This is a genomic window from uncultured Draconibacterium sp., assembly GCF_913060805.1.
Classification (GTDB): Bacteria; Bacteroidota; Bacteroidia; order Bacteroidales; family Prolixibacteraceae; genus Draconibacterium.
Genome location: NZ_CAJXTC010000035.1, coordinates 1 through 55227, shown reverse-complemented (window position 1 = coordinate 55227; position 55227 = coordinate 1). Strand labels below are relative to the sequence as shown.

The following is a 55227-nucleotide window of genomic DNA, read 5'->3' as shown; positions in this document are numbered from 1 at the left end:
CAACCCATCCTTTTCTCATTAAACTAACTAACCTAACTAAACCTAAACTTATGAAAATAAACGTACCGCAAATATAAAGGCATATTGTAAATCCGACAAGAAAAAGATGTTAAATGGTGTTAAACCCCACAACAATTAACATTGAATTTACTGTGCTACGAAAGTGTATTGAATTGTTCCCTTTTGGCGCGCAGGCGCTGAGTTGTCGCTGTTAAAAACAGTTCGGCTTGCGGCTTCTTTTGCATAGTCAAATAACTGCTTATCGCGGATAGATCTGTCGTCGCGAGGTTCGGCTTCAACAACCTTTCCCTGGCGGTTTACAACAATATCAACAATTACTGTTCCTCCTCCCTGGCTCAGATAGACCGGAACCGGCAAACGCAAATGATAACGATTTTCGAGGTAGTATACGATATTACTTTCTCCGGCGTAAATTACGTTCTTTATCGAGTCGCGCTCCATGCCTTCCGTTGTTTCAACAGGCATTTCAATATCGCTTAAATCGACTGTTTCTTTAGCCAGGTTTTTATTGACATTCTGAGAGAGTTGTCTGGCAGCTTCCACTTCTTTTAAGTAGTCATCGTCGAAAAACTCGTCGGTTGAAGTGGTGGTATTTTCCGTTGCCGACCGATTTGAAGCAACATTTGTTCGTGTATTGGTAGTTTGTTCGATATCGGGTTGATCGGTATTTTCTTCCTCTGCCGTTTCAGGTTCAATAATTTCTGGCTCGAGTATTTCGGCAGGAAATTCGATCATAATCTCCTCCTCTTTTGGATTGCCCTTCATATTAACGTCGGCCAGCAAAAACGCAGAAAATAATAGAATATGGAAAACCAGCGTACCGATTACTCCATAAACATTTCTTCTGTATAACTCTCCAATCTTCATTTGCAGCAAAAATATAAAATTAGCTGCGATATAAGCCGGAATTCAAAGAGAATACTAATTTATTTATGTTGATAATTATTCGGGATGAATGCATAAAAAAAGAGTTCCCCAATGCTGGAAAACTCTTTTCATTTTATTTCGTTGATTCTATTTTGTTGCGGCGATCATTGCTCTGAAATAACCGATCGATTCGGCGATTCCCATAAACGGATCATCCATATTTCGTTCGTGTTCCAGACTTACAACTCCAGTGTAATTCACTTCGCGAAGCATTTTTATAAAAGCCGGAAAATCAATTATTCCTCTTCCAACTTCTACCGAGTAACCTTCTTTGGTGCGGCCTGTAACATCTTTCAAGTGAATATCAAAAACCCTCGATTTGTATTTTTTCAAGTCGGCTACCGGATCTTTTCCGTTTCGGGTATCGTGACCAATATCGAGACACATACCAATTCGCGGATCAAGATCTTTCGTATGTTCCCACACATCTTCCGCATCCGGATAAATGTCAATATCCGGGCCATGCAAATGAATGGCAAAATATAGGCCTGTCTCTTTCACTTTTTCGTTTACGTAGGGAAGCAGCTCGTAATCGGGCACACCAACAATCGTCTTAACTCCCACTCGTTTCGCATAATCGAAATACTTGTCGATATCCTCTTTACTTTTCATATAAAGTGGACCAACCGCATAACCGGTAACTCCGTATTCGGTACATTTTTTATGAAATGCCTCAATTTCTGCCGAAGTGCTGTTAACCGGCAAGTGAAAATCTTTTATGCAGAGGTAATGAACATCGCAGCGTTTTAGGGTTTCCAATGTGGTTTGCAAATCGAAATGCACAAAAGTATAACCGGCCATTCCGAGCTTAAACGATTCATTTGTTTCTGGTGCGGGCTGAGGATCGGGGCGTTTTACCTCCTGCGCAGTTAGCGAAAGGGTAAATAACAATATTAGTAGAAAAGAAAGCGCTGATTTATTCATCGTATTAAATTTAGTTGTTTCAGAAAAACAAATGTAACAATTAATCGAATACGGCACAGATCAGAATAGCGGTACGTGTTTGAGAAATTACGCGAGTTTATATCCGGGCAATTTATGACACCCGGAAACGATCAATCAATGAAAACTGATCGCATTTGAAGTAGCAAATAATGAGCAATTATACAGTTTGCCAGCGCGTTGTTATGTTGTAGTTTTGAGCGTACTCTTCCCGCTCCTTTTCTTCGGCTGTTACCTTGCTTTCTTCTTCCATATTTTGCAGCTCTGCACATGCATGATTAATGTCATTTTTTCTGCCTTTAAAGAATTTTTTCTTTATTTGATCGACTGCGCATCTAAAGAATAAATTAATCTTTTTCATTTTTTCTCCTTTTTTGAGTTATTTCTTTGAGTCGTTCAAGCGTTGTAATAAAACAGCGGCAAACGAACTCATCGATGTATTCTGAATAATTACATGATCCGGTAAATCCAATATTTCATGGGTGAAATTCCAGATCGCTTTTACACCACAGTTCACCAAATCTTCAGCTACTTCTTGCGCCACATTATTTGGTGTGGTTAAAATGGCAATCTCAACATCTAACCGGTTCGACAAATGGAACAACTTATTGTACTCCAAAACCGGAGTATTTCCAATGTGTTGCCCAATCTTCTTTTCATCAACATCAAAAGCTGCTATCACCTTCAGTCCCAGCGTTTGGTGTTCCTGATAAGCCATTAAAGCTGAACCTAAATTACCGGCTCCAACCAGAAAAGCTTCGTTTACATGGTTGAATCCAAGGAAGTCTTCCAGCGCATGACACAATTCGTAAGTATTGTACCCCACCCTGGGTTTTCCTTTTACCCCGGTAAATGCCAAATCTTTTACTACTTGTGTAGGATCGCATTTTAGTTGTTTTCCGATCGACGGTGCCGAAATATTCATCACCCCCTGCTCACGAACTTTTTCAAGAAAAAATAAGTAGCCCGGTAACCTTCTTAAAGTTGGTTCCGGAACTTGTTTTCTATTTTTTCTTAATGCGATCACTTTTGTAGCTTTTGTCATTTAGTTCACTTTAAATTTAGCAATAACTCAATTTAGAGAATTTTTTCTTTATTAATATTCTATGATTATTTACCTAATATTAACATATAAATCTTACTGATTTCCAATTGCAAAGAGCAGTTTGCAATTTACAAAGAATGGTGCAAAATTCATTAAACACAATCTCCTAATCGATGAAAGGTTTAGCTGCCGATTTAAAAATCAGAAGAAACTCGTAAATCAATAACTCGAGATTTACAGAATTCAGAAAAATATTTTCTCATCGTGATCCGGAAAAAATATGCCTGCATCAATTCGAATCCGATCAAGCGTTTGAATCAAATCTTCACTCATTTTCCAAGTCATTTTCGGACTTTCAATCAATCCTGCATCCAAACATTCCATTACGTGTTTGGCTTCGTACTGATAACCCGCACCTTCTTTTGTTTTGTTTGGAATTAACTGTTGCTCTTCACCATCTTTCCAAACGGTTAAATCGGTTGGTGTAAACCAGCGCGGATGCAGAATAACATAGCCATTTTCGCAACAAAATTCGGTTTGAACCGGCGAATGTACCGCAAAACTTGAGGACAGGCTGGCCATTTCTCCCCCTTTGTATTTGAAAATCATTTGGATACTTTCCTCGCTTCCGGTGGGGCTAAAATCAGCATAAGATTTAATGAGGTCAGGCACACCCAAAGAAGACAACGCTGCAAACACGGGGTAAATACCAATATCCAAAAGCGAGCCGCCACCCAGTTTCACATTGTACAGGCGTTTGTCTACATTAAATTCGGCGTTAAAAGCAAAATCCGACCGAACCATTTTCAGTTTCCCTAACTCACCGGAGTTAACAATTTCAAGCGCTTTTTGAAAACTTGGCTGAAACATCGTCCAGAAAGCTTCCATCAGAAAAGTATTGTTGTCTTTTGCACATTGTATCATTTGTGCTACTTCGTGTTGATTCATGGCAAATGCTTTTTCACAAAGCACTGCTTTTTTATGCGAAAGACACAACATGGTATGTTCAAAGTGATGCGAGTGAGGCGTTGCAATATAAACCACGTCAACGTTAGGATCTTCAACCATTTCGGTGTAGCTGCCATACGCTTTTTCAAATCCCAGTTCGTTGGCAAAATCCTGCGCACGAGTTAAATCGCGTGAGGCTGCCGCATACAGTTTTGCATTTGGCAACAATTTCAGATCGTTAACAAACTTATTGGCAATTTTCCCACATCCTAATACTGCCCAATTGTATATTTTACTCATGATTTTTCGATTTAGTTTGAAGGCTAAATGTACAAACTAAATAAAAATTCAGAAAGCCTGACGGCAGAATTTACACTGCCATTTGCTTTGCTTTTGGCAAATCGAAATATTTTTGAAATAATACAAAGCGTTGCGATTTGCTCTGAGTGCGTTTCTTACGCAAATATGCGAAATGCAGGGGCGATACTTTTTCTATCTCTTCTAAATATTCAGAACTATACCATGTCTCATTTAAGCCCACCGATTCTACGATCATCATTTCGATGCTGCGATTCATCAGGCCTAAAAAATCATCGCTTTTTACACCTTTAAAACAACGCATTTCTTCAAGCGCCAGACGTCCAAAATTGATGGTTTTATTTACAAAGCGACCTAAATCCTTTTCCGGCAAACAAGAGAAAATGGTTTTAGTAGATGCTAATGAATCCTCTTTTACATCCTGAATATCGTCGAGCAACTGCAAATAAATGCCGTAACCAAAAAGTGCTTGTTCCTGTTCTTGTGTCAATTCTCCGGCTACCAGGTAACCATCGGCTAAAACCGATGCCCCACCTTTTTCGAAACAAATATTGCAAATCTCTTCATCTGACAATCCGTTCTGCGTTATCATCTTCAAACTATTGGTTTGTCCCTGCTGAATGGCGTATAAACTTTCATAAACTTTTGGAAATTCGCTGCGTGGAAATTCTTCCTCAAACATGCTGATTAAGTGGAATAACTGCTTTTCGGTATGATTTGCAGCTAACTCTGGCTCGCCGTGCAAACGACGATCAAAACGCACGGAAAAAGCTTGTTTCTCTTCTTTATTAATCTCCGGATCGTCCAGTAAATTATCGCTGTACGGATAGATCATTGAATAGGCAAAAACCGACGGCGTGATATTCACCGGCTTTTTAGCCATTAGCTGCAAGCCATTCATTATCCAAACATTTCGCATTCCCTGGTAAATATCTTCAGGATCTAATTCAGGACCAAAAGCGCGTGCCCGGTAGAAAAAATCTTTCGACACATCTTTGAATTCTTCTGACAGGATAATCTCAAGATGTCCGCTTTCAAAATCAAAAACTGTCTCGAGAAACGACCGAAACATGGGAAAAAACGATTTTGCAGGATCATTCTTAACCTGTTGAACTTTGCTAACATTCTGCAGCTCTTTCAATTTTTTCTGAAAGCCATCGAAGTTGCGTTCGTGCGCAAATTTTTCTTCTGCTGAGTAAGTTTTTTGAAATTGCGGGAAAGTATCGGGACTTTTGTCCCACATCTCTTTAAAATGGTTGATGTAATCCTGAACAGATAGCATAAGTTTTGTTTTTCCCGAAAATAGGTGAAACAAAAGAGATGCGTGCAATTTATTAGATGATCGTGGGAATTTTGAGGGTTAAATGGGTTTTTGAAACTGTAAGTATCATTTCAAACGCTGAATTGGATTCAGTACCGCATGAAATGATACTTGCAGGTTATTATGCAATGTTAGTGTAAACGGCTTGAACGTCTTCGTCCTCTTCCATTTTATCCAACATCTTCTCAATTTCTTCCATTTGTTCTTCGGTGAATTCTACCGGAGTTGTTGGAATACGTTGCAATTCAGCTTTCTTAACGTTAATCTCCAGCTCTTCAAATTTATGCGCCATGTCGCTGAAGCTGGTGTATTCGCCATAAGCATAATACGTTCCTTCGTTCTCTTCAATTTCATCCAAACCGGCATCAATCAGCTCCAGCTCAATATCTTCCAGTTCCATTCCTTCGGGCATATCGAACTCGAAAACAGCTTTTCTCGAAAACATAAATTCAAGCGAACCGTTAGGAACCTGTCCACCACCGGCTTTGTTAAAATAACTTTTAACGTTAGCCACTGTGCGGGTTGTATTATCGGTTGCTGCTTCAACAAAAACCAATACGCCGTGCGGGCCTTTTCCCTCGTAGGTGGTTTCAATATATGCCGTTGCATCTTTTCCCGATGCACGTTTAATAGCCGCATCAATATTCGCCTTTGGCATGTTTTGCGCCTTGGCGTTCATGATAGCCGTACGTAGTGCAGGATTCAAATCCGCTTCAGGGCCACCTTCTTTTGCTGCAATGGTTATTTTCTTCGAAAGTTTTGGAAAAACTCTCGACATTTTATCCCAGCGTTTCTCCTTCGCTGCCCTCCGGTATTCAAATGCTCTTCCCATGAATAAGTCTGTTTTGAAATTTTGTGCGAAAATAAATACAGAAAACCTAATTACCAAAAACAGCGCGGGTGTTTTTAGCTTTATTCCGCTTCTGGTAACAATTTCTATTCGATTTTAAAAGAGAAATATAGTACGACAATTGACCTAAACCGAAATCTTCTTCGGTTTACAAACTTTGTCTTCCTTTTTTACTTTGGCGCCACATTTTTTGCAGCTGTATTTTGGATCTTCTTTATCCTGAAAATCCTTTTTTTTACATGCTTTTTTGCTCATCTCCAACTTTCCTGTTCACGATGTACTACAACAACATTAACAGGATAATTGTTTTGCAAATACTCTCCAATTTTCTCAGCCGAATATACCGAACGGTGCTGTCCGCCGGTACAACCAAAACCAAGTGAAAGATGTGTAAATCCACGTTCGAGATAAACTTTCACGGATTGATCGACAAGAACTTTTACTGCATCGATAAAAAGTCGGATCTCCGATTTTTGCTCCAGGAATTCCTGCACCGACATATCTTTGCCGCTTAGCTTTTTGTACTCCTCGTAACGCCCCGGATTATTGATAGCACGACAATCGAAAACATGGCCACCACCATTTCCTGACGGATCTTCAGGATAACCTTTTTTATACGAGAAACTGGTAATTCGTACGGTGAGATTCGATTTCTCCTGGCCAATTTCCTTTAAAACTTCGGAATTCGTAAGCTGTTTTAATACGCTTGTCAGTTCCGGCAAGTCAACCGGCAAATTCAGATCGGCAAGCAATACTTCCAGGTTTTTCAATGCATATGGAATACTTTTCAGGAAATGTTCCTTTTTCTCGTAGAAGCCGCGGAAACCGTAAGCACCCATCGCCTGCATAATACGGATAAGCACAAAACCTTTAAAATAGGCTGAGAATTTCTCTTCATCAACCTTCATATATTTCTTCAGCTCCGCAATATAAAAGTCGTAAAGTTGAGTGCGCACACTTTCAGGAATATCCGCTTTACCATCATAAAGTAAGGATGCCAAATCGTACTGCAATGCACCTAAACGTCCGCCCTGGTAGTCGATAAAATATACATCGTCGTCTTTAAGCATCACGTTGCGCGACTGAAAATCGCGGTAAAGAAAATAATTGGAACTCGCACTAAGCAGATAATTACTGAATAATTGAAAATCATCCTCGAGTGCCTGTTCGTCGAAATGTATTTTTGCCAACTTCAGAAAATAGTATTTGAAATAATTCAAATCCCACATCATCGATTGTTTATCGAATGCTTCGCGCGGGTAACACACCGAATAATCCATTTCCTTTCCGGCAATGATTTGGATTTTAGGCAGCGCCTGAAGCACCTTTTTATACACCGAAATTATATTTTCCGAAAATCCTTCCTCTTCACGCGTTTTCGTCAGGTATTCAAAAAGTGTGGTGTTACCCAAATCTTCCAGCAAATACTTTTTCAAATCGGAGCTAACCGCATACACCTTCGGCACCTTAATTCCTTTATTATAAAAGTGATTACTGAACGAAAGGAAAGCCGTATTCTCTTTTACATCGTTATTCGTGGCGCCGATTATTGTTCGGTGTTCGTTTCCCAAACGGCAGTACTGGCGGTACGAGCCCGACGGAGGCAACAATTCAAAACGTTCTACTTTTTCGTTAAAATGACTCTCAAAGAGTTGGACTATTTCGTTTTTTTCTGAAGTATTCAATGATCGAATTTTTAAATTAAACTTACATTTATGGTCTTAAACGTGAGCTATGTTTAAAACAAAAATCAAAAATATCCTTTTTTTGAGATTACTACGAAAATTCTTGATATTGATTGGAATTTTCTTTGTTGTTTGCCTCGGCTTTTCATTCACCGAACAACCATATTGGGGCTATCACTGGCTGGGTACAAGCAAATCGGAATTAAAATGGGAACCCAAAACAATTATTTTGCTGGGCGGCGGAGGAATGCCAAGCCAAAGCAACCTGATGCGCAGCTGGTACACAGAAAAAGCGGCCAAATCATTTCCCGAATCAAAAGTAATTGTAGCCATGCCCGGTTTATTAAGCGACAGTTTAAGCACACCTCAGTTAATGAAATCGGAACTCGAATTGAGAGGTGTTTCTGCTGAACGAATCGCTTTTGAAGCTGAAGGAACAAACACCCGCTCGCAGGCTTTAAATTGCCAGGGAATAATAAAAATGCAGGATCCCATTTTGTTGGTCACTTCTCCCGAAAACATGCGCCGCGCCGTTTTGGCATTCAAAAAAGTTGGATTTGAAAAAGTAAACGCCCTACCCGCTTTCGAAAATGCTGCCGAAGCCGATTTTTCGTTTACCGACGATGAACTGGGCGGAAATTCAATCCTACTTCCCGATGTTGGCAACAACATAAATATGCGCTACCAAATGTGGAACCACCTAAAATATGAAATTCTGATTGCCCGCGAAATGGTAGCACTTACTTACTACAAACTTCGGGGCTGGATTTAAATTTTAAAGCTGAACGATTAAAACAGTTGGTTTCTCATCGCGCAAAATATCAACCGAAATTGTTGCACCGGCTTCCAGTTTTTGCAAACGATCCATGTATTCATAAATATTACCCACCTTTTTTCCGTCGATAGCAATAATAATATCGCCTTTTTTCATTCCGGCAGCATACGCAGGTTTACCTTTCGAAACCGCATCAACACGCATTCCGCGTTTTTCCACACCTGCAAAATCCGGCATCACTCCCAGCGTTACTTTAAAACGTCCTCCTCGGCTGCGCTGAAACTTACTTCCGGCTTCCTGAAACGTTAATTTCTCAGAACGATTTACCACATCGTCAAGCAATGCTGCTGAATAGTCCATTACTTTTTGTGCGCCTTCAAAGTTGATCAGTTCTGCATCATCCAGCGGCGTGTGATAATCGGGATGAGCGCCGGTAGAAATATAAATTACCGGAATATCCTGCAGATAAAATGATGCATGATCCGATGGTCCGATTCCTTCGCCGGTAAATGCCAGCGTAAAATCCGGATTCAGCTCATTTAATAAATCTTCAGTTTCTTCAGCGGTTTTTGTTCCGCCGATACTCACACTATTATCATCTTTTAAGCGGCCAATCATATCAAAATTAAACATGGCCACCATTTTATCCGTTTCAACCGGAGGTTTCATTGTAAACTCTTTCGAGCCCAGCAATCCCATTTCTTCTGCGCCAAATGCAACAAAAATCACGCTGCGTTTATTGCTCTTTTCACCGGCCAATTTCTCTGCCAGCTGAATAACCGCAGAAACTCCCGATGCATTGTCATCAGCACCGTTGTGAACTGCAACAGTATCAATTGCACGCGATCCTGATCCCGGACCGCCCATTCCTAAATGATCGAAATGAGCGCCCACAACCACATATTCATCTTTTAATGTTTCATCGTTGCCGGGTAACATTGCAATCACATTTCGGGTAGTTGTTTCTTTTAATCCCACATTTACTGTGGCGCTAACCGTTACCGGAACCTCCAGGTTTAAACCTGCATTTTGTTCCAATATTTCGGCTTCCAGTTTTTCAACCGTTTGATCTTTTACCTTTAAAATTTCGTTAGCCACTTTTCGTGTTACCTGAATAACAGGAATAGAAAACCGGCTGCTGTTTTTATCAAAAAACAACGATGACAATTCGTCTTCTTCACTGAATTTTGTACCAGCCACCAAAATTATTCCAGCCGCATTTTTATCCGATGCTTTTAACGCTTTTGCGCGTTCGCTCGAAAATTCGAGGTACGGACTGTTTGGATTATCCAAATCAGGATCGCCCTGAAGAACCAGCATCCATTTTCCGCTCACATCAACACCGTTAAAATCGTTCCATTTCAGTGAGTCGCGGTCAACCTCCAAACCAAAACCGGCAAAAACAACTTCTGCATTAACAGTTGTATTGGCCGAAAAAGCATAAGGCAAAAAGTCAGTTTCAACTTCGTATTCCGTGTCGTTTACCTGCAACTGATTTCCATCGGCAATTTCTGCTGATGTTACCAGGTTAAATTCCTGAAAACCTTTATCGAACAACAGTTCCAAACCGGCAGATTCAAATTTTTCGGCAATGTATTGTGCCGCCAACAAATCTCCCTGCTCGCCCGATTTGCGCCCTTTTAATGAATCGGAAGCCAGGTAATCGATATTGTCACGAATATCATCAAGCGTTATTTCTTTGTTGAATTTGGGGCCACAAGCCGCCATTAAAATTACAAGCACAGCAAATACGAAATTCTTCATAAACACGAAATTTATTTTTGGTTTTGAAAACATCGAGGAATATTTTTGGTTTTATGTTTTGTACACACTTCTAAAGAATCGACAAATACATAGCAATTATAGCTATAAAACGTGATATAAAAAAAGTAGATGTGTATATTTACCACTTCGTAAAAAACAAACATTTTGATCTCATTCGGCATAAAATACTGGTTTATATTGTTACTCTCCATCACCGTTGCATCGGCTGGTGTGGTAGTTTTACTTTACTATAAAAACAAAGCGCTAAAAGAACTTTCGAAACTTCAGCGAAGCCTGTTAATGGCGCTAAGGTTTCTGGCTTTCTTCCTTATTGCCTTTTTACTTTTATCGCCGTTTATCCGTAATCTGAAAAAAGTGACTCAAAATCCTGTGATCATTACCGCATGGGATAATTCGGGATCGGTTGTCTCGCATGCCGACTCCTTACAACTTGCTGAAGCAATTAGCGATGAAAAAGCCGAGATTGAACAGAAATTAGGAGCCGATTTTGAATTGATCAGCTACACTTTTGGCGAAGAAACACAAACCGGTGACAATTTAAACTTCACTGAAAAAGGATCGAATTACAGCGATTTAATTGCCACAATAACGAACAATCATTTTAACCAGAATATCGGAGCGCTGATCGTTGCCGGAGACGGTATTTATAACCAGGGAAAAAATCCGCTGAACATGCTCGATCAGGTGAGTTTCCCGATTTATACCATCGGACTTGGCGATACCACGGTTATTGCCGATGCCCGCGTACAAAATATTCGTGTTAACCGTACCGCTTTTTCGGGAAATAAATTTCCGGTTGAGGTGGATATGATGTTTTCGAAACTAAAAAACACGCCACTCAAACTTTCGCTTCTTCAGGACGATGAAGAGCTGCAAAGTGTGATGATCACTCCATCGAACGATAACTTTTTTGATACAAAAGAATTTGTTCTGGAGGCCGGTTCTGCCGGATTAAAACATTATTCGTTGCAAATTCAGGCTGCTGCCAACGAACGAAATACAAAAAACAACAGTGCCGGTTTTGTGATCAATGTGCTGGAAAACAAACAAAAAATACTGATCATTTCCAACGGATCGCACCCCGATATTGGCGCCATAAAAAATACGCTCGACCAGCAAAAAACATACGAGGTCTCAATATTTACCGACGAACCGTATCCTAACGATCTGGGCGAGTACAATCTGCTTATTTTAAACCAGCTGCCAAGTACAGGCAAGTCGATGGCCGAGATTATTGAAAGAGCAAACAACAGCCGTTTGCCCATCCTTTTTATCGTTGGCAACCAAACGTTTTTACCGCAGCTGAATATTCTGAGTCAGGGCGCACAAATTGAACCACTGGCAGGAAGCGGAGAAGAAGCACAACCGGTTTTTAATTCGAATTATGCCACATTCAACCTGTCGGAAGAGTTGATCGAAATAATTCCACAATTTCCTCCGGTGCAGGTTCCGTTTGCCAATTACGAGTTAAATCCGGAATTCTCACCGCTGTTGTATCAAAAGCTAAAAGGAATAACCACCGGCAAACCACTGATTGCAACAGGAAAACTGGAAGGCCAGAAACGAGGTTATATTTTTGGCGAAGGAATTTGGCGCTGGCGACTGTTCGATTATTACCAGAATCAGGAACACACCCATTTTAACGAGCTTATAAATCAACTGGTGCAATACCTTGCTTTACGCGAAAACGAAGATAATTTTATCGTTGAATTCAACCCGGTTTACACAGAAGTGGATGATGTGGTTTTAACAGCCGAAGTTTATAACGATGCTTTTGAGCGAATTGGTTCGGAAGAAGTAAATATTAAACTGCAAAACGACAACGACGAAGAATACAACCTGACTTTCGATGTGCAGGATAAAAATTATTACCTCAACGCGGGGCACCTGCCATTGGGCGATTATTCATTTACAGCCGAAGTAACTATCGGCAACGAAACTTTTACCGAAACAGGCAGTTTTACAGTGGTACCGGTTAATGTTGAGAATGTTATTACACAGGCTAACCACACCCTGCTTTACCAACTCGCCACTTTAAGCGGTGGAAAATTCTACCAGCCATCGCAAGCCAGCGATTTGGTTAACGAATTGGAGCAAACCAGTAAATTAAAGGCAACTACTTACTTTCAGGAGATGGTAAATCAGCTCATAAACCTTCGTTGGTTATTTATTGTTTTACTGTTGCTGTTAAGTACGGAATGGTTTTTGAGAAAGTACTGGGGAATTTATTAAACAACATTCATTTTACGATGAGCATATTCAAACAAACTAATTACATTCTACTTGTTAGCATTGTTCTTTTGTCGTATGCTTGCAGTTCTACAAAGCGGATTATGGTTGAATTTCCGCAGAAGCCAAAAAACGAAATTTCGCAGGATATCCAGAGCCTGCTAATCGTAAATCGTGCAGTTGATAATACGTATACTGATTTGTCAGCCGACTCGCTTCAACGAATTTTTTATAAAAAAGACTTCCAACTCGATACCGTAATTAACGACCTTACAGCAGCCGATACTACAATAAAGGTACTTGGCCAGCTACTTTTTGAATCGGGAAGATTTGATTACGTAATTCCTGAAAACCGATTTTTACGAGCTTCGAGAAACGCTTTTTTTGCCAACGCAATGGACTGGCAAGAGGTTAAAGAACTTTGCGACCTTTACCAAACCGATGCGGTGGTTGCGGTTGATATGTTTGAAACACAAGTTGCCACCAATCTTGAAGACGAAACAGTTTTCGATCCTTTGCAAGGCGTTTTTGTATCGGCCGTGGGCGCGCAAATGGTAGTTGTGTACAATGTGCTGTTCCGGGTTTACGATCCGGTACAACAACAGGTTGTAGTTCGGGAAGCATTTAAAGACACCTTATTATGGGAGAACACAGCCTTTGATGTCAGAAGTCTTTTTACGGATTTTACGCCCGTAAAACAAGCGCTTACAGAAGCTGGAATTGCCGTGGCTCTCGATTTTTCGGATAAAATAAGTACCAGCTGGCGCAGCGAATACCGTGTAATATTCGATAAAGGAAGTACCGCATTAAAAGAATCAGCCTTACTTACCAACGACGGTGACTGGACCCCAGCAATTGAAGCCTGGCAGAACATTGCGAGTGACTCAGGTTCGAAATCAGAGAAGAGTAAAGCTTTATTCAACCTTGCAGTTGCCTGCGAAATACAGGGAGATATCGACTGTGCCATTCAGTACGCTCTCGAATCGTACAACACCGCCTACCACCCCGTCACTTACCAGTACCTCGAATTGCTTGAAAGCAGGAAAAAACAACAGAAAAACAACACGAAATGAACCGATTAACCTTATGGACTTTACTTTTACTGAGCACAGTTTCGTGCACGGTGTACAAAGATTACCCGATAGAAATTTATACACCCGGAGAGATCGCTTATCCGGCAAATGCGGAGAATGTAGCCATCGTTTACCGCAATTTTAAATACAGCGGCGATACGCTGATTCACTATTACCAGGATGATTTTCGCCTGAAAAAAGCCAAAAACGATCCGGAAAACCTCGACAGCATTTTGGTAAATTTAAGCATGAGCGAACTGGCGAAAAATTTGAAAGAGAAAAATGCTTTCAAAGAAATACGGATATTTCCCGAGCTTTTCGAGCCGCATACAGGCAAAAAACTTCCGGCACTAAATATGGAAATGGTGCAGCAACTGGCGCAAAAAACCAATACCGATCTTGTAATTTCGCTGGAAACGTATTCCAGTTTTTACTCCGAATATTCGTCAACAGAGCAAATGCCTACAAAATCGAACGAAGTAATTACTGCAGCAGTTTGGGCCGTTTACAGTCCTTTTGAGCAGCGATTGATTGAGCGCAAAACAATGATCGACACCATTTTCTGGAACGGCTACGATGCCAGCGGAAATTATAACCGGAAAGCCAAATTACCACCACGTATCACCGCGCTGAAGATCGCCTCGCAAATGACTGGTGAAAACTATTCGAAACGATTTTTTGCATCGTGGGAGAACGTAAATCGGATGTATTCAGTTCCACCACTACCCGACTTTGCTATGGCCGACGAATACGTACAAAAAGGTGATTGGGACAATGCCATTATGCTTTGGAAACGCTATGCCGACGACAGCAACGGAAAAATGGCCATTAACGCGCGATATAACCTGGCACTGGGTTATGAAATGAAAGACGATTTTGATACGGCCGAAAAATGGCTTTTGGCAGCCCAACAAATTGCAGCCGACTACCACAGCAAAGAAGAGCTAAAAATGATTTTTCAATACCAACAGTTACTGGCTAAAAGAAAAAGAGATATATTGCGTTTAAACCAATAACAAATGAAGAACCGCCCTGTGTTTTTGTTCGGCGTTTTGGCACTTATTGTTTTCGCAAGTTGTAATACGCTGTACAATGTAAAAACCATTGATATCGAAATTGTTGAGCCTTCAACAATGAGTGTCGCCTCTAAATTCAGGAATATTGCTATTCAGTACAACAATGTAAACTGCTCGCCAAACCAGTATTTAAACCAGTACGAAGAATTTGGGAAACGAAAAACCGAGGAAGAAAACACCGACAGTATTGCCTCGCATATTTATTTTCAGCACTTTATTGCGGAGCTTAACAATCAGGCATTTTTCGATACAATAAACTCCTTAAACGAACGCAACTATACCTCAACGAAAATTGTTGACACAATTAATTATGCCCCTTATTTTCGCGAAGATTCAGCTACTCGTTTAACAATGTCTCCCGGACAAATCAACGTGTTAAATTCAAGCTATTTTCTGCGGAGTAATACAACGCCGGTTCAACTAAAAAACGATTCGTTGTTTGTTAATCCGCAATATGGTTTGTACAGTCCTGATCAACTTCAAGATATTCGAAATAACACCGGTGCCGATCTACTACTCTCGCTTGATTATTACGGCGTAAGTGATGGCCGCTATTTCGATCGCCAGCTTGAACTTGGCAGCGAGCAGGTTACCAACTGGACGCAATGGAGTTTTTACGATCTTATCGACATGAAATACGTGTTGGCTTATTCGAAACTCGACACTGTTAATTGGATGGAGTACGCGTTGAGCCATAAGAAAGCGACTGACGTTTTGCCTCCCCGCACCGACGCCATTTACAATGCAGCAGAAATATCGGCAGAGAAATTTGCGCTAACAATTGTTCCTCATTGGGTGCAGGTACAGCGAATGTATTACTCGTCGGGGCATGTGGAACTGCAGCAAGCCGACGAGCTTGTTCAGAATGCTCAATGGATGGAAGCAGCAGAACTATGGCACAAGCAGCTAAAAAATGAGAACCAGAACATTGTGGCCAAATGTATGTATAACCTTGGTTTGGCTTGCGAAATGGAGGGCGACCTTGAAGCTGCTTTGGCATGGGTAGTTGAATCGTACCATATTTTTGGGCCCAAGAATGAGCTTCATGCAGAACACTGTATGGAATACATCAGAGTACTGAGTACCCGACAAGCCGATATGAAACTCCTGGAGCGGCAATTTGGAGATCAATAAGTTTCTTTCGGGAAATAGGTTAAAAGAAAAGAGGGAAACCACTGTTCCCCTCCATATTTAACCAAAAATCACAACATGAAAATATTGTTGTTTTAAAATTAGAACTTTTTAGTGCAAAGTTCCAAATTCAAACTTATGTTTTAAAAAAGGAAATTAACTTTTTAACATTTTAATCCCGTCAGAAACGAAAGTAATCAGTCGTTTTTTATACAATCCGCCAATTGCCTTTTTGAAATTCTTCTTACTGATACCAAACATCGCTTTTATCATCTCGGGCGACGATTTATCCGACACCGCCATAAAACCATTATTTGCTTCTAACTCCGCCAAAATCTTTTCCGAAATTGCATCAACTTTTTCGTATCCCGGCTCTTCCAACATCAAGTCGATCTTTTCGTCGCTTCTTATTTTTGCAATGTAACCTTTTGTCTGACTGCCAATTTCCAGTTTCCGAAACACCTGGTTTTTATACAGCATTCCGGTATGCTCCATATTAACGATGGCTTTATAACCCAAATCTGTTTCTTCCAGAATAATCAGGCTAACCTCCTGCCCTTTGGTATATTCCGGCGGCGTATTGTCCAGAAACTTATGCAGTTTTGCTGATGCCACAACGCGATTTGTTACAAGATCGAGATAAACGTATACCCAATAACTGTTTCCCTCCTGCATTTTTACGCGTTGTTCGCTAAACGGAACCAGCAGATCTTTCGCCAAACCCCAGTCGAGGAATGCGCCAAATTTAGCGGTTGCTTTTACGGTTAACCGGGCAAACTCACCAACTGTTGCCAAAGGTTTTTCAGTTGTGGCAACCAAACGGTCTTCCGAGTCGGTATAAACAAAAACCCCGGCAGTTCCACGTTCTTTCATTTCTTCCTCAACATACTTTCGCGGCATTAAAATCTCGCCGTGTTCACCACCGTCGAGGTATACACCGTTGTCTGTTTCCCGGATAATTTCCAGGGTATTAAATTTTCCTATTTCTGCCATGAGTGAATTTGTCAAATTCGCAACAGTTCTTCTGCTGCTTTAATTGTTGTTTCCGTAAGATTCTCCCCACCAACCATTTTTGCCAGCTCTTCCACGCGTTCAGCGGCATCGAGTGCTTTAATCGAAGTAAAGGTTTTTCCCTTTTCTTCGAATTTGTACACTCGAAAATGCGTATCGCCTTTTGCGGCAATTTGTGGCAAGTGCGTAATATTTATAATCTGCGTATTGGCCGAGAATGATTTAATAATGGTTCCCATTTTAAGTGCAATCTCGCCCGACACACCGGTATCAATTTCGTCAAATACGATGGTTGGCAGTGCTTTTGAGCTACGAAGCAAGTTTTTAATGGCCAACATCAACCGCGACATTTCACCGCCCGATGCAATTTTCGAAATCTCGTCAGGTGCTGAATCCGGATTCGCGCTAAACAGGAATGCAATTTCATCTTTTCCTTCGGGTTGAAAATCCTCCATATAATTATGCACAACCTGCAGTTTAGCTTTCGTCATTCCCAGCTGGTTTAAATCGCCAACTACCGAGCTCTCGATCTTTTTAAAAGCTTTTTGTCGCGTTTTACTCAAACTTTGTGCAAGCTTTTCCAGTTCAGTTTTCTGGTTGTCCAGTTTATTTTTCAGGGCTTCGATCTCGTCGTCATAACCCACCGCTTTATTAATTTTCTGATCGAACTCGTCTCGCAAAACAATTAACTCGGCAACTGTAGCCACATGATGTTTTTGCTGCAACGAATACAATAAATTCAACCGATCGTTCACCTCTTCAATCCGTGCCGGATTGAACTCCACCCGTTCAGCCAGCATTTCCAGTTCCTGGTGAATATCGCTCAACTCTATTGCTGCACTCTCCAAACGCTCGGCAAAACTTTCCGCATCTTTCAGGTAGCCCGTAACTTTGTTCAATGTACGATGGCTGTCTTTTATGCTCTGTAATGCCGAAAATGTTTCGTTATCCAGCAAGGCCACCGTCTCCGTAAGTGCAGTTTTAATCTCTTCAGCGTGGTTTAACTGCTCTAATTCTGCTTCCAGATCTTCCTGCTCCGTTTCTTCCAAACTCGCTTCTTCCAATTGAGTAAACTGAAACTGGAAATAATCCAGATCGGCCTGCGCCTGTTCTGCATTTTCCTGCAGTTGCTCGAGCTCCTTTTTTGCGCTTTTGTAGGCTGCGAACTGAGTTCTATACTTCGCTAAAGCCTCAGCGGCACCAGCAACCGAATCAACTAAATTGAGCTGAAATTTTTGGTTGCTTAACTCCAGGTTTTGGTGTTGTGAGTGGATATCGATCAGCTGCAACCCCAGTTCGCGCATTACTTTCAGGTTAACCGGAGTATCATTTATAAAAGCCCGGGATTTTCCTGACGGCGTAATTTCGCGTCGCAAAATTGTAGAAGTATCGTAATCAAGATCGTAGGTTTCAAAAAAACGTTTCACCGGGTAGTTACTCACTTCAAACTGCCCTTCAACAATGCATTTTTTATCCTTTTCTTTTAGCACCGAAAGATCGGCGCGATTACCCAGAATAAGGCTTAAAGCCCCCAAAATAATCGACTTACCGGCACCGGTTTCACCCGTTACGGTGTTTAAATTGGCATGGAAATTAACCTGCAATTTATTTATGAGTGCGTAATTCGAAATGGATAATCTGGATAGCATAATGACAAAAGATCTTCATGAATTAATTCTTTGGCTAAAATAGCCAAAATGAGGATACAGAATTACTTTCTGGAAAAAATGGGGATATCTTTTTAGCCGAGCTGGCTAAAAGCCTTCGTTTTCGGCGATCTTCTCGTACTTACGGCCATTTGATGGGTCAACCTCGTTTAGAATGGCCATAACACGATTTCGCTCGTCAGGAAATGATTTTGAAAAGATGTTAACCAATTCGTCGGATTTTGCATCGAAAAACATCTGCAGAATATAGGTAGACGGACGACGGCGGAATACTTTCTGAATGTCGCGCAAGGCTTCAGCAATGTTGGCACGACCTTCTTCTACCCTGTCCGACATTAAATCCAATCCGTTACGATGATAATTGTACATACAGGTGCGAAACGACGAGTACGATTTATTCATCACATTTTCGATCAACCAGTAACGATTTCGCTCACTTTCGAAAGCTTTCCATCCGCGCTCACGTGCATTCTGCGAATTATTTACAATACCCTGTGCTTTCTCGAAAAACTCGGTTCCACCTTCCTCCGAAAATGTATCGTAATCGAAACCTAAAATAACATAGGCATAAAAGGCCATAATATTCGTCAGGTTGTCGCGGTTCGAAGTTTCGTTAAACTCCAGCGGCTGAAACTCAACATACTTACAATGAAAATCATTGTCTTTAATGTTTAGTACTGTTGAGGTGTAGCTTGAATTAAATATCGGGCGCGTTAATTGTACCTGTATCGATCCTTTAAACTCGTCGGCCGAAATCTGTTCGTCGAGGCGGATCAGAATGTTGCATCTGATTTTTTCATCGTAACTGTACACATGATCGGTCCATTTTCGGTTATTCATAAAATCATACAGATCGGACTGCATGGTACGAAACAGGTTTTGGTTTGCCCCCTGAATCCCTCGTGCCGAAACGGTTACGTTACAACGAAGTTCCTGAGCCACACCTTCTCCAACGAAAATAAACAGAAATAAAAGCGCTATTACGATTTGCTTTATCATATGCTAATGGTTCAATTCTATAATTTTTGCTACGATATCTTTTGCTACCTCAGCTTTATCTTTTAACTCAAAATCGGTTTGTTTATTGCCCTTTTCGATGATGGTTATTTTATTGGTATCAACACCAAATCCGGCTCCCTTGTCCTTCAACGAATTCAGCACAATAAAGTCGAGGTTCTTTTTCAACAATTTACCTTCTGCATTTGCCAGTTCGTTATTGGTTTCCAAGGCAAAACCTACCAAAAGTTGCTTTTCGTTTTTTAGTTTACCTAACTCGGCAGCAATGTCTTTTGTTGGTTGCAACTCGATATGCCAGTTTTCTTTGCCGCGTTTTGTCTTTTCCTCCTCCATTTTGGCAGGAGTAAAATCGGCAACTGCAGCACACATTATTGCACCATCAGCACTTTTAAAATGCTCAACCGATGCTTTGTACATTTCTTCGGCCGATTCAACCGGAACCACTGTTACACCGGGTTTCTTTGTAGTAACGGAAACCGGTCCGGAAACCAAAGTTACTTCAGCACCTTGTTCGGCCAGTTCTTCGGCAATGGCATAACCCATTTTCCCCGAAGAATAATTACCAATAAAACGAACGGGATCGATTTTTTCGAAAGTAGGACCGGCGGTTACCAGGTAGCTTTTATTCAGAAGTTTTTTTTTTACCCCGAGCTGTTTGATAACGGCTTCGAGAATTTTTTCAGGTTCTTCCATCCTGCCCTTGCCGGTTAAACCGCTGGCTAATTCTCCTTCACCGGGTTCAACAATAATATTTCCGTATTCTTTCAGAATAGAAATATTTCGTTGTGTTGAAGGATGCGCAAACATATCGAGGTCCATGGCAGGAGCTACCATTACCGGGCACTTCGCCGACAGATAGGTTGTAATCAACATGTTATCGGCAATTCCGTTGGCCATTTTTCCCATGGTTGATGCGGTTGCCGGTGCAATTACCATTACATCGGCCCACAAACCCAGGTCAACATGGCTGTTCCATGTACCATCGTTTGCACCAAAAAACTCGCTAACAACAGGTTTGTCCGACAATGCTGATAAAGTTACGGGTGTAATAAATTGCTTTCCGGCAGGTGTTATAACAACCTGCACTTCGGCACCCTCCTTTATAAAAAGCCGAAGAAGCATTGCGGCCTTATAAGCTGCAATACTTCCTGTTACTCCGAGTATAATATTTTTTCCTTTGAGCCTCATAAAAGGGCGTCAAAAAATTAGATGCGTTTTTTGTTCTCGCGCGTTGGATTACGGTGATAAATTTCACCTTCTTTTAATTCTTCAAACGCAATAAGAGTTGGTTTTGGCAAACGCTCGTAAAATTTAGAGATCTCGATTTGTTCTCTGTTTTCAAAGATTTCCTCCAAATTATCAGTGTACGAAGCAAATTCCTGCAACTTTTGGTTAAGCTCTTCTTTTAATTCCGATGAGATCTGGTTTGCTCTTTTAGCAAGGATCATTACGGTTTCGTAAATATTTCCGGTTTCCTGAGTTAAAACTTCAAGGTCGCGCGAAATAGTTGACGGAGCTGCTTTTGTTTTCTTGTAATCCATATTCTAATTAATGTTTAAATCTTCTTCTTCTTTATAATTCAATATTTCAGAGGCTTTTTCATAAAACTTTTCTACCTCTTTTTTGTGTTCACTGTCCGGATATTCATCGATAAATGAAAAATATTCGTCGAGTGCATTTGTATATCGTTCACTTTGTTTATCCATAACACTATTGGAAGCCAATAAGTATTTTGCCTTTAACAACATATACTTCAATTCTTCACGGTATTTACTGTCAGGATATTTTTCCAAACTGTTTCCTAGCGCAATTACTGCAGCTTTGTATTGTTCAAAATCGTAGTACAATTTAGCACTTAAATACGACTTATACACTAACTTATCTTCCAGTTCGTCGATTAAGCGGTTGGCTTCATCAACACGGTCGCTGTACGGATACAAATTAATGTACAGCTGCAACGCATCGATAGCCTCTTGTGTTACCTGCTGATCGAGTCTTGGTTTTGGCGACAATAAATACGAGCAGTACCCAATCATAAATTGTGCCTCCTCAACATAGTCGCTTGTTGGAAATTCTTTTACCAACGACTTAAAATAATGACCTGCCATTAAATAGTCTTTCTGACCGATCATACTTTTAGCATAGTAATAATAAATTTTGTCGGCTCGAGAGGTTCCACGGTAAATGTTCACCAATTCTCTGAAGAGTGTTGCTGAACGAACATATTCACCGTCTTCGTAATACTCAACAGCCTTTTTGTATTTAAACTCGTAGTCGGTACTTTTTACAATTTTGTTATAGTCACCGCACGAAGCTGTAATCAATAAAATGGCTAGTAATCCAATCCCCAAAAATCTCATTTTCATAAACATGGCGCAAAAATATACTTTTTTTAATTAATTGAAACGAATTAACCCTCAAAATTTAAGGAATTAACAGCTTTTACCAAATATGTTATTTCACTCATTAACAATTGTATAGCTATAACACCTCGAATTATGGTGTGTGAAAATAAGGCAAATTCATTACGTTAAGTTGATGTGTTAGTATTATTTAACACATTTGCTGAGATTTTAAAAAAGATTACATTTGCATCCTTATAATTTAAACTTAAAAACAAATCATCGTGGATATATTTGATAAATTCAGAAATAATAAAGGTGATATTGGCAAGTGGATGGACCAAATTCACGGGTATTTTGCGTTTCCAAAACTGGAAGGCGAAATTTCTGCCAGAATGAATTTCCGTGGTAAAGAAGTATTAACATGGAGTTTGAACAACTACCTGGGATTGGCCAACCACCCAGAGGTAAGAAAAGCTGATGCGGAAGCTGCGGCACAATACGGTATGGCTTATCCTATGGGAGCCAGAATGATGTCGGGACAAACAGTTAAACACGAACAATTGGAGCGTGAGTTAGCTGCATTTGTTAGCAAACCTGATGCATTTTTGTTGAACTACGGTTACCAGGGTATGGTTTCTGCTATCGACGTGCTTGCCAGCCGTAACGATGTTATTGTTTACGATTCTGAATCGCACGCTTGTATTATGGATGGAGTTTTCCTTCATAAAGCAAAAGGTGGAAAAAGTTTTGTGTACCAACACAACGATATGGAGAAATGTCGCAAAATGTTAGGCTTCGCTACAAAACGTGCAGCCGAAACAGGTGGTGGTATTTTATTAATTACTGAAGGTGTTTTCGGTATGACTGGACAGGTTGGAAAACTTGATGAAATTGTTGCACTGAAAAAAGAATTCGATTTCCGTTTGTTTGTTGACGATGCACACGGTTTTGGAACTATGGGACCAACAGGTGCTGGTTCGGGTGAGCATTTTGGCGTTCAGGATGGAATCGATATTTACTTCGGAACATTTGCAAAAGCGATGGCCGGAATTGGCGGTTTTGTTGCTTGCGAAACTGATATCTGCTACATTTTACGTTACAATATGCGCTCGCAAACTTTTGCGAAATCGTTGCCAATGCCAATGACAATTGGTGCATTGAAACGTTTGGATATGATTCGTACAATGCCAGAATTGCGCGAACAACTTTGGACAATCGTTAATGCGCTGCAAGGCGGATTAAAAGAAGCCGGTTTCGATCTTGGAAAAACCAACACTCAGGTTACTCCGGTTTATATGAAAGGTGGCGAGGAAGAAGCTACTCAGATGATTTACGACCTGCGCGAGAATTACGGAATTTTCTGCTCTATGGTAGTTTACCCGGTAATTCCTAAAGGTGAAATCCTTCTGCGTTTAATACCAACTGCAATGCATACTTTAGAGGATGTAGAAATTACTTTGAAAGCCTTTAAAGAAACCCGTAAAAAACTGGTTGCCGGCGAATACCGTACCGGTGAGATTGCAAAAGTTGATGTGGATATGTAATCCAATTAATCGATTATAATTGCAAGGGCTGTATCAAATTGATGCAGCCCTTTTTATTTTTAGGATTTTCTGATCGCCGCCATTTCAGGAGGCCAAAATCCCATTTCCATACATTCTATTTAATAAATTCTGTAGCCCATTTTATGTATTGTTCCCAGTCGAATTCGGTAACATCATGTTCTCCAGTTCGGATATGATAAGCCACTGTGTTTTGAATGGGCTGATTAACTTCCGGCATTTCCGTTTGCTTGATTCCCTTTTTGCCATAAAGCTCAAACACCGGAGTGGCATATAAAGCTCCAAGGAATTCACCTTTTGGGTCGGACCACCGGTCTTCTTCGGCACTTGCAATATACACCGGACGCGGTGCGATTAAGGCAATCAGTTCGTGCTGATCAACCGGTAATGCTTCCTCATTTTTGCTGTAATTTCTGAAGTTTTTACAGAACCAGTGTGGAAAGTTATTATTGATGCGCCATAAAGTTTCGCCAAACCGACGTTTCGATAACGCAGCACCTCCACAACCTGATTCATTTGAAATTACACCGGCAAAACGCTCGTCGCTGGCACCGGCCCACAAAGCTGTTTTTCCAAGTCGTGAATGGCCAAATACAACAACTTTCGATTCGTCGATAGCCTCATCACGCTCAAAATAATCCATTGCCCGACTTAATCCCCACGACCACGCTGCAATTGCTCCCCACTCGTTGGCTGCAGGCTGTTGCTGATCGTCGATATAAAATAAAGGATGAATACCATCCGAAAAATCATCTTTGTCGGGATCAACTTCGCCATAATAAATTACTGCCAATCCAAATCCTGCATCAATTATTTTGTCAACGCACCACCGATTGGTTCGCACCCCTCTCGACTGTTCAGTTAACTGGTTATTAATTATTCCGAACGACGGATTATTTGCCGCCCAAGCCTCCGAAATAATAACTTCAACATCCTCTGTTACCGTATGATTTCCGTAAAAATTGTACCCCACAAATAAGGGCACTCGCTTTTCGGTTTTGGGCAGATAAATCAAGATGGTAAAATCAAGTGTTTTCCCGTGGTTTTTAAATACCAGGTCAACTTGTTTTCTAATTGCTTTTCCGTTCAGCGCATTGTTACTTTCTTCCAAAATATCAACCGACGAAATTTCCAGTTTACCGGGCACTTCGCCGAACATATTTTCCGTAAAGAAACTGAGCAATTCGGGGCGACGTTTATCTTCCCACTTTTTTGAATTCCGAATCTTCTTTCCATTAAACATTTTTAGCGGATCAGGTAATTTAAATTCAGGAACTTTACTTTCGTCGTAGTTGGCGTCAAACTGGGCTGACACATTAAACATAAAAGCAAAAAAGAGCAGGCACAAGATGAGTTTTTTCATGGTCGATAACTGTGAATTGAATCAATAACCCTTTAAAATTGGCAAATTGTAGGTGTTATGCCAAAGGTTTCTGCGAATTTTTATTTTCCGAAAACAGAAGAACTGGATTTCCAATAATGGAAATGGCATGAAATGAGATTATTGCTGCAAGATTTTGCCTTCCTTTTTGTACTCTTTTCGGATTCCGGCCAACAGAGTTTCCTGATTCAATACTGCATTTCCCTTTTGTATGGATAACAATCCCGCATAATGAATTGAGTTGACGATGTTCGCCCCGGTTAACTCATAATTTTTAGCCAGCTCTTTTAAATCGATGTCTTTATGCATTTTATTTTTTGGGGGCATATATACCTGCCAAAGTTTCAAACGTTCGGCAACTCCGGGAGGATCAAACTCGATGAAAGCATTAAAACGGCGGGTAAAAGCACTGTCGATATTTCCTTTCATGTTCGACGCCAATATTACCAGTCCGTTGTGGGCTTCAATACGCTGCAAGAGGTAGGAAACTTCCTGGTTGGCGTACTTATCGTGAGCATCGCGAACGTTGGTACGTTTGCCAAAAAGCGAGTCGGCCTCATCAAAGAATAATATCCAGTTTTTATGTTCTGCCTTGTTAAATAATCCTGACAGATTTTTCTCCGTCTCGCCAATGTATTTCGAAATCACCATCGACAAATCAACCCGATAAACATCTCTTCCGGTATATTTCCCCAGCAAACAAGTCGTCATTGTTTTCCCGGTTCCCGACGGCCCATAAAACAACACACGAAATCCCGGTTTTATTTTATCGCGCATGCCCCACTCTCCCATTAACTGCTCGTTGAAATTCAACCAGGTTTCCAATTCTTTAATTTCTTCCAGTGTCTTTTCTTTCAACACCAAGTCACCCCATTCCTGATTAGTGGTAATTCGCTGTGCAGGAAAATCACTGCTTAATTTGGGCTTCGAAACTTTTCCTGAAGTGAACAGATCTACATATTCATCATCGAGCACCAGTCGACCACTCATTCTGGGTTCGCCTGCCGGAACCGGCCCGATATTCAGCACGTTCTTTTGGAAAAACAGATGCTCCTCATCAAACAGTCTTGCCACTTCCATACGTTTTTCGATGTCTCGCCCGGCCAGAATATAAAGCACGGTTTCACCGGTAGGTAATATTCCGCGGTGGTTCTTTCCTTTTACCCCTCCAAACTCGGGAAAATCGCCGCCATTTGGCAGGTATTCGGCAATTATATTATTGAAAAATTCGGGAGACATGTGAGGTACCAAGGCAATAAAAAGAACAATTGTTTCGGCTTCGCCTAATTCATTTTCCTGTATAAACTTCTGCAAGGGCCTCTCAACGTCGTCGCCAGGAACAAACGCAGGGATGACTGACTCACTTCCATTCATTTCGTCATCAAAACGAAGTCGGATAACTTTATCCAGATATTCTAAAACGGCTTTTATCATTATTGTTCTTCTATCGTAACTTTATGGTTTAAATGTTAGTCTTCCGAAAGCCTTCCGCATTTGCGCCGGAGAAACCAATCCCGGATGCAATATCGACCATGGATTAGAAGTTTGCGCTCCGGCAGCCGACAAGGATGTAATTGAATAAATATGAGCCGGGGCCAGTAATAATCCCTGCCCCAGACAGATTGTCGACAAAGTTCCACTTATGATTGCTCCTGGCGTGGTCGAAGCATTAATAATTGCCTGTATCCAATTCGGATGGTCGGCTTTAGTTGTCAGAACAGGTCTTCCATTAAGCGGGCCAAATGGATCGAGAATAACAAAATCTGAAATGTAATTTGCAATCTCTCGCCATGGTATCCAGGCTGTTGTTACGCCATCATTTCCGATAAGTCGAATTCCACGTCTTCTGTCAGCAGAATCAACAACAAAACTCCTATTATAAATCGTATCCAACGTGTTATATGTCCACGACGTTACAATAGTATCATTATCAGTTGCAATATTCAGCAAAGCTAAAACACTTGCAAGTTGCGCCAGACTGTATGAGGTTAAGTTGAAAACCTGAAATGGAGTTTCACCGGTTAAAGCCATAATCGGCAATGCTGAAAAACCACCTTCAATACGGTTAAATCCACCGGCCACCGCAGCATAAGCACGTTCAATGGCCCATGGCCAAACTATCCTTTTCGTCCAGTTCACATTAAAGGAATCTCCTGCCTGAACCTGCGAAGCGTAACTGCTGTTCTGTAAAAGCTCGCGTGCCTGTGCCTGTGTCATTGTTCCTGTTTTTTCCCGCAATTGAACTCCATTGGGATTATGATTTCGTCCCAAAGCGACACGTATTTTTGAGTTTGGGTCAACGAGCGCCTTGTTGCCAACTATTTTTATTCGATAAAATTCAACATTAAAACCATTCCCTGATTCACTAACAGCGTTTACCAGCTGTGTACGCCCTCCTCCTCTGGAAGCCATACTTTGCAACGTTGCCAGCAAATAACAATCTCCAATTGCATTTTGTATCACATCGGCCAAAGCCGGCTGAGGATCAAATAATTCATGCGTAGTTAAATCGATAGTCCATTGTCTCGGGCCGCTGGCTGCAGGTCTGGCAATTTGTTCTGTATCATTCAACCTTTGTCCACCTCTAAGCCCACGGTCATTTACATCTATTATAGTTTGTCCTCCTTCTTCATGTGCTGAACGATTGCTCAGCCTTTGAAACGACCTGACCTGTCGTCCCACATCGCGCAATCCCTGTCCTGTCCCAGGCTGATGTCCGGGATAAACATAGGCATCCCAAAATTCACCGAGCCAATCACTTCCACTTTCAACATCAAACTGAATAGATCCAGAACTGGCACTGGCATTTCCCGGAATAGTTGACAGAATTAACTCAGCACTTTTTCCTTGAACTACTTTATCGGCCACCGCATCGGCATGCTGTTCATACGAATCACCCGGCCTTCCAATACCCGATTTTAGGCTCACTCCCTTTCGTTGCTGCACTACATGCGCCGCTTCGTGTGCTGCAGTGTGAAGACTCGGCGCCCCTCGAAACGCCACTTTGTTTCCTGCAGCGTAAGCCAAAGATCCCATCTTACGATTTGCATTCCCGGCATTTGAGTCTCGGTAAGATTGTATGCCTGAAATATCATGTTTCCCGAACGACGTTTGAATTTTATGGAAAAATGGATAAGCTACCGGACTCCCCATAAATCCTGTTCGGGCAGTTTGTTGTATCTGATTACCGGTTTGAGCACTTTGCATCTTTGGCTGAACCATTTCTTCCTCTTCCTCCTCCTCGGATTGAGTCTGAACAACTTCCTCCTCTTCTTCCTGCAACTGAAGATTTCCAATACTTTGTGTTTGTATGGCTTCTTTCTCCTCTTCCGATTGCATTTGAACAGCCATTTGACTGTTTATATCCGACGAAGCAAAAAACGAGTCAGTCTTTGCATTTGTAAAAAAAGGAGTTCGGTTCTCACTACTCTTTACAGCATCATGTTTTATTGCATTTGCTTTCATACGCTTACCATTCTACAAATATTAATTCCTTCTTCCACGGCAGTTTAATAATGGAAATGTTCCATTGTAATTTCTCCAACAGGATGTCCTGTGTTTTTCGTTCTACGATCAGCTTATAATTCCGGTCTTTTTGAATGAGTTTGCCACTTCGATTTACAAACATTTCGCGCAAACCAGCAGGCGAAGTATTTTTTAAAGCCGGCCAGTTTTTAATAAGTTCGCGAAGCATGTTGTCAGCCTCATTTTTGATGGTTTCATTCAGTAAGCTTGTAGCTGGGAGTGTTGTTTGCAGCGGAACATCGCACAGAAATTTCTCCAGTACCAAACCGCCTTCAAAAAAATGCTCGTTGCCGGTGGCACAATAATGAAGTGCCTGCAAAGCTTGAATACGATACACATCTTTAATGTTTCCGTTTTTATCGAGCCAGTTAAACTGCTGAAAAAACAATTTCAAAAAGGGGTGAAAAAGAACCTGCCCTGCATTTTGAACGGTTATTTCGCCGGCCTCACTCTCAAAAAACAGCGGTTCTTTTTCAACTGTATAGCTATCTCTATGTGAAATAATGGTTGGGCTATCTTCAATTTTTACCCCTTTCTGATTTAATCCCTTTTTCAAGGGCCGATTCTGTTTCTGATCTCCTAACAGAACCAAAACCTTATCGCATTCTTTTTGCGAGAGCATTAAACTTGTGTGTAGAGAAATATTTTTAAGCTGATGAATTTGCTCTTCTATTGATTCTTCGGCGTAATGCGCAGCTAAGTAAGCAGCATAAAAATGAATTAAATCCGACTTCCACTTTGATTCAGAATGTTGCAATCCAATTTTCAGTAAAATGGATACAAACTGATTTCTGAGATTAGTAGTTAGACTCTCGACAAAGGTGTTCAGGGCGAAATCAGTTGACAAGTCAAAAGTATTCAATGAGTTTATGAACTGTATGATATTTGGAACCGGAAGTTGCAACACAAACCTTTCCAAAGCCGTTTCATCCGATTCTATAAGCGTTTTTACTTCGGTGAGAAAACGCTCCGTTTCAATACGTTTTGTCCATTCCTTTTCTGACAGAATTCGGTCTATATCCGATTTATGCCCATACCACGGCAAATGCCCGTTCTTCAGAAAAAATAAAAATATACTTTGCAGGTTCTGTTCTCCTGAGATATTACTAAACTCTCGATATTCAAAAATACCGTTTGACCGGTTTTTCTCACCATTTACCGGATAGCGTTTTTCAATGGCCGCAATTGCCAGTTTTTCCCGAAGTTGGTTTTCGATCTCAATTCGTAAGGTATCGGGATTTTCCCAGCTATCCAGCGAAATATCCAAATCGATCTGTTCAAAACGTAAAATGCTGTCGTCGGCTCCCATATCATTAAACAATTGTTCCAGCCCCGGAAAAACCTGATCGTTCAAAAATGCACTGATGTGATCTTTTAACCAGTAGGCTTCTTTCTCGCTTATCGTTTCAATATCGAGAAAAACCTTGTCAATGATATGTCGGCTGGCATTCAAAATCAGATAAATTTATTCTCGATGATAACTTTCATATGGTCGGCCAGAAGTAGCATATCTACCACCTTTTTTGCGTAAATCTCAACAAACTTTTTCATGGTATCGCTGAAGATGATGCGCATTCCCTGCAGCCTTTTTAGCATATTAAGTATTTGATTGAGTATACTGTCGATGAGATCACCAAATTTTTTGATCACTTCGTTGTCCTGGCAACCCAAGATGTTGTAAAAGAGTCGCAATTGCAATTCGAGCAATGTCAGAGCCTGTTTCTGCAGTTCCGGATTATTTGCCAGCTCCATTACCATGCCCGAAGTATCATTCAACAGTTTAGGGAACATAACCTCCAGTTCGGCATTGGCATCACCTTTTAGGAACTCGTCGACACGGTCGAGAACGCCTTCTTTGAAATCAGCGGTACCACCATAAATACTTAGCGTTTGTTTCAGAATACTTGCCAAAACTCTACTTACATCCGTTTTAATCGTCGACAAAATTTTAGCATCGCTCAATATTGCTGCTTTTGTTTCTTCAACACAAGTATTCACCGGCGCTTCCTCGATATACTTTGTTGTTACCGATGTGCTCATTCGAGATACCGGGCACACATCTGCACCTCCTGCAATCAGGGTAATTTTCCATGTTGAAGGATCATCCGGATTAATCTTGATCGATATCGGCTCAAGGTTCGTGGTTGTACGTGGTGATCCATTTATCGTCCATTCAAAAGTTGAAGCGTTTTTAGATTCGTTGGTAATAACTACCAGATTCTGATTTTCAACCTGTTTTGGCGTACATGCTGCTAAAGGAGCCGCATGAACTGTTACAGACAATCCGGAATCTTCGCCGTTCAGCAAAATGGTGTTTGATCCAATTTTTGCAGCTGCAGGTATAAAACTAAATCCTCCTGCATTATTCGGAATTACGCCATCGCCCGAGATTTCAACTTTAGCTCCTTCAGGCGTCACTTTAAACGGATATTCCTCATTTTTGCTGGCACAGAATGTATCGGCGTCAAGACTTATTTCAGGTTTTATTTCGGCAAAAACAATATCGTGTTCAACGGTTGTTTTGCAAATGCCGTTAGCCGCAGTAGCGGTTAATCGTACTGTCACTTTGTTCTCATCATTCACCGGCAATTTATAAGTATGTGAAGGATTTTGAACGTTAGCGGTCGTGCCATCACCAAACTCCCAGAAAAAGTTTGTGCCTTCCAAGTCTCCGGTAGGAACAAAGCGGTGAGTTGCCTCGGTCGTTGGTTCGGCCGGAACTTCAAAATCAACCTGAATTCCCTGGTAAACCGTCAATACGGCATCAGTTACCTGATTGTCAACCGTAAAATGAATCGCCTGTCCTAACATTTCTTCCGGGAAATTATCCGCTACGATACTTATTTTGCCATCTGCAACACTCACTCCCGAAACTTCAGGATTCATTCCAATTGTTCCGTCTGCAGGCGAAACTTCATAAAGTATCGGATCAGTATCCGTCAGCAGGCAGTACCTGTCGCGCGAAAGACGCAATGTTGCCGGCGGTTTGGAAATGATGTAATTGATCGGAGCACAATCCGAGCAACACATGTAAGGCAATGCAAAATCGGCCACAACAGTATTGTCAGCAATTTGAGTGGTCGGGATCAAGCGGTCGAGCACATTAATTTCTTTTAAACGGGATGTATAATCCTCGTATTTAATCAATTCAGTAGCGCTTTTCAAAACGGTTGATCGCTCCGATAAAGAAAGCTTCTCCAGGTTCATTATTTTATCGGAGATCATCGCCTTCGAAGCCATCAACTCCTCGGCGGCAATTGATGATCTTGAAAGTACAGCGTCGGAAAGTACATTGGTTACATCGCGAGTTGTTTCGCTGTTTTTGTAAACCAGAACGAGAGTTCCGCCCGGCTCAACACCGGCTTTGTGCTCCAGCCCGGGATGTTGTTCAATAAATTTCGAAAGCTGTAAACGCAACAGGATCTGCTCTTTGCGTGCATTTACTTCGTCGAGCAAAACTTCGAGCTTCTTACCCGAGCAACACACCGTTGATAACTGGTTGATCAGCAAACCTGTAAACGACTGTAATCCAACCGATAGTTTCGTAGTTTGGTATCTCGCTTTCAGCTTTTTCACGAGGCTACACAATTGCGTTAACGACAGTTTATAATCGTTTACACGACTTACATCAACCAGGTTAACAGCAACCGGCATTCGCTGAGTCAGCACATAAGTATGCGCCATCAGTTCCACCGATTTATCCACCACAAATTCTTTTAAATCGGGCTCGGCATTCCATTCTTCGGTATCAACCTTGTCAGCTAACTTTTTGCTGGCGTTGGCAATAATATCGTTTACCGATCCGCCTTTGGTCTCTTCAATCGCCTTGATCATTTCAACGCCAATGGTATCTTCTACAGTTGTAATATTCTCTTCAACTGCCTTACCTTTGTCGGCCTCTTCATACAAGGTTTTCGAAGCCGTTCCAATCGTCGATTTGTAATAAACAGGTTGGTACGCTCTGGCGGCTGTATAATTCACATCAAAATTCGTATTGAGCTCCATCGGCCTTTTCAAATCGAGTTCGGCTTCCTTAACATTTGCCCCGGGAATTTTGGTACTGAACGCCGAAAAGAAACCGGCCACTTCGGCAAGAATGCAGTCCTGCTCTTTAGTCCACGCTTTCAGCATCACTTTCAGATCCTCGAATTCACACTCGTAATCATCAATGTCGAGATTATCAGTTCTGAGATTGACTGACAGTGCTTTTACATCGAACGACAGGCCATACTTTTTCTTCTGATCGTCAAGCTCTTCCAGCACATCGCGATAGTCTTTTCCCTGGTGACCTTCGATCCGGTAAAAATCGGAGGTATCCATATTGTAGTTTAGCGGATCCTGAACCTGCGGCGCCGATGCCAGATTTTCAATCCGGTATCCAAGGTTATAATTATATTTAAATAATTTCGTTTTTGAATAACTCCAGGCTTTCAAAAAATTGGTATCCAGCTTATAATAAAATGGAATGCTTCGCTGGCTCAATTCAGGCAATTTATTTGATGGTGTGATCCTGATCTCACCCAACTTGATGTTGTAATTGTTGATCAACTCAAACAATTTCAGCAAAAGACTTCTGGCTTTTTCAATTTCCTTGCAATCGCAGCCCGAGGCCGGCGAAGGATAAAAATCGTGACGAAGATCTTTGGGTTCGCTACTAACTTCCGACAGCAATCCCAACATCAGGTGTTTTGGGAAAGCAGTGATGTCGGGCAGGCAAAGCTTTTTGAGCTGAAGCAGCAAATCTTTTAATTCGTTGTAGGTATCCACCAGATCTTTTAGCAGATCGTAACGGTACTGAATATCGAAAGGCACGCCATACGGACTGAAGGCATAATAACTGTTCAGTTTTGAAAGCGTAGAACTCAGCGAAGTTTTGGAAATACTAACCTGCAACAATTTGCCAAAGTTTTTTACGATCAAACTAATCCCCTGTCCAAGTTGCGAAACCGTATTGTTTTTACTTAAGGTGCTCCCTTTAATCGCATCGTAATAAGCCCGTTTTAATTCTTCGTATTTCGAGGTATTGATTTGATTGAGCACCACTCGTTTCACTGCCGGTTCGGGCAGATTAAAATACTGTTCGAAGCGGTCGTGGTTGGTATAAATTACATCGTTGGAAGCAATAAATTCGGCATCGGCTTTTGAGACCAGCAACACCCGAAGGCGATTAATCTGGGCAATTCCCTGGTTGTCGCAATCAATAGCTGTGCACAGATCTCCTGCATCGGCAAACGACTCGAGATAGAGCAACACTACCATATTATTCAGGTTAGGCAAGTCGCTCAATGACGTTACATCTTCAACCTGTGTATCCGGAGGATAAAGTTCATACAAATCAAGCACTTCGAAGCCCATGTCATCACCACCTGTAAGTCTTCGAAAACGTTCGTACGAAGCAGCATCGTCCTTAAACTTCTTATACATGGAATACGTCAGCGAACCAGTCACAATATTCTTCAATGGCGAATTGTCAACAGCCTTTTGCAGTTGAATCAGATCGCCATCGGTAGTCACTCCAACACCTTGCGAAATGGTAATATTCGCCCCACTCTTACTCACCTTGAATCCGCAAACCAGTCCAACGCCATTCAGGAAAACACGCGTTAAACGGTCCTGGTCGTCGAAGTAAGTTATAAACTCATTCAACTGGGTTTCAGTCAATACCTGGTTATCGACGAAAGTATGATACTTGGTTGTGATTTCTGTTAATTTCGATGCCATCACTTCTGTAATTAAAGGTTTCCAATATTTGTTCGGCCCAGAATCATCCGGCCTTCCAACGAATCTTCTTCATCATCGCAATCGATCAACCGGCCTGCGGGGTAAATCGAATTCAGTTGTTCGAGCGATTCTATTAGCTTTTTCAATTTAGTCTTTACCTGTTTCTGCCCCGATTTTGTTTTCGAAAGCAGAAAATCTTTGTATGCGTTTTCAAACTGAACCATGTCGTTCTTGTCATCATCAACCCAGCCTTTTGGTTCTCCAATCCAGCAGACGCGTGCCAACACATGAGCGGGCAATTCTCTGCGGATCAGGTCTTCCATGAAGTTTCTGAAATCCATGTTTCCAAAGCGATATGTCCAGCCGGGTAAAATCACCGTAACACGATACGAATACGGATCGATGGGTTCGCAGCTTTCGCAATTATCGGTACACACCGACATAAACTCATCTTTTAATCCCTCTTCGGCAGTCACATCGGGGCGCAGCAGAATGTGTTCAACAATGTACATTCCCTCCTCTTTAAAATCTTCGCGCAGGAATTGGATCAAATCCAGGATTGCCTGTTTCAGCTCTTCCTGTGTATCGTAGTAAAGAAATTGCCGTGCAATAATCCGGTCGGTGCTGTCGGGATCGGCATTCAGGTTGATCACATCAAAGGAATACTTGCCGCTCTCTGCTTTTTGTATTTCAAAATTGCCAACTTCGGCTTCATCATTAATGGTTATCGTAAAACCTTCTTCAATGACTTCAGGATCGGTTTCCACCACTTTAACGATCGACTGATACATTTCTTCTCGGGCAGAATGCGGTGCTTTGTAGTTTACGGTTGCCGAAAGCACAGCCTCGCCTTCATCGTTCCTGATCCGCCAGCGATAAACCGTTTTTTCATCGGCATCTTTCAGGTCGTAAATCTCGGCATACGAACCGGACAGATCACTCCGGCTAAAATCTTGAACGCCGCACAAGCGGGCTATTCGCTTTTGAGCTCCTGCTACATTTTTTGTATCCCAAAGTTGAGTAGGTTCCTGGTCGAAATAATTGAACGCACTTCCACGCCAGTTACTGATGCCTTTGTTTACAATTTCTTTTTTTCCACCGTTTTCTTTCACAATCTCGCCGTATTCCGAAAGAAAAGTTTGCTTGGCATTTACCACGGCTTGTCCGGCATAATTCCCGTACAGTTGTTTCATTAAAAATGAATACTGAGTGAAGTTTTCGGCAAAGCGTGCCAGCAAATGATCAAGCAATTGATTTTTGCGAACTATATTATCATCTAGATCGTCCAATAGTTGTTTGGTCAGGAGTTCATCATCTGATTCCGGGTAGCCTTCCACCAGATCTGAAAAACCTTTTATGTCTTTCACTGCCTGCGTAAAATAGGTACTGCTCAAACTGTTGTCTACCGAAAGCACTTCCTTCACCTTATCCAAATGTGCAAAGTAGGTGGCAAATATCTGATCAAAAAACAAAAGGTAAGCTTTTAACTGCTTCGCCTGCGCTTTACGCGCTACCGATGCTCTTGAATTCAATCCCACCTGCCCGATTCCATAGGTCTCCGGAAAATCGTTTTGAATGGTAGTTGTTTCGCCGGTTCCCAAATACTCGTCTTCAGGAACGGGAATATCTTTGTCCAACGCTGAAAGTTCCTGCCGGTCGGTTTCTTCGGCATCCATTTCAGCCATGTATTCTTTTACTTTTCTGCCGTTTACATTTACCGGTAACACGCCCTTGTAGTAACTAAAAGCACTCAGGTGGCAGCGAACGGGTTTCTTTCCCTCATCCACACAAACCAGCCAAACATCCTTTTCTTCCTCGGGATTGTTGCAATCGTTTATCGAAATGTCTTTGATGAGTTTTACCCCGTCAATTTTCATGATCAGCTGAACAAGGTCCGACAAGCGAATTTCTTTTCGCAAACGGGCATTTTCCAATTCTTCGGGATCGATAAAACCATGCTCAAGAATTGGTCCTTCAAAAATCTGGTCGCTTGAATACCCTTTGTCAAACATTTGTTGTAACGAATAAAACCAGAGCTTGGGCGAAAAATAGGCATCGATGGCGCGTAAAACCTGTGCATGAACTTTTTCTTCGTCCACCTCGGGATCGAGTTCAATGCTGGCACACACCTGAATCGGCTGCGTTTCCACCTTTTTTACCTTCACCAGATCTTCGCAAAGGTTACGGTTGGCATGGTAAGTGGTAATTATTTTCTGATCAATTTCCTCAATCTTGGCTTCCTTATCATCCACTTTTTCAAGAACGCGTTCATCATAATCCACAATGATTTTATATAATCCGTTTATAATGAACTGCTTTTGCTCCTGATCATCAAGATCTTCAAAATCTTTTGGATCGTAGCTCAGTAAATCGTGTTTGCAATCCACATGAACTGTCTTTTCAAATTTCTTCAGCCAGCAATTTTTTACGCCATCAATATCGATGAATAACTTCCTGTAATCGGCTTCGGTTACCGGGTTTGAAGGCAAAATCTGTTTGGCGTCAAAAAACTGGTCGTTCAACGATCCCGAACCTGCGGGTGTTAAAATGTTTTCGAGCGGCATAGAAACGCGGGCGCCCAAATCGGTAATGGCATAACTCAGCATTTCGAGTATGGTGATACCGGGATCGTGCTCGTTGTAATCGGTCCAGATATTTCCGGCGAGTTTTTCGATGTATTCCTGTCCTTTTTGGCGCAGGAAAGCATAATCCAGGTCGTCGCCTGTTGCCACCTTTTTAGGAATGGTAATATGTTCGTTTAACTCTGACATGGTTCTGCGGGTTCGATTTTGATGTTTGAACAATTATTTTCGACATCGTAAACTCCGTGCATTTTCGATGATACTAAAATGGCTTCGGGACTGTTCGGGCTCGCAATTTTCACCTCTGTTTCTTTACCGGTTGCTGCATTGGTTTGAAACAGTTTTAAATCGCTTACAAAGTCCACGTATTTCAGTTTTTCGACATAATCGATAACAATGCTTTTGTGCAACGAAAGTCCAAATTGTATAAGTGCTTTGCTGTCGAAAGCCCAGGGTGAAAGCAGGCGCGTCAAGTCTTCTTTTAGTACTGATTTGTAATAAACCTCGTCGTATCCCTCGTGAAATTGTACCTTCAGATCGACACGTACTTCCTCGTATTCCGGATTGATCACTTTCGTACTGATCAATGGAGAGTTTAATTTCCGGATAAAATTCTCAATACGATTCAGTGTTGCCTTGCTCACCCTGGGTTTATAAATGTCGAATACATTTCGGTTAACGATATCGGGAATGACTACCAACACCACATTTCCGGGGGCCAGGTAGCTTGTTTTTCGTTTTTCATTCTCAACTTTTGTTGAGGTATGATTCAGGCACTTTACTTTATGAATTTCAGGAAATTCCTGCAGCACCAGATGCTCGTAATCCCATAAAGTTATGGCCCGGTTTTTATGTCGCAATCGCTCACTAACACGGCGATAAAAAGCTGAATCACTTTCCGTTGGTTGGCCCCCAAAAGAACTGTAAGGTTGCGAAAGCGACTTAATTCTTGGCGGCCTTACTAACATTTTCGAAATGGTACCGGAGGACAATCCGTCGTTCAGATGATCCAGCTTGTTATTATTATTTTCAAATTTGGCTTCTACAGCTTGTGCATGAATTCCAATAACTTTTGAAACCGCGTTGTATTTTTTGTGTATTCTCGCTCTCAGCCACATCATTCTGCCAGGCAGCAAAGTATTGTCGCTGGTGGCTTCTTTTGGAATCTTGAACTTGAAAATGCCCGATTTAAGGAAGTTGTCGGTTTGGTTGGAAATAATGGAAGAACGTTCCAGCCGTTTCCATTCGTTGCTGCACAACATCCACCACTCCACTTTTTGTTTTCCCACAAACGATTCTGCTTCCGGATTTTCGCTGCCTTCAAGCACCTGTATCAACAGCGACACATTTTGTTGTGGCTGTGCATTTTCAAGTCCGATGTAAAGTTCTCCGCCATTACAATAAGTGGGTACTGCATGCTGTATTTTTGCTTCATCTGCGGGCAAAATCTTATTGGCAATCTTTTGCTCAATATCTTCCAAGGCCTGACCAAATGGATGCTCGTGGTAAAGTTTAAAGTCTTTAAATTCGTAAGTGTCTTTTTCCGGTTTTAGTTGCGCTGAAGCATAATAATCCAGCGTTAATTTTTCGATAAACGGTGTGTAAGGTTCGTTGGGAACAATTACGCTTTTATCCTCATTACTCATGGCCAACGCATACAAGCGTGGATACATATCATGCAGAAATGGTGTATTTAATGAAAGTCGAACCGGACCAACATTTTCATTTTCTGCATCGGGATTTGACAAATCAAACGAAAAATAAAAGATTTGCTCCACCGGTTCATCAAACAGCGAAACCTCTTTCAACTCGCTTTGTACGGTCCAAACCTCTTGCTGATTTAGTTCTACAGCTGCAGTAAAGTACGAGTTGTTTTTAACGATAAGCGTTTTGGTCAGAAAATTGAATTGAGATATATTTCCCAATCCAGAAAAATTAAATTGCCCCGAAACTGCGTTCAATTGCACATTTGGAAAGGTTGCGCTATTTGAAGTTTCATCACCTGAATCAGAAGAGGAATCAACTTCCGGAATATCGTAAATACCGGTTATATAATTCTTTCCGGAAAAACGTGCCAATTTATTTTGACGATATGCATAATACCAGTCTTTAAAGTCATCCGGCGTATTTTTCCATTCAATATTAATGTTCAGTTTGTTCCATTTCTTTTTGTACAGTTCGGCATAATCCACATAAAACTTCGATTTTTTTACCGGCTGTGTACCAAACGGATAAAAGGGTTTTGCGGCATTTATTGCACCGATATCGTTGTAAAGATTCAGGTTTTCAACACCAACCGCTGCCACATCGATCGAGAATTCGTTTAGTTGTTTGTCCACCAGATCGCGGTAAAGTTCGTGTCCTGTTTCGTTGCTTGTGTTGATGAGTACCCGGCAAACCGGAAATTCAGTGTCGAAATTCTCGGCGTGTATTTTTTTATCGTAAGCCACAACGGCTTTTTCATCTTTTGGAATCTGGAAAAGAATGCGAATAATACTCAAATCTGTGGCATCGGAGCCCGATGAAAAACTAGTACCGATAGCATCGTTCTTAAAAGTGTCGATGATTTCTGCGGAATCGAGCCAGCCTTTTTCTCCGGTAACCAGAATTTCAAGGTTGGCTTTTAAATCATCAAACGAATACGTTTTTGAAAGTGCCGCTTCGAAATCGAGTGTCAATTGTACGAAGCGCTCTCCTTCCTGCAGTTCAAGAATTTCGCCCGAAACCGCAAAACCAATTGTGGCATCCGGCAATTCAGGGTATTCGCGCAGATCAGGCTCATTCGTTTCAGGAGGAACTTCGTAGTAGGCAAACGGCCACCATTTTACATTTTTATCCGGGAAATCAGCACCGGCGCCATCGTAAGAATTGGCCACATCGGCAGCTTTTATTTTTTGGTATTCATGATCGTTGTAAACGCTTTTTAGTGCCGCCACTTTGGCCTGATTGGCTACCAGGTCTTGCTCTGTTTTATAAATGAGTTTTTTACCGTTTGCGTCTTTCCCTGCATCCAATGCTGTTGCTTCGGATACGATTTCAGCTTCGGCATTTTTGGCCAGCTCAAATAAAACATGAACGGTATCGGGAGTTGCCGCTTGTTTCTCGAGTTTCAGTACCTTTTTGTAATAGAAATCTAGGTGTCGTTTTGTTAAGCGATTAAAGTGTTTCTTCGTGGTATCGAGCAGTTTTATAAAGGAGACGAACAAAGCCAGGTGCGGTGTTATTTCCGAACCGTTTTCGAGCTCCTTAAGAAAACTGGTCAATTCATCTTTTGCGATAAAAAAGTCCTGCCAGTTACCGGCTGGAACCTGGTCGTTTTTGGTATCGAAATAGTTAACATGATCCGCAAAATCCCAGGCAAATTTCATCCACTCTTCCAGCCCAAAATCGTTCAGTTTTACCCATGCCGGATCGAGCGCTTCAATAAACCGCGATTGTTGTTCGGTTCCCTCACGGGGTAGTAATATGTCTTTTCCGCAATTTGCCATTTAAATGTCGTTTATGTTTCGCTGCCTTCGGTTTTATAGAATGGGAATACCATGTTTTTTCGCGAGTTGGTCGACCGGATGGTATAATCGATATTGATCAGCAGTTCGCCTTCCAGTTCATTGATCGGATCGATGGCGATTTTATTCACATCGATTCGTGGTTCATGATACAGGATCGCTCTTTTTATCAAATCGATCACATAGGTTTTCAGCGTCAGATTTAAGGGTTTAAAAAGCAGTTCATCGAGATTGCAGCCGTAACCGGGAACCATAATTCGTTCGCCCAAACGGGTCGACAACAATATCTCCAGACTGCTTTTAATGTCTTCTTCGTTCTCAAGCAGTTTCACGCTTTTTGTCCCCTTTTTGAATTCAGGGGGAAAACTCCATCCGCGTCCTAAAAATGAATTGTATTCCTGCATGTTAACCTCCAATTATTACGGTTGCACTTCCCATTACTATTGATCCGCCGTGAGCAGTAAGATCGCCAACCCGGGCGGCCGGCATTCCTCCGATAAAAACGGTTCCCGATCCCATTGCAATCGTATCGGGCGGCCCGGTACAAGTAGCCATGTCGCCTACGCGCGCTGCGGGCAACCCTTCAATCATAACCGTCGGTTCGCCGGGAGGTAAAATCGGTCCTCCAACATGTGGTGCTCCGTTCGGATTTACCATCGGACAGACGTGCATATCATTTATTCTTGCTGCTGGTGGCATATCAATTTATTTGTACTAATGATCCTGTAACTTTTGTAATGGCCGATGATGCCAGTTCCGAACCGGCGCCTCCTTCGGCTTTAAATTCAGCATTGGCTGTAATGCCAACATTCATCCCTTCAATGTTTACATCGCCCGTTGCTTTTATCGAAATATCTCCGTTGCTTTCGAGTGTTATCCCACTGGAATCGAAAGTGCTCACATTTCCCGATTCATCTTCGATTTTAATGGTTCCGGCATCATCGTCAACCGTTATGATTTTTCCGCCAGGTGTTTCCAGAATGATCGATTTGTTCTCGTCATTGAACAGGAATTTCAGTTCGCTGCGGGTTACAAATCCCTTTTCATTGTTCGGCTCTTCAGGCTCAAGCGGCGATGGCAACGCACTACTGTGCAACATGCCCAAAATCACCGGATCGTTTGGATCGTCATTCAGAAAACCAACGATCACCTCATCATCCAATTCAGGACGGAAAAACGATCCGCGACTGTCGCCGGCATCAAGTGTTGCCACGCGTGCCCAAACACCTTGTTCTTCGTTGTTAATAATTGGCATGCGTACCTGAACCCGGTATTCGCCATTCGGGTCGTCGTGAATTTGCGTGACTTTTGCCACGTGCAATCCACTAACGGCACCAAGCAATCCGGCTGCCGGCATTTCATTGATATCAACCGTCTCGGAGAACCACTTTGGATTGATTCCGAACTGAGTATCAATGGTCCAGTTGCCTTCGGTAATCTGATGACGAACGGCAGAAACATACACTTTACCATTGAAGCGGTCTCCTACTCCTGACAAGACAACTGTAGTATTTGGCTTCACATCAGGAACGCCCTGAAAGCGCACCCGTCCGCGTGTTTTCGACAGCTGATTAAATAATTTTTTGGCATTGGCCCAATCTTGTAAACCGGCATCGGTACTGGCGCTTCCATCGCGTAATTCGAGTTTATCCAACTCAATTACCGAAGCCAGTTCATCGGGTGAAATATTTCCATTGAGCTCAACATCGTCATTATTGGCTTCCTTTTCCACAATTTCCTGGTTCGCCACATCCCAGCCAAAACTGCTTACGTTGGCAAACTGGTTTCGGGCATCCATCTCCGCATCAAAATCAAGAATAGTAGCCCCGTAAACCAGCGTCATTTTTTCTTCCTGCGAATAATCAGGAGCAAGCACCGAAAATTTACCATCATCGATCACACAAACTTTGCCGTTTGCCTGAGCCCGTGTAATGCAAAAATCCCAGTCGCTAACACGATACTGCACCATTTCAGGATAATCAGCGTTAGTGGATTCCACATCGGTTTCCAAACCATGAGCACCAATAATTTCTTCCAGAATATCGCTGTCTTTGCTGTCGTAGAAATATTTGCTTTTGCGGCCGATGCTCATTTTCACGGCTTTGTCTTTGCATTCAATTTCCAGTTGTGCTTTGTCGGACCGAATCTTCAGATTATGCCGAATTACAATCCCTTTGAAAATCGTTTCTTCCTCGGAATGGTAACCGCTTTTTATCTCAATTTCCTTTCCGGGGACAAAGAAACTTTCGTTGCTCAGCACAAAATCCTGGGCCGCAGGATCGCCGTCGAGCAGTACAATTTTTGCCCAGGGAATCCGGTTGATCTCCTTTTGCACCGTAATGCTCAAAACCTGGTTAGTAGAAGACAGTTCTTCCCCTTCTACAAGAATTTTGTAGGTAACCAGATCAGCCGACCGTGCTGTTGGTATGACTCGCGTTTCAGGCATATTTATGAGACTTTTTCTATTGGTGGAAAGAATATTTTCTGTCCTACCTCTAATTTTCTAAAATTGGTGATGCGGTTTGCTTTTGCCACTTCCAGGTAATATTTCGAGTCGCCGTAAATCCGGTGCGTCATCAAAGGCAAAGTATCGCCTTCTTTCACTTCCCGAATGTGAGTAAGATCGGGCGAATTATTGTTTTCGGTAGCTACCCGCAAGGTATCCTCGACAAAACCTTTAAATTTTGCATTGGCCGTTGCGCGTAGTGGCGTACCATCGGCTTTAAACAGTTTAAAGGTGATATCCACTTCGGTTAAAACACCTTTGAACAAAAGCGTTCCCCACGAAATAACCAGGTAATTAGGACGATGCTCGTCGCCATTGTAATCGAAAACCACCCTTTTAAACTGATCGATATCTTCCATGATACCGTTTCCTTCATCTGCCGAAAGTTCGTTGTCATCGGCAGTAGAAGGATCACCGTAATTCACCAAAACTCCTGTCCGGTCGAAAATAAACTCCAGTTCCAGGTCTTCGGGCGGTGTGCGGTTATAGCGCGGCGAAGAAGAACTTGTTCCCGACGCCTGCTGTTCATTCTGCTCCACTTTGTACTTAAAAACATACTTTTCCGGGTTCAGCAAAGTCTGAAATTCGCCGTTAGCCACTTCGTTATTGAACTGTTCGTCGCGGTATGCTTTTATCTGCAGTTTTGTAAGTTCTCCCGTCATATTAGCGTTCTTCTTTTTTCGATAATAAGTCCATCACCTGCTCCACACAAGCTTCAATAATCTTCTCTTTTGAGCTTTCCGACTCACCGCCACCACTGTTTTGTCGCTGTTCCGATTCACCGGAAACATTGATTTTGATGTGTAATTCCTTAATTTCTATCGGCATAATTATATTACGTTGAAATAGTTATAAGTCAATTCCAGTGTTTCGATGGCCAGTTTGCTTTCTTCGGCATTAAAATCGCTCATGCTCCATTTTACCGGGTAAGCATGAACGACATTCCAGCTCATCAGCGGCTCATGTTTTTCATTCAGCAGTTTTACGATCAGATTGGTGGGTTTAAAGCTAAAATTTTCAACTGCATCACGGCACCATTTTATCACCTCCGAATCCACGAGTAGTCCGCGTTTCAGAACCAGGTTAGGATACTTGGTCCGAACGGGAACTTTGTGTTTAAAGCGGTTCTCTCCCCCTTCGGCAATTTCTTCGGTATCCACGTCAACAGTCAGTCCTGCAACCGACTGAAAACGCTGATCGCCGCTACTGGATGAGATATTCGGAAACTCAACACTGAAATGAAATCCTATGGGTGGATGGAATTCGCTCATTCTATCATGGTGAGTTTTTCATGTACGAACTCGGCGGTCTCGATTGCAATTTCGTTGCCATCGGCTTTAAAATCAGTCGCCTGAATTTTGGTGATGTAGGCATTTATCGCCTTCCAGCTTACCACCGGCTCGTGACTTTCGTTCAACAAACTGATCACCAGGTCGCCTCGGTATTTCTCTTCACCTTCCTGGAAATAAACCGTTTTCACCCATTTCTCGTAATACTCGCGTCCTTTGTCGGCAAAGGTTCCGCGTTTCAAAGTAATGTTGCTGTATTTCGACAAACCGGGTTGTTTGCTTTTGTGGTATTCGGCATCGGCACCAGCGCGGTATTCGATCACTTCGCGTTCGAAATCGAGGCCTGAAACTTCGGTGCAGTTAAAATCTGTGTCGCCAAAGCTCACTTTAAAATGAAACTTTGGTAATGGATATGTAGTTGCCATAATTTATTCTTTTAAAGTGTTATTGATTTAAACCTCCTGCATTTTGTGAGAGAATCGCAGAACGATGAATTCTGCCGGACGAACGGCTGCCATTCCGATCTCGATGATCATATAACCGTCGAGAATATCCTGTGCGGTCATGGTTTCTCCCAAACCTACTTTTACAAAGAAGGCTTTATCAGGTGTTGATCCTGCCAATGCACCGGCTTTCCACAGGTTCACCAGGTAATTGTCGATCATGGCTTTTACCTTCACCCAGGTGTTGGCATCGTTAGGTTCGAAAACGAAGATTCCGGTAGCTTTTTTAACCGACTCCTCTACCATGTTAAAGAAACGACGTACCGGAACGTAACGCCACTCGTTATCGTTTCCGGCCAAAGTTCGCGCGCCCCAAATAAGGGTGCCTTTTCCGGTAAATGCCCGAATAGCATTAACCGATTTTCCGGCTTCTGTATCGATATTAAGACTTTCCTGGTCTTCGCTGGTAATATTAACAGCAGGTCCTTTTACTGCAGTAATGGAAACATTTGCCGGAGCTTTCCAAACGCCACGGTTAGAATCGACCGCGGCATAAACTCCTACCACTGCTCCACTTGGCGGAAGAACCACACCTTGTTTATTTATTGCTGCGATGATTCCGCTGTAAACCGGATCGATCTGCTTCAGCGTGTCGGTCCTGACTTTGCGAGTAGCTGCAAGTTCCGAGTAGAATCCATCAATTAATGCATTTAATTTGTCGTAAAGTGCGGTGAAAAATGGAGCAGCCTTCGAAGCCGTGCTGGTATCAGAATAAATATCGTTTGCTGAAGTTGTTGGTGCAGCAAAAGTGTAATCAGAGAAATTAGTATCGAAATCTGCCAACGTTAAAATCGGACTGTCCCAAGGAGGACCGGCCGGAACACTTCCGTTTGCCGCATCGCTAAAATAAACGTAATCGTACAATACTTTCAGCAACTTATGAAACGGTGCATCTTCTGCAATTGTCTTGGCATGCAAACTGGCAGCCGATTTTGGATCGGCAGTATCACCGTCAGTAAAAGTCAAGATATAAAATGCTTCAAAAGCGTCATAAATAACACCAGCCTGAGTAACGAGTTGCGGCCGGGAGGTAATTGGCCCTAAAGCGGCAGGTGTGGCTTTTGCTGCAATATCATTATCCAGGTGTCCGATGATCGTAACCAAGTCGCTGTTGAAAAGCGAAGTTACAGGACTCACCGGTGAACCGCCTTTTGTGAACGTACCCGCAACAATTGCATCGTAATCAATTTTAAAAGGCAATGTGGTTTTTAGCCACGGATAATATGTTGCGCCGTATTTCAGGTAATTCATACCCACGTTGTTTCTGAACTTGGCCACAGGATCGTCGGTTGGAGTAGCTTCATTGTTACCGTTTACAATATCGAGCACCGAAAAGCGGTCCTGTAATTTATTGCATTGTGCCAACATGGCGGCATGTACCTCACCGGCGCTGGCTTCTGCCAGGTGAACCGATTCAGGAATAACCAATAATGTGGGCAGGTCTTCTTTCTCAAGCGTTGCAAGTCCATCTAATAATGCATCTTTTGTTGATGAAAGATTGGCATTGGAAAACGGATCATCATCATAGCTTCCCACGGAAACGATGTAGCAATCGCCGCCACCGTTAGCGAAGAACATTCGCAATGAATCGTAAATTAAGAATTCGCCGTTTACCACAACCGATTTCACTGAATTATCGGGTTTCAATGCTACTTCAATGGTAGTTGGATCGGGAGCACCTCCAAAAAAGAACTCGTACTCTTTTAACGAGCCTATTTTTATGGGTTTAATAATACTTTCGGCGTGAAAGTCGACGCCATCAACCACAGCCTCTTCGGTGTAGCCAATAAAGGCGGGAATCGCGGTTTCTACCTGAGCAACCGAGGGCGGAAAAATGGATATTTCCTCCACGTAAACGCCGGGTGTTTTGTAAGTTGTTGCCATAACTGTTTTGATTTAATGTGTTACATGTATATTTCTGAGTATATTTTGTTATCAGCCGCATTGGGCTTTATTAGTTTCGCATCGGGATTAGGTAACTCCTGGTCTCCTAATTTTATGCTTATAAAGCCTCGTGCGGTTAGCGGATGTTCGGTTTTCGTTACCAACTGAAGGGCGTTTCCGTTTTCTTTTTTAACATCGTCGCTGTTATGCGTTTGCTGGTTGCTGTTAAAAAAGTAGCGCCAGGTTGTTTTACGGTTAGCAAATACAATATTGAATTCGCGTGCTTCGTTTCGCAAGGTCCCGTTTGGTTTAATTACATGATACGAACCGTTTTCGCCCATCATTCCAATTCTAATAATACCAATCAGTTTGTTTTGTTCTTCAGGCAAAAGCTGTTGCAGTTCATTTTTGATACTGTCCGAGTTTAAGCGGTAAGTATCGTCGATTTCAGCATTGCTATTCGATTTTTTAATCAAAGGAAATCCCGGATCTTCAGTAGATAAACGATTGTTGGAAAAGAAAAACAATTGACCAGCATTTACCAACCCGACTTGTGTAAAGTGATTGAATGTGCTGTTAAAAGTTTTCAGCAAAAAAGTGAAGTGCAGAGAGTCGCTTAATGGAATAAAGGGACTGTTAGAATCGATCTCTGATACTTTTGTCCATACCATAAAACCCCGGTCGGTGTTTTTGAGGATTAATTTATGACCTTGAAGTTTTTGGTTAGTTGTTGCTGAAGGAACGATAGAAAAGAGGTCGGAGAGAGGATAGCCGGCCAACTGTTTTTCTTTTTCAACATCAGACATACTGAAATAATCGTTAGTTCCTTTATTCAGGAAGTATTTGTGCAAAATATTTACAGCGAATAAAGGCTTATATGTGGTTGAAAAGCTCATTAATTTATATCCTTAAGGGTTCCTTTAATTTTTGTTATAAGTTCTGTGTTTGCTTGTTTCTTGCGTCGATCTACCTGTAGCAGTTGCACTTTGTAAATTACCGAGGGTAACTGTCGTCCGCCGTGGGTTCCCCAAATGTGATTCCACACTTCGAAACCCGGCGTATAAAGATCAACAACGAACTTAAAATCATCGAGTTCCTGCATCGACAAATTCGAGCGGTTGTACACGGTGTTTTGTGCTGTAAAAACTTTTTTCCCCTGGAAATATTCAAGTGTTTTTGTAATGCTGATCAGCGAATTGGAATAACTATCACAATTGGCGCTAACCATAAAAAAGAGGTTAATATTTACGGCCGGATTAAAATATTCGGCTTTATTATTAACCACCCGACTTGTTGGCTGATTTTTTAATGTTGATTCTTCCTGAACGCTCAACAATGAGATAATCACCTTTCCGTCAAGGTTTTTGGCTTTATCGGTTCCGGAATCCAGCAGTGCCAGATTTTCCAAAACAACAATTTTGCCCAATCCGGCATCGTCCAGATAGTTATCCAGTTGTTCTTTGAGAATTTGAAGAGCTTCGTAAATCATAATCACCTTTTCAGTTTCTACTACTTACAGTAAAACATAGATTTTTGCGTCCTTAAAAAAGGAAATCCTATAAATGAAAAGGGCTGTGGTTATTATCTTCTGTATTTGATGAAGCTTTTAGGAACTTCAATCGTTTAATGGTGAATACAAGTTACGACAATAAGATACATAAGTCAACACTTAAATTAAATCTAAATAAGACCATACTTATAAGCAATTACTAGACAACCAGTTACAACATGTCTGTAATTTTCAAGGGACTATTATTAAGAAAGGATTGTGGCTAATAATTTTGTTTTAGCTGGATAAAAAGTTGCTCAATTTCTTTAATCAATGCACTGTGCGAACCGCCAAAATCGTTAAACATAAACGAGAATACCAGCTTGTTTCCTTTATCGGTTGAAAGATAACCCGAGTAACAACGTACACGTGTCATTGAGCCGCTTTTTGCCTGCAATGTTTTTCCCGGTAGTTTTTGGGAATCGAAACGTTTAAAAGTCCCTTTCCCGGCAACTGGTAACGACTCAACAAAAGCATCGTTCGAAGCCATTCGTGTTAAAAAGCGGGTAAAGAATGCCGGAGAAACAGCATTAAAATGCGAAAGGCCGCTACCATCTTCCATAAAGATGTTTTCCATGCCTAATCCCTGCTCTTCCCAATATTCTTTCACCAAATCAATCGCGTCATTTCGGTTTCCTAATCCATTTTTCTCTACGGCAATTTGTTTCAGAAAATGCTCGGCAAACAGGTTTACACTTTCATGGTTTAGCACTTCTGCAATTTCCGCCAGAGTTGGTGATTCCTGCATATAGATCAACTTTGTTTTTTTGCTCACACTTTTCTCAAAACGTGAATCCCCGTCTACAAATACACCCTCGGCTGAAAGACTTTGCAAAAACGCACTCGCCAATACTTCTTCTGGATCAGGAATTGATGCTTTAATAGTAAAAGCACTGCGATTACGAGGAATAGTGCCCCTAATTACCCGGTGCTTGTCAAATGGACCGCCAAAAACATAGGCATTGTCGCTATTGTTATCTGCCGAAAGCACTTCGTTATCAATTTGCAATCCGTCAATTTTGGGATAGGTTTGAATCACTTTTGTAAGCTTACCTTCCTTTTTTGGCGACGAAAATGTTATTCGGTACATATTATCGAAAACCGTAAAAGCACTGGGTCCGGCGCCGTAATAATTACCAATATCGCCCCACACCCAGCTGTCGGGAATACGTTCCGTATCGTATATTCCGTCATCAAGAATTAAATCGCCTTTTACTTTTGTTATACCCGAGGCTTTTACCTGCCTGGCCCAGTTTTTCAAAAACTCAAAATAATGATCTTGAAAATATTCCGATCCCAAAGCCGGATCGGCTCCGCCAATCAATACCAAATCGCCATCTAAAACGCCATTTTTATCGATTTTTCCGGTGTACGAAATTTGTGTTTTAAAGCGGTACTCAGCACCCAGAATTTCCAAAGCGGTTCCTGAAGTGATCATCTTCATGGTTGAAGCCGGAACCAATAATTTATTGGGATCTAAGCTAAAAACAGTTTCGCCGGAATTCAGGTCGATCACATTCATGCCAACCGACGCATTTTTGTAATTGTCCTGCTGAAGCAGCTTTTCTACTGACGATTTAAAACTGTTTTGAGCAAGGATTTGCCCACTAAAAATCAAAAGAAAAAGTAGAGAGAAATAACGTACCTGCATTTTTTATTATTTTTGAAAGCCTAAAAATAACAGATTGTTTGGCTTGGCTGTACAAATCGAAATTAATTTGTATGACAAATTCAATCAATTAATATCAAAAAACAATAAAATGCTGCGAACAATATTAATAGTTGGTTCCGGAGGTTTTTTAGGAAGTGTTTTGCGCTACCTGGTTCAGATTTTCGTTGAGAAAGGTATGAGCACCACTTTTCCGTGGGGAACATTTGTAGCCAACATGGCCGGAAGTTTTATTATTGGTATGGTGTTCGCGCTGGCGCAAAAAGGCAACCTGTTGAATGCCGAATGGCGTATGTTTTTGGCTGTAGGCTTTTGCGGCGGTTTTACCACTTTTTCATCGTTTGCGTACAACAACCTCACCATGTTAAAAGAACAGGCTTACGGACAGTTTGTGTTGAACGTTGGCGGAAGTTTGTTTTTTGGTTTGCTTGCTGTTTACCTCGGAATGATTCTCGTTCGCCTTATTTGGTAACATTATCCGACCAATTTTTCCTGTATAGTTTCAAGCCATTAGTTGAAACCAATTCCCGCATTTTTCTGTAAAACCCTGTAGTGTAAAACCTAAAATTAACAGCGCTATGAAGACAACAGAAAAAACAGGAATTCTGAAGATTTACATCGGAGAATCGGATAAAATAAATGGTCGGGTGTTATTCGAAGAAATTGTATTTGAAGCACGAAACGCCGGTCTGGCAGGTGCCACTGTTTATAAGGGAGTAATGTCGTTTGGTGCCAGCCACAGCATACACACCATGAAAATCTTTGCCTTGTCGAGTGATTTGCCGGTTACCATTGAAATTATCGATAACATCGACAAGCTCGATCAATTTATCGAAAAGCTCAACCAGATATTAGACAATAGCCAACGGGGAGGATTGGTAACCTTTCAGGAGCTGGATGTTGTTCGTTACGAAAAAGGCTTAAAATACCGCGAAGAATATCATTGATAATCAACACGCTCCCCCATCCTCATTTTACACTTCAGCAGAAGCAGATTAGTTCAATTTAGTCTCGCATGTTAACTCCATGAAACCCAAACAACAATAAGCAATTCAAGACCTTTTAATCCTTTATATTCAACACTTTAACTAAACGTTAATAAACAAAATATTGTATCCTCTAAACATTTTCCGAGGGCACTGTAGAACAATTATTTGATATTTTCACGCCGCAGTTAATGACAGACCTAAAAGCTCGAAATAACGAGCCTATTTAGCTGTTTCAGCAAAAAACCGAAAATATATATTAATATGAGTTTTACACACGAAGTTGAAGGTATGGTTTGCGTTGCTAAGGGAGCAAATCATGGCCCGGCTCCAATTCCACAGGAAGGAAGTTGGACTAAAGCCAAAGAAGTTACAGACATTTCGGGTTTAACCCACGGTGTTGGTTGGTGTGCGCCACAGCAAGGTGCATGTAAATTAACATTGAATGTTAAAGAAGGAATTATTGAAGAAGCGTTGATTGAAACTATCGGTTGTACCGGTATGACTCACTCGGCTGCAATGGCTTCAGAGATCCTTCCCGGAAAAACAATCCTTGAAGCATTAAATACCGACCTTGTTTGTGATGCTATTAACACTGCAATGCGCGAGTTGTTCCTGCAGATCGTATACGGTCGTTCACAAACTGCTTTCTCTGAAGGTGGTCTTCCAATTGGTGCAGGTCTTGAAGACTTAGGTAAAGGTTTGCGTGGTGTTACCGGTACATTATACGGAACATCGGCAAAAGGACCTCGTTACCTTGAAGTAGCTGAAGGTTATGTATCGAAAATCGGTTTAGATGCTGATAACGAAATTATCGGTTACGAGTTTGTTCAGCTTGGAAGAATGATGGACATGATTAAGTCGGGCAAAGATGCTAACGAAGCATTGAAAGAAGCTACCGGAACTTACGGACGTTTCGCCGATGCAGTAAAAACCATTGACCCACGTAAAGAATAGGAGGAAAGAATTATGCCATTATTTGAAAGTTACGATAGAAGGATTAAACAGATTGAAGCTGTTTTAAATTCATACGGAATTGCTTCGGTAGAAGAAGCAAAACAAATTTGCGACGACAAAGGTGTTGACGTATACAACGTTGTTAAAGACACTCAGCCTATCGCGTTCGAAAACGCTATGTGGGCTTACATTGTAGGTGCTGCAATTGCCATTAAAAAAGGTCAGACTGAAGCTTCTGAAATTGCTGCAACTTTAGGTGAAGGTTTACAGGCTTTCTGTATTCCGGGATCGGTTGCTGACGACAGAAAAGTAGGTTTAGGTCACGGTAACCTGGCTGCAATGTTGTTACGCGAGGAGACAAAATGTTTCGCTCTTTTGGCAGGTCACGAATCATTCGCTGCTGCTGAAGGTGCAATTAAAATTGCCAATTTCGCAAACCGCGTTCGCAAAGAGCCTTTACGTGTAATCCTTAACGGATTAGGAAAAGACGCTGCAAAAATTATCTCACGTATCAACGGTTTTACTTACGTTCAAACTAAATTCGACTACGCTACTGGCGAGGTTGTTGAAGTTAGCCGTAAGAAATACTCTGAAGGTACTCGTGGCGAAGTTAACTGCTACGGTGCTGATGATGTACGCGAAGGTGTTGCAATTCTTCATAAAGAAGGTGTTGATGTATCGATTACCGGTAACTCAACTAACCCAACTCGTTTCCAGCACCCTGTTGCGGGTACGTACAAAAAAGAATGTTTAGAGCAAGGTAAAAAATACTTCTCAGTTGCTTCTGGTGGTGGTACTGGTCGTACACTTCACCCAGACAACATGGCTGCCGGACCTGCTTCATACGGTATGACTGACACTATGGGACGTATGCACTCTGACGCTCAGTTCGCAGGTTCTTCTTCAGTTCCTGCTCACGTTGAGATGATGGGATTGATCGGAATGGGTAACAACCCGATGGTTGGTGCTTCTGTTGCTGTTGCAGTAGCAGTTTCACAAGCATAATTCAGATAGCATTCGCAACATTTGTTGTGAAAAAGATATACTTTAGGCACAAAGTTTAGGAGAAATCTATAGCTTTGTGCCTTTCTTTTTTTAATCATATGTGCAAATGACAACAAGTACTACAAAAGAATTTATCATTGAAGAAGCACTAAAACATTTCGATGAAGGTTATGCCTGCTCGCAATCGGTATTGCTAGCATTTGCCGATCATTTTAAATTAGACAAAACCATGGCCAAGCGTATTTCAGCGACATTTGGTGGTGGAATGGGACGTTTGCGCGAAACCTGTGGAGCTGTAACCGGAGGTTTTATGGTAATGGGACTGGCATTCGGTAACGAGAAACCGAAAGACATGGACACCAAACTGAACAGCTACAAAAAAGTTCGAGAATTAAGCAAACTGGTTGAGGATATTCACGGAACAACAAATTGCCGACAGCTACTAATTAAACATGCTACCGAAGCTGAGGTTAAAGACCGCAAACACCACAAAATTATTTGCCGAAAAGTTGTAGGAGATGCTACTGCCCTTGTTTATGATATTCTGAAAGAAAATAACGAAATATAGCCAGGCTCTTCTCCTTCCACTTTCATGTCATACTGAACTTGATTCAGCATCTTGTTTCTCCTAAAAACAGTCCATCATCATAAGACCCTGAACTAAATTCAGGGTAACGTTCAGACTCCTCCTACCAAAGACATTCATATAGATTTTAATACTATAAAATCCTTGCCCGTTGAACACATTATATTGTAAACCATAGTAATGACCTTAAATTCACATAAAAAAGGAGTAAACTATTCGTTAATCTTCGTAATTTCGTGAAACAATTTAAGCGTCACGACGTTTACTTTGCAGTAATTGCACTAGCAATCTAGAAAAGTTAAATAAATAAAAACTACTTACAATGTTAATTAGCGACGTAAAAGCAAGAGAGATTATCGATTCTCGTGGTAACCCAACTGTTGAAGTTGATGTAACACTCGAAAGTGGTGCTTTTGGCCGTGCGGCCGTTCCGTCAGGAGCGTCAACCGGTGAAAACGAAGCACTTGAATTACGTGATGGCGACAAAAGCCGTTACTTAGGAAAAGGCTGTTTAAAAGCAGTAGCAAACGTTAACGACGTTATTGCAAAAGAAATTATTGGTATGGACGCTACCGATCAGGTGGCTGTTGATAGCAAATTATTGGAACTCGACGGTACTAAAACAAAATCTAACTTAGGTGCAAACGCTATGTTAGGTGTTTCGTTGGCTGTTGCAAAAGCAGCTGCCGAGTACTCTGAGCTTCCATTATACAAATACATTGGCGGAACAAACGCAAAAACATTGCCTGTTCCGATGATGAACATTATTAACGGTGGTTCACACTCTGATGCAACTATCGCGTTCCAGGAATTTATGATCCGCCCTATCGGTGCTCCTACTTTCCGCGAAGGTTTGCGTATGGGTGCTGAGGTTTTCCACGCATTGAAAAAAGTATTGGCTGCTAAAAACCTGTCAACTGCAGTTGGCGACGAAGGTGGTTTCGCTCCAGCTTTAGGTGGTACAGAAGAAGCAATCGAATCAATTCTTACTGCCATTAAAGATGCAGGTTACAAAGCTGGTCGTGCAGAAGATGGTGGCGATGTTTCTATCGCGATGGACTGTGCTTCATCTGAGTTCTACAAAGATGGTGTTTACGATTACAGCATTTTCGAGCCAAACGGAGTAAAACGCAGTTCGGAAGAGCAAGCTGCTTACCTGGCTGAATTGATTGCTAAATATCCTATCGATTCAATTGAAGACGGTATGGACGAAGGCGACTGGGACGGATGGGTAAAACTAAACGCTGCCATTGGCGACAAATGTCAGTTGGTTGGCGACGACCTTTTCGTAACTAACGTTGAGTACCTGAAAAAAGGTATCGAGTTGGGTGCTGCTAACTCAATACTTATTAAAGTGAACCAAATTGGTACTTTAACTGAAACGTTAGACGCAATTGAAATGGCACACCGTGCCGGTTACACTTCAGTAACTTCTCACCGCTCGGGTGAAACTGAAGACTCAACCATTGCCGACATTGCAGTGGCTACCAACTCTGGTCAGATTAAAACAGGTTCTATGAGCCGCTCAGACCGTATGGCAAAATACAACCAGCTGCTTCGTATTGAAGAAGAACTGGGTGCAAGCGCCATCTACGGATACAAAAAAATCTATAAGAAGTAGGGATCTGCGGTTTGTAACCGCATAAAATCCGGAGGTTAAAAACCTCCGATCCCAAAAGATATGAAACCGTCTTTCGTTTGAAAGACGGTTTTTTTATTCCTTTTAATAATACCCTCAATCATTTTTCAAACAATCCATTTTGCACCGTCCTTTACCTTAGATTTACACCTATAGTTTCAAATATAGCAAAGATGTAATTTTGAAATAAACAAAACATATTAAAAAGAAA

Annotated in this window: 46 protein-coding genes; 12 read left to right on the top strand and 34 right to left on the bottom strand. The window is 41.7% G+C overall.

Going from position 1 to position 55227, the window contains the following annotated elements; all coding sequences use genetic code 11:
* Window positions 1-147: 147 nt before the first annotated feature.
* The 9 genes from QZ576_RS18075 to QZ576_RS18035 form a co-directional block, all read right to left on the bottom strand.
* A complete protein-coding gene (locus tag QZ576_RS18075; protein WP_297099620.1) occupies window positions 148-888 on the bottom strand; it encodes a hypothetical protein in 741 nt (246 codons plus the stop codon).
* A 147-nt stretch (window positions 889-1035) separates the two neighbouring features.
* Window positions 1036-1872 carry a sugar phosphate isomerase/epimerase gene (locus QZ576_RS18070; RefSeq protein ID WP_297099618.1) on the bottom strand — a complete coding sequence of 279 codons (837 nt, stop codon included), beginning with the start codon at window positions 1870-1872 and terminating at the stop codon, window positions 1036-1038.
* A gap of 178 nt (window positions 1873-2050) precedes the next feature.
* Window positions 2051-2251, bottom strand: a complete 201-nt coding sequence (locus QZ576_RS18065; protein WP_297099616.1) for a hypothetical protein — start codon at window positions 2249-2251, stop codon at window positions 2051-2053.
* Window positions 2252-2269: 18 nt separating this feature from the next.
* A complete protein-coding gene (locus tag QZ576_RS18060) occupies window positions 2270-2935 on the bottom strand; it encodes a redox-sensing transcriptional repressor Rex (RefSeq protein ID WP_297099613.1) in 666 nt (221 codons plus the stop codon).
* Between the two features lie 243 nt (window positions 2936-3178).
* On the bottom strand, window positions 3179-4183 hold the full coding sequence (locus QZ576_RS18055) for a Gfo/Idh/MocA family oxidoreductase (RefSeq protein ID WP_297099611.1): 1005 nt from the start codon (window positions 4181-4183) through the stop codon (window positions 3179-3181).
* A 70-nt stretch (window positions 4184-4253) separates the two neighbouring features.
* Window positions 4254-5483: a hypothetical protein gene (locus tag QZ576_RS18050; protein WP_297099609.1), complete on the bottom strand. Its 1230-nt coding sequence runs from the start codon at window positions 5481-5483 to the stop codon at window positions 4254-4256.
* A gap of 160 nt (window positions 5484-5643) precedes the next feature.
* Complete coding sequence (locus QZ576_RS18045; RefSeq protein WP_297099607.1) at window positions 5644-6354, bottom strand: YebC/PmpR family DNA-binding transcriptional regulator; 711 nt, start codon at window positions 6352-6354, stop codon at window positions 5644-5646.
* Between the two features lie 144 nt (window positions 6355-6498).
* The gene (locus tag QZ576_RS18040; protein ID WP_297099605.1) at window positions 6499-6627 is read right to left on the bottom strand and encodes a hypothetical protein; all 129 of its coding nucleotides are present in this window, start codon (window positions 6625-6627) and stop codon (window positions 6499-6501) included.
* A complete protein-coding gene (locus QZ576_RS18035; protein ID WP_297099603.1) occupies window positions 6624-8057 on the bottom strand; it encodes an RNase adapter RapZ in 1434 nt (477 codons plus the stop codon). The genes QZ576_RS18040 and QZ576_RS18035 overlap by 4 nt, the downstream gene beginning before the upstream one ends.
* Window positions 8058-8139: 82 nt before the next feature.
* On the opposite strand from QZ576_RS18035, the gene QZ576_RS18030 reads away from it, so the two are divergent.
* A complete protein-coding gene (locus QZ576_RS18030; protein WP_297099601.1) occupies window positions 8140-8829 on the top strand; it encodes a YdcF family protein in 690 nt (229 codons plus the stop codon).
* A gap of 3 nt (window positions 8830-8832) precedes the next feature.
* Here QZ576_RS18030 and QZ576_RS18025 read toward each other — a convergent pair whose 3' ends face one another.
* On the bottom strand, window positions 8833-10596 hold the full coding sequence (locus tag QZ576_RS18025) for a M28 family peptidase (protein WP_297099599.1): 1764 nt from the start codon (window positions 10594-10596) through the stop codon (window positions 8833-8835).
* 165 nt (window positions 10597-10761) lie between these two features.
* Between QZ576_RS18025 and QZ576_RS18020 the strand changes: the two genes are divergently transcribed.
* The 4 genes from QZ576_RS18020 to QZ576_RS18005 are packed head-to-tail and all read left to right on the top strand — an operon-like array spanning window position 10762 to window position 16129.
* Entirely contained in the window at window positions 10762-12849 is a 2088-nt protein-coding gene (locus QZ576_RS18020; protein WP_297099597.1) for a hypothetical protein, read from the top strand.
* Window positions 12850-12866: 17 nt separating this feature from the next.
* Window positions 12867-13919 carry a DUF6340 family protein gene (locus QZ576_RS18015; protein ID WP_297099595.1) on the top strand — a complete coding sequence of 351 codons (1053 nt, stop codon included), beginning with the start codon at window positions 12867-12869 and terminating at the stop codon, window positions 13917-13919.
* The gene (locus QZ576_RS18010) at window positions 13916-14935 is read left to right on the top strand and encodes a DUF6340 family protein (protein ID WP_297099593.1); all 1020 of its coding nucleotides are present in this window, start codon (window positions 13916-13918) and stop codon (window positions 14933-14935) included. Before QZ576_RS18015 ends, QZ576_RS18010 begins: the two co-directional genes overlap by 4 nt.
* Window positions 14936-14938: 3 nt before the next feature.
* Window positions 14939-16129 carry a DUF6340 family protein gene (locus QZ576_RS18005; protein WP_297099591.1) on the top strand — a complete coding sequence of 397 codons (1191 nt, stop codon included), beginning with the start codon at window positions 14939-14941 and terminating at the stop codon, window positions 16127-16129.
* A 153-nt stretch (window positions 16130-16282) separates the two neighbouring features.
* Here QZ576_RS18005 and QZ576_RS18000 read toward each other — a convergent pair whose 3' ends face one another.
* From QZ576_RS18000 to QZ576_RS17975, 6 genes are all read right to left on the bottom strand, one after another.
* On the bottom strand, window positions 16283-17119 hold the full coding sequence (locus QZ576_RS18000) for a S1-like domain-containing RNA-binding protein (protein ID WP_297099589.1): 837 nt from the start codon (window positions 17117-17119) through the stop codon (window positions 16283-16285).
* Window positions 17120-17130: 11 nt separating this feature from the next.
* On the bottom strand, window positions 17131-18786 hold the full coding sequence (recN, locus tag QZ576_RS17995) for a DNA repair protein RecN (RefSeq protein WP_297099587.1): 1656 nt from the start codon (window positions 18784-18786) through the stop codon (window positions 17131-17133).
* A 105-nt stretch (window positions 18787-18891) separates the two neighbouring features.
* Window positions 18892-19803, bottom strand: a complete 912-nt coding sequence (locus QZ576_RS17990) for a DUF4835 family protein (RefSeq protein WP_297099585.1) — start codon at window positions 19801-19803, stop codon at window positions 18892-18894.
* Window positions 19804-19806: 3 nt separating this feature from the next.
* Window positions 19807-21009 carry a bifunctional phosphopantothenoylcysteine decarboxylase/phosphopantothenate--cysteine ligase CoaBC gene (coaBC, locus tag QZ576_RS17985; RefSeq protein WP_297099583.1) on the bottom strand — a complete coding sequence of 401 codons (1203 nt, stop codon included), beginning with the start codon at window positions 21007-21009 and terminating at the stop codon, window positions 19807-19809.
* A 17-nt stretch (window positions 21010-21026) separates the two neighbouring features.
* Window positions 21027-21362 (bottom strand): DNA-directed RNA polymerase subunit omega, encoded by a 336-nt coding sequence (locus tag QZ576_RS17980; RefSeq protein WP_038561334.1) that lies wholly within the window; start codon window positions 21360-21362, stop codon window positions 21027-21029.
* A 3-nt stretch (window positions 21363-21365) separates the two neighbouring features.
* A complete protein-coding gene (locus QZ576_RS17975; protein WP_297099630.1) occupies window positions 21366-22181 on the bottom strand; it encodes an outer membrane protein assembly factor BamD in 816 nt (271 codons plus the stop codon).
* 266 nt (window positions 22182-22447) lie between these two features.
* On the opposite strand from QZ576_RS17975, the gene QZ576_RS17970 reads away from it, so the two are divergent.
* On the top strand, window positions 22448-23710 hold the full coding sequence (locus QZ576_RS17970) for an aminotransferase class I/II-fold pyridoxal phosphate-dependent enzyme (protein ID WP_297099577.1): 1263 nt from the start codon (window positions 22448-22450) through the stop codon (window positions 23708-23710).
* A 115-nt stretch (window positions 23711-23825) separates the two neighbouring features.
* On the opposite strand, the gene QZ576_RS17965 is transcribed toward QZ576_RS17970, so the two are convergent.
* The 18 genes from QZ576_RS17965 to dacB all read right to left on the bottom strand — a co-directional run bounded on the left by QZ576_RS17965 (window position 23826) and on the right by dacB (window position 49825).
* Window positions 23826-25091 (bottom strand): hypothetical protein, encoded by a 1266-nt coding sequence (locus QZ576_RS17965; protein WP_297099575.1) that lies wholly within the window; start codon window positions 25089-25091, stop codon window positions 23826-23828.
* Window positions 25092-25229: 138 nt separating this feature from the next.
* Window positions 25230-26543 carry an ATP-binding protein gene (locus QZ576_RS17960; RefSeq protein WP_297099573.1) on the bottom strand — a complete coding sequence of 438 codons (1314 nt, stop codon included), beginning with the start codon at window positions 26541-26543 and terminating at the stop codon, window positions 25230-25232.
* A gap of 21 nt (window positions 26544-26564) precedes the next feature.
* Window positions 26565-28574 carry a DUF4157 domain-containing protein gene (locus QZ576_RS17955; protein WP_297099571.1) on the bottom strand — a complete coding sequence of 670 codons (2010 nt, stop codon included), beginning with the start codon at window positions 28572-28574 and terminating at the stop codon, window positions 26565-26567.
* Between the two features lie 4 nt (window positions 28575-28578).
* Window positions 28579-30087, bottom strand: a complete 1509-nt coding sequence (locus tag QZ576_RS17950) for a contractile injection system tape measure protein (RefSeq protein ID WP_297099569.1) — start codon at window positions 30085-30087, stop codon at window positions 28579-28581.
* 2 nt (window positions 30088-30089) lie between these two features.
* Window positions 30090-34355 carry a PKD domain-containing protein gene (locus tag QZ576_RS17945; RefSeq protein WP_297099567.1) on the bottom strand — a complete coding sequence of 1422 codons (4266 nt, stop codon included), beginning with the start codon at window positions 34353-34355 and terminating at the stop codon, window positions 30090-30092.
* Window positions 34356-34366: 11 nt separating this feature from the next.
* Entirely contained in the window at window positions 34367-37126 is a 2760-nt protein-coding gene (locus tag QZ576_RS17940) for a hypothetical protein (RefSeq protein ID WP_297099565.1), read from the bottom strand.
* Window positions 37114-40425, bottom strand: coding sequence for a hypothetical protein (locus tag QZ576_RS17935; RefSeq protein ID WP_297099564.1), 3312 nt, complete (start codon window positions 40423-40425; stop codon window positions 37114-37116). Before QZ576_RS17935 ends, QZ576_RS17940 begins: the two co-directional genes overlap by 13 nt.
* Window positions 40426-40436: 11 nt before the next feature.
* A complete protein-coding gene (locus QZ576_RS17930; protein WP_297099562.1) occupies window positions 40437-40847 on the bottom strand; it encodes a GPW/gp25 family protein in 411 nt (136 codons plus the stop codon).
* Between the two features lies 1 nt (window position 40848).
* On the bottom strand, window positions 40849-41142 hold the full coding sequence (locus tag QZ576_RS17925; RefSeq protein ID WP_297099560.1) for a PAAR domain-containing protein: 294 nt from the start codon (window positions 41140-41142) through the stop codon (window positions 40849-40851).
* A 1-nt stretch (window position 41143) separates the two neighbouring features.
* The gene (gene vgrG, locus QZ576_RS17920; protein ID WP_297099559.1) at window positions 41144-42889 is read right to left on the bottom strand and encodes a type VI secretion system tip protein VgrG; all 1746 of its coding nucleotides are present in this window, start codon (window positions 42887-42889) and stop codon (window positions 41144-41146) included.
* Between the two features lie 2 nt (window positions 42890-42891).
* Window positions 42892-43611: a hypothetical protein gene (locus tag QZ576_RS17915; RefSeq protein ID WP_297099557.1), complete on the bottom strand. Its 720-nt coding sequence runs from the start codon at window positions 43609-43611 to the stop codon at window positions 42892-42894.
* Window position 43612: 1 nt separating this feature from the next.
* Entirely contained in the window at window positions 43613-43777 is a 165-nt protein-coding gene (locus tag QZ576_RS17910) for a DUF5908 family protein (RefSeq protein WP_297099555.1), read from the bottom strand.
* 2 nt (window positions 43778-43779) lie between these two features.
* Window positions 43780-44220: a phage tail protein gene (locus tag QZ576_RS17905; protein ID WP_297099553.1), complete on the bottom strand. Its 441-nt coding sequence runs from the start codon at window positions 44218-44220 to the stop codon at window positions 43780-43782.
* Window positions 44217-44663, bottom strand: a complete 447-nt coding sequence (locus tag QZ576_RS17900; RefSeq protein ID WP_297099552.1) for a phage tail protein — start codon at window positions 44661-44663, stop codon at window positions 44217-44219. The genes QZ576_RS17905 and QZ576_RS17900 overlap by 4 nt, the downstream gene beginning before the upstream one ends.
* Before the next feature lie 27 nt (window positions 44664-44690).
* On the bottom strand, window positions 44691-46625 hold the full coding sequence (locus QZ576_RS17895) for a phage tail sheath C-terminal domain-containing protein (protein WP_297099550.1): 1935 nt from the start codon (window positions 46623-46625) through the stop codon (window positions 44691-44693).
* Between the two features lie 20 nt (window positions 46626-46645).
* Window positions 46646-47521, bottom strand: coding sequence for a hypothetical protein (locus tag QZ576_RS17890; RefSeq protein WP_297099548.1), 876 nt, complete (start codon window positions 47519-47521; stop codon window positions 46646-46648).
* Entirely contained in the window at window positions 47521-48114 is a 594-nt protein-coding gene (locus QZ576_RS17885; RefSeq protein WP_297099546.1) for a DUF4255 domain-containing protein, read from the bottom strand. Before QZ576_RS17885 ends, QZ576_RS17890 begins: the two co-directional genes overlap by 1 nt.
* A gap of 283 nt (window positions 48115-48397) precedes the next feature.
* Window positions 48398-49825 carry a D-alanyl-D-alanine carboxypeptidase/D-alanyl-D-alanine-endopeptidase gene (gene dacB / locus QZ576_RS17880; protein ID WP_297099544.1) on the bottom strand — a complete coding sequence of 476 codons (1428 nt, stop codon included), beginning with the start codon at window positions 49823-49825 and terminating at the stop codon, window positions 48398-48400.
* Between the two features lie 109 nt (window positions 49826-49934).
* Here dacB and crcB point away from each other — a divergent pair, with 109 nt between their 5' ends.
* The 6 genes from crcB (at window position 49935) to eno (ending at window position 54998) form a co-directional block, all read left to right on the top strand.
* Complete coding sequence (gene crcB, locus QZ576_RS17875) at window positions 49935-50315, top strand: fluoride efflux transporter CrcB (protein WP_297099543.1); 381 nt, start codon at window positions 49935-49937, stop codon at window positions 50313-50315.
* A 106-nt stretch (window positions 50316-50421) separates the two neighbouring features.
* On the top strand, window positions 50422-50790 hold the full coding sequence (locus tag QZ576_RS17870; RefSeq protein ID WP_297099541.1) for a DUF190 domain-containing protein: 369 nt from the start codon (window positions 50422-50424) through the stop codon (window positions 50788-50790).
* A gap of 303 nt (window positions 50791-51093) precedes the next feature.
* Entirely contained in the window at window positions 51094-51786 is a 693-nt protein-coding gene (locus QZ576_RS17865; protein WP_297099539.1) for an iron-sulfur cluster assembly scaffold protein, read from the top strand.
* Between the two features lie 12 nt (window positions 51787-51798).
* Window positions 51799-52791: a GGGtGRT protein gene (locus tag QZ576_RS17860; protein ID WP_297099537.1), complete on the top strand. Its 993-nt coding sequence runs from the start codon at window positions 51799-51801 to the stop codon at window positions 52789-52791.
* A 106-nt stretch (window positions 52792-52897) separates the two neighbouring features.
* Window positions 52898-53359 (top strand): C-GCAxxG-C-C family protein, encoded by a 462-nt coding sequence (locus QZ576_RS17855; RefSeq protein WP_297099535.1) that lies wholly within the window; start codon window positions 52898-52900, stop codon window positions 53357-53359.
* A 340-nt stretch (window positions 53360-53699) separates the two neighbouring features.
* Window positions 53700-54998 carry a phosphopyruvate hydratase gene (gene eno / locus QZ576_RS17850; protein ID WP_297099534.1) on the top strand — a complete coding sequence of 433 codons (1299 nt, stop codon included), beginning with the start codon at window positions 53700-53702 and terminating at the stop codon, window positions 54996-54998.
* Window positions 54999-55227 lie beyond the last annotated feature (229 nt).

Bases quoted from the DNA above. Each gene is read 5' to 3' on its own strand.
- QZ576_RS18075 (WP_297099620.1), bottom strand. From the start codon at position 888: ATGAAGATTGGAGAGTTATACAGAAGAAATGTTTATGGAGTAATCGGT.
- QZ576_RS18070 (WP_297099618.1), bottom strand. From the start codon at position 1,872: ATGAATAAATCAGCGCTTTCTTTTCTACTAATATTGTTATTTACCCTT.
- QZ576_RS18065 (WP_297099616.1), bottom strand. From the start codon at position 2,251: ATGAAAAAGATTAATTTATTCTTTAGATGCGCAGTCGATCAAATAAAG.
- QZ576_RS18060 (WP_297099613.1), bottom strand. From the start codon at position 2,935: ATGACAAAAGCTACAAAAGTGATCGCATTAAGAAAAAATAGAAAACAA.
- QZ576_RS18055 (WP_297099611.1), bottom strand. From the start codon at position 4,183: ATGAGTAAAATATACAATTGGGCAGTATTAGGATGTGGGAAAATTGCC.
- QZ576_RS18050 (WP_297099609.1), bottom strand. From the start codon at position 5,483: ATGCTATCTGTTCAGGATTACATCAACCATTTTAAAGAGATGTGGGAC.
- QZ576_RS18045 (WP_297099607.1), bottom strand. From the start codon at position 6,354: ATGGGAAGAGCATTTGAATACCGGAGGGCAGCGAAGGAGAAACGCTGG.
- QZ576_RS18040 (WP_297099605.1), bottom strand. From the start codon at position 6,627: ATGAGCAAAAAAGCATGTAAAAAAAAGGATTTTCAGGATAAAGAAGAT.
- QZ576_RS18025 (WP_297099599.1), bottom strand. From the start codon at position 10,596: ATGAAGAATTTCGTATTTGCTGTGCTTGTAATTTTAATGGCGGCTTGT.
- QZ576_RS18015 (WP_297099595.1), top strand. From the start codon at position 12,867: ATGAGCATATTCAAACAAACTAATTACATTCTACTTGTTAGCATTGTT.
- QZ576_RS18010 (WP_297099593.1), top strand. From the start codon at position 13,916: ATGAACCGATTAACCTTATGGACTTTACTTTTACTGAGCACAGTTTCG.
- QZ576_RS18005 (WP_297099591.1), top strand. From the start codon at position 14,939: ATGAAGAACCGCCCTGTGTTTTTGTTCGGCGTTTTGGCACTTATTGTT.
- QZ576_RS18000 (WP_297099589.1), bottom strand. From the start codon at position 17,119: ATGGCAGAAATAGGAAAATTTAATACCCTGGAAATTATCCGGGAAACA.
- recN (WP_297099587.1), bottom strand. From the start codon at position 18,786: ATGCTATCCAGATTATCCATTTCGAATTACGCACTCATAAATAAATTG.
- QZ576_RS17990 (WP_297099585.1), bottom strand. From the start codon at position 19,803: ATGATAAAGCAAATCGTAATAGCGCTTTTATTTCTGTTTATTTTCGTT.
- coaBC (WP_297099583.1), bottom strand. From the start codon at position 21,009: ATGAGGCTCAAAGGAAAAAATATTATACTCGGAGTAACAGGAAGTATT.
- QZ576_RS17980 (WP_038561334.1), bottom strand. From the start codon at position 21,362: ATGGATTACAAGAAAACAAAAGCAGCTCCGTCAACTATTTCGCGCGAC.
- QZ576_RS17975 (WP_297099630.1), bottom strand. From the start codon at position 22,181: ATGAGATTTTTGGGGATTGGATTACTAGCCATTTTATTGATTACAGCT.
- QZ576_RS17965 (WP_297099575.1), bottom strand. From the start codon at position 25,091: ATGAAAAAACTCATCTTGTGCCTGCTCTTTTTTGCTTTTATGTTTAAT.
- QZ576_RS17960 (WP_297099573.1), bottom strand. From the start codon at position 26,543: ATGATAAAAGCCGTTTTAGAATATCTGGATAAAGTTATCCGACTTCGT.
- QZ576_RS17955 (WP_297099571.1), bottom strand. From the start codon at position 28,574: ATGAAAGCAAATGCAATAAAACATGATGCTGTAAAGAGTAGTGAGAAC.
- QZ576_RS17945 (WP_297099567.1), bottom strand. From the start codon at position 34,355: ATGGCATCGAAATTAACAGAAATCACAACCAAGTATCATACTTTCGTC.
- QZ576_RS17940 (WP_297099565.1), bottom strand. From the start codon at position 37,126: ATGTCAGAGTTAAACGAACATATTACCATTCCTAAAAAGGTGGCAACA.
- QZ576_RS17935 (WP_297099564.1), bottom strand. From the start codon at position 40,425: ATGGCAAATTGCGGAAAAGACATATTACTACCCCGTGAGGGAACCGAA.
- QZ576_RS17930 (WP_297099562.1), bottom strand. From the start codon at position 40,847: ATGCAGGAATACAATTCATTTTTAGGACGCGGATGGAGTTTTCCCCCT.
- QZ576_RS17925 (WP_297099560.1), bottom strand. From the start codon at position 41,142: ATGCCACCAGCAGCAAGAATAAATGATATGCACGTCTGTCCGATGGTA.
- vgrG (WP_297099559.1), bottom strand. From the start codon at position 42,889: ATGCCTGAAACGCGAGTCATACCAACAGCACGGTCGGCTGATCTGGTT.
- QZ576_RS17915 (WP_297099557.1), bottom strand. From the start codon at position 43,611: ATGACGGGAGAACTTACAAAACTGCAGATAAAAGCATACCGCGACGAA.
- QZ576_RS17910 (WP_297099555.1), bottom strand. From the start codon at position 43,777: ATGCCGATAGAAATTAAGGAATTACACATCAAAATCAATGTTTCCGGT.
- QZ576_RS17905 (WP_297099553.1), bottom strand. From the start codon at position 44,220: ATGAGCGAATTCCATCCACCCATAGGATTTCATTTCAGTGTTGAGTTT.
- QZ576_RS17900 (WP_297099552.1), bottom strand. From the start codon at position 44,663: ATGGCAACTACATATCCATTACCAAAGTTTCATTTTAAAGTGAGCTTT.
- QZ576_RS17895 (WP_297099550.1), bottom strand. From the start codon at position 46,625: ATGGCAACAACTTACAAAACACCCGGCGTTTACGTGGAGGAAATATCC.
- QZ576_RS17890 (WP_297099548.1), bottom strand. From the start codon at position 47,521: ATGAGCTTTTCAACCACATATAAGCCTTTATTCGCTGTAAATATTTTG.
- QZ576_RS17885 (WP_297099546.1), bottom strand. From the start codon at position 48,114: ATGATTTACGAAGCTCTTCAAATTCTCAAAGAACAACTGGATAACTAT.
- dacB (WP_297099544.1), bottom strand. From the start codon at position 49,825: ATGCAGGTACGTTATTTCTCTCTACTTTTTCTTTTGATTTTTAGTGGG.
- crcB (WP_297099543.1), top strand. From the start codon at position 49,935: ATGCTGCGAACAATATTAATAGTTGGTTCCGGAGGTTTTTTAGGAAGT.
- QZ576_RS17870 (WP_297099541.1), top strand. From the start codon at position 50,422: ATGAAGACAACAGAAAAAACAGGAATTCTGAAGATTTACATCGGAGAA.
- QZ576_RS17865 (WP_297099539.1), top strand. From the start codon at position 51,094: ATGAGTTTTACACACGAAGTTGAAGGTATGGTTTGCGTTGCTAAGGGA.
- QZ576_RS17860 (WP_297099537.1), top strand. From the start codon at position 51,799: ATGCCATTATTTGAAAGTTACGATAGAAGGATTAAACAGATTGAAGCT.
- QZ576_RS17855 (WP_297099535.1), top strand. From the start codon at position 52,898: ATGACAACAAGTACTACAAAAGAATTTATCATTGAAGAAGCACTAAAA.
- eno (WP_297099534.1), top strand. From the start codon at position 53,700: ATGTTAATTAGCGACGTAAAAGCAAGAGAGATTATCGATTCTCGTGGT.